Origin of the sequence: Pseudomonas sp. MAG002Y, from assembly GCF_019400845.1 — a bacterium.
Lineage (GTDB): Bacteria > Pseudomonadota > Gammaproteobacteria > Pseudomonadales > Pseudomonadaceae > Chryseomonas > Chryseomonas luteola.
Genome location: NZ_WOEJ01000007.1, coordinates 55,552 through 112,710, shown reverse-complemented (window position 1 = coordinate 112,710; position 57,159 = coordinate 55,552). Strand labels below are relative to the sequence as shown.

The 57,159-nt window shown below is 55.1% G+C and carries 52 protein-coding genes, 1 tRNA gene and 2 pseudogenes (2 of these 55 cut by a window edge); 33 read left to right on the top strand and 22 right to left on the bottom strand.

The genetic code is table 11. The annotated features are described in order from the left end of the window. Window positions 1–476: the 3' portion of a tRNA-dihydrouridine synthase gene (locus GM154_RS12015; RefSeq protein ID WP_219652361.1), read on the top strand. 490 nt of this gene lie to the left of the window's left edge; only the last 476 of its 966 coding nucleotides appear in the window; the start codon falls outside the window, past its left edge; its stop codon occupies window positions 474–476. A gap of 129 nt (window positions 477–605) precedes the next feature. After that, window positions 606–1,076, top strand: coding sequence for an Hsp20 family protein (locus GM154_RS12010; RefSeq protein WP_219652360.1), 471 nt, complete (start codon window positions 606–608; stop codon window positions 1,074–1,076). Window positions 1,077–1,132: 56 nt separating this feature from the next. Here GM154_RS12010 and GM154_RS12005 read toward each other — a convergent pair whose 3' ends face one another. Next, a complete protein-coding gene (locus GM154_RS12005; RefSeq protein WP_125888274.1) occupies window positions 1,133–2,005 on the bottom strand; it encodes a LysR family transcriptional regulator in 873 nt (290 codons plus the stop codon). Window positions 2,006–2,129: 124 nt separating this feature from the next. Between GM154_RS12005 and leuC the strand changes: the two genes are divergently transcribed. The 17 genes from leuC (at window position 2,130) to GM154_RS11920 (ending at window position 20,292) form a co-directional block, all read left to right on the top strand. Continuing rightward, window positions 2,130–3,554, top strand: a complete 1,425-nt coding sequence (leuC, locus tag GM154_RS12000) for a 3-isopropylmalate dehydratase large subunit (protein WP_219652359.1) — start codon at window positions 2,130–2,132, stop codon at window positions 3,552–3,554. A 10-nt stretch (window positions 3,555–3,564) separates the two neighbouring features. Then, window positions 3,565–4,209 (top strand): 3-isopropylmalate dehydratase small subunit, encoded by a 645-nt coding sequence (leuD, locus tag GM154_RS11995; protein ID WP_010794947.1) that lies wholly within the window; start codon window positions 3,565–3,567, stop codon window positions 4,207–4,209. A gap of 10 nt (window positions 4,210–4,219) precedes the next feature. Then, complete coding sequence (locus GM154_RS11990) at window positions 4,220–4,984, top strand: class I SAM-dependent methyltransferase (RefSeq protein ID WP_219652358.1); 765 nt, start codon at window positions 4,220–4,222, stop codon at window positions 4,982–4,984. A 54-nt stretch (window positions 4,985–5,038) separates the two neighbouring features. Continuing rightward, complete coding sequence (leuB, locus tag GM154_RS11985; protein WP_010794945.1) at window positions 5,039–6,121, top strand: 3-isopropylmalate dehydrogenase; 1,083 nt, start codon at window positions 5,039–5,041, stop codon at window positions 6,119–6,121. A gap of 57 nt (window positions 6,122–6,178) precedes the next feature. Further along, window positions 6,179–7,291 carry an aspartate-semialdehyde dehydrogenase gene (asd, locus tag GM154_RS11980; RefSeq protein WP_010794944.1) on the top strand — a complete coding sequence of 371 codons (1,113 nt, stop codon included), beginning with the start codon at window positions 6,179–6,181 and terminating at the stop codon, window positions 7,289–7,291. Between the two features lie 110 nt (window positions 7,292–7,401). After that, entirely contained in the window at window positions 7,402–8,412 is a 1,011-nt protein-coding gene (locus tag GM154_RS11975; RefSeq protein WP_219652357.1) for an aspartate-semialdehyde dehydrogenase, read from the top strand. A 132-nt stretch (window positions 8,413–8,544) separates the two neighbouring features. After that, window positions 8,545–11,337 carry a FimV/HubP family polar landmark protein gene (locus GM154_RS11970; protein WP_219652356.1) on the top strand — a complete coding sequence of 931 codons (2,793 nt, stop codon included), beginning with the start codon at window positions 8,545–8,547 and terminating at the stop codon, window positions 11,335–11,337. 2 nt (window positions 11,338–11,339) lie between these two features. After that, window positions 11,340–12,197, top strand: coding sequence for a tRNA pseudouridine(38-40) synthase TruA (gene truA, locus GM154_RS11965; RefSeq protein ID WP_219652355.1), 858 nt, complete (start codon window positions 11,340–11,342; stop codon window positions 12,195–12,197). Between the two features lie 55 nt (window positions 12,198–12,252). After that, window positions 12,253–12,873 carry a phosphoribosylanthranilate isomerase gene (locus tag GM154_RS11960; RefSeq protein WP_125888279.1) on the top strand — a complete coding sequence of 207 codons (621 nt, stop codon included), beginning with the start codon at window positions 12,253–12,255 and terminating at the stop codon, window positions 12,871–12,873. A 276-nt stretch (window positions 12,874–13,149) separates the two neighbouring features. Beyond that, window positions 13,150–14,019, top strand: a complete 870-nt coding sequence (gene accD / locus GM154_RS11955; protein ID WP_010794939.1) for an acetyl-CoA carboxylase, carboxyltransferase subunit beta — start codon at window positions 13,150–13,152, stop codon at window positions 14,017–14,019. After that, window positions 14,019–15,305 (top strand): bifunctional tetrahydrofolate synthase/dihydrofolate synthase, encoded by a 1,287-nt coding sequence (gene folC, locus GM154_RS11950; RefSeq protein WP_219652354.1) that lies wholly within the window; start codon window positions 14,019–14,021, stop codon window positions 15,303–15,305. Before accD ends, folC begins: the two co-directional genes overlap by 1 nt. Window positions 15,306–15,308: 3 nt before the next feature. Continuing rightward, window positions 15,309–15,971: an SPOR domain-containing protein gene (locus GM154_RS11945; protein ID WP_219652353.1), complete on the top strand. Its 663-nt coding sequence runs from the start codon at window positions 15,309–15,311 to the stop codon at window positions 15,969–15,971. A gap of 55 nt (window positions 15,972–16,026) precedes the next feature. Further along, window positions 16,027–16,566 (top strand): CvpA family protein, encoded by a 540-nt coding sequence (locus GM154_RS11940; RefSeq protein ID WP_037030388.1) that lies wholly within the window; start codon window positions 16,027–16,029, stop codon window positions 16,564–16,566. Between the two features lie 53 nt (window positions 16,567–16,619). Next, a complete protein-coding gene (gene purF / locus GM154_RS11935) occupies window positions 16,620–18,125 on the top strand; it encodes an amidophosphoribosyltransferase (protein WP_010794935.1) in 1,506 nt (501 codons plus the stop codon). An 11-nt stretch (window positions 18,126–18,136) separates the two neighbouring features. After that, on the top strand, window positions 18,137–19,348 hold the full coding sequence (locus GM154_RS11930) for an O-succinylhomoserine sulfhydrylase (RefSeq protein ID WP_019365767.1): 1,212 nt from the start codon (window positions 18,137–18,139) through the stop codon (window positions 19,346–19,348). A gap of 14 nt (window positions 19,349–19,362) precedes the next feature. Beyond that, window positions 19,363–20,115 carry an SDR family oxidoreductase gene (locus GM154_RS11925; protein WP_010794933.1) on the top strand — a complete coding sequence of 251 codons (753 nt, stop codon included), beginning with the start codon at window positions 19,363–19,365 and terminating at the stop codon, window positions 20,113–20,115. Between the two features lie 100 nt (window positions 20,116–20,215). After that, window positions 20,216–20,292, top strand: a tRNA-Asp gene (locus tag GM154_RS11920). A 140-nt stretch (window positions 20,293–20,432) separates the two neighbouring features. Here GM154_RS11920 and GM154_RS11915 read toward each other — a convergent pair. Both GM154_RS11915 and GM154_RS11910 read right to left on the bottom strand, forming a co-directional pair. Continuing rightward, entirely contained in the window at window positions 20,433–21,470 is a 1,038-nt protein-coding gene (locus tag GM154_RS11915) for an AraC family transcriptional regulator (RefSeq protein WP_219652352.1), read from the bottom strand. Then, complete coding sequence (locus tag GM154_RS11910) at window positions 21,467–22,462, bottom strand: carbon-nitrogen hydrolase family protein (RefSeq protein WP_219652351.1); 996 nt, start codon at window positions 22,460–22,462, stop codon at window positions 21,467–21,469. Before GM154_RS11910 ends, GM154_RS11915 begins: the two co-directional genes overlap by 4 nt. 217 nt (window positions 22,463–22,679) lie before the next feature. On the opposite strand from GM154_RS11910, the gene GM154_RS11905 reads away from it, so the two are divergent. From GM154_RS11905 to GM154_RS11895, 3 genes are all read left to right on the top strand, one after another. After that, complete coding sequence (locus tag GM154_RS11905) at window positions 22,680–24,713, top strand: NADPH-dependent 2,4-dienoyl-CoA reductase (RefSeq protein WP_219652350.1); 2,034 nt, start codon at window positions 22,680–22,682, stop codon at window positions 24,711–24,713. 221 nt (window positions 24,714–24,934) lie between these two features. Then, window positions 24,935–26,275: a chromosome partitioning protein ParA gene (locus GM154_RS11900; protein ID WP_219652349.1), complete on the top strand. Its 1,341-nt coding sequence runs from the start codon at window positions 24,935–24,937 to the stop codon at window positions 26,273–26,275. 29 nt (window positions 26,276–26,304) lie between these two features. Further along, entirely contained in the window at window positions 26,305–27,210 is a 906-nt protein-coding gene (locus GM154_RS11895; RefSeq protein WP_374940318.1) for a 1-aminocyclopropane-1-carboxylate deaminase/D-cysteine desulfhydrase, read from the top strand. 1 nt (window position 27,211) lies between these two features. Here GM154_RS11895 and GM154_RS11890 read toward each other — a convergent pair whose 3' ends face one another. Further along, the gene (locus GM154_RS11890; protein WP_258019823.1) at window positions 27,212–28,108 is read right to left on the bottom strand and encodes a DUF1853 family protein; all 897 of its coding nucleotides are present in this window, start codon (window positions 28,106–28,108) and stop codon (window positions 27,212–27,214) included. Window positions 28,109–28,211: 103 nt separating this feature from the next. On the opposite strand from GM154_RS11890, the gene GM154_RS11885 reads away from it, so the two are divergent. The 4 genes from GM154_RS11885 (at window position 28,212) to prmB (ending at window position 31,909) form a co-directional block, all read left to right on the top strand. After that, window positions 28,212–29,096, top strand: a complete 885-nt coding sequence (locus GM154_RS11885; protein ID WP_010794926.1) for an NAD(+) kinase — start codon at window positions 28,212–28,214, stop codon at window positions 29,094–29,096. Next, window positions 29,096–30,067 (top strand): metallophosphoesterase, encoded by a 972-nt coding sequence (locus tag GM154_RS11880; protein WP_122042195.1) that lies wholly within the window; start codon window positions 29,096–29,098, stop codon window positions 30,065–30,067. Before GM154_RS11885 ends, GM154_RS11880 begins: the two co-directional genes overlap by 1 nt. Next, window positions 30,064–30,927 (top strand): rhomboid family intramembrane serine protease, encoded by an 864-nt coding sequence (locus GM154_RS11875; protein ID WP_219652347.1) that lies wholly within the window; start codon window positions 30,064–30,066, stop codon window positions 30,925–30,927. Before GM154_RS11880 ends, GM154_RS11875 begins: the two co-directional genes overlap by 4 nt. Window positions 30,928–31,000: 73 nt before the next feature. After that, on the top strand, window positions 31,001–31,909 hold the full coding sequence (prmB, locus tag GM154_RS11870) for a 50S ribosomal protein L3 N(5)-glutamine methyltransferase (RefSeq protein WP_219652346.1): 909 nt from the start codon (window positions 31,001–31,003) through the stop codon (window positions 31,907–31,909). Between the two features lie 16 nt (window positions 31,910–31,925). Here prmB and GM154_RS11865 read toward each other — a convergent pair whose 3' ends face one another. Further along, window positions 31,926–33,035 carry a DNA topoisomerase IB gene (locus tag GM154_RS11865; RefSeq protein ID WP_185749680.1) on the bottom strand — a complete coding sequence of 370 codons (1,110 nt, stop codon included), beginning with the start codon at window positions 33,033–33,035 and terminating at the stop codon, window positions 31,926–31,928. 62 nt (window positions 33,036–33,097) lie between these two features. Then, window positions 33,098–34,180, bottom strand: a complete 1,083-nt coding sequence (locus GM154_RS11860; protein WP_219652345.1) for a patatin-like phospholipase family protein — start codon at window positions 34,178–34,180, stop codon at window positions 33,098–33,100. Between the two features lie 173 nt (window positions 34,181–34,353). On the opposite strand from GM154_RS11860, the gene GM154_RS11855 reads away from it, so the two are divergent. The 7 genes and pseudogenes from GM154_RS11855 to GM154_RS11830 all read left to right on the top strand — a co-directional run bounded on the left by GM154_RS11855 (window position 34,354) and on the right by GM154_RS11830 (window position 39,898). Further along, the gene (locus tag GM154_RS11855) at window positions 34,354–34,662 is read left to right on the top strand and encodes a PepSY domain-containing protein (RefSeq protein ID WP_019365781.1); all 309 of its coding nucleotides are present in this window, start codon (window positions 34,354–34,356) and stop codon (window positions 34,660–34,662) included. Between the two features lie 14 nt (window positions 34,663–34,676). Beyond that, window positions 34,677–34,976 (top strand): PepSY domain-containing protein, encoded by a 300-nt coding sequence (locus tag GM154_RS11850; protein WP_374940317.1) that lies wholly within the window; start codon window positions 34,677–34,679, stop codon window positions 34,974–34,976. Continuing rightward, the gene (locus GM154_RS11845; RefSeq protein WP_010794918.1) at window positions 34,976–35,641 is read left to right on the top strand and encodes a response regulator transcription factor; all 666 of its coding nucleotides are present in this window, start codon (window positions 34,976–34,978) and stop codon (window positions 35,639–35,641) included. The genes GM154_RS11850 and GM154_RS11845 overlap by 1 nt, the downstream gene beginning before the upstream one ends. Further along, window positions 35,638–36,975: a sensor histidine kinase gene (locus GM154_RS11840; RefSeq protein WP_219652344.1), complete on the top strand. Its 1,338-nt coding sequence runs from the start codon at window positions 35,638–35,640 to the stop codon at window positions 36,973–36,975. The genes GM154_RS11845 and GM154_RS11840 overlap by 4 nt, the downstream gene beginning before the upstream one ends. A 91-nt stretch (window positions 36,976–37,066) precedes the next feature. After that, a pseudogene (locus tag GM154_RS25965) lies at window positions 37,067–37,882 on the top strand (cache domain-containing protein); the annotation flags it as partial. Window positions 37,883–37,984: 102 nt separating this feature from the next. Continuing rightward, window positions 37,985–38,740, top strand: coding sequence for a methyl-accepting chemotaxis protein (locus GM154_RS25960; protein WP_372238912.1), 756 nt, complete (start codon window positions 37,985–37,987; stop codon window positions 38,738–38,740). Between the two features lie 108 nt (window positions 38,741–38,848). Continuing rightward, complete coding sequence (locus GM154_RS11830) at window positions 38,849–39,898, top strand: AI-2E family transporter (protein ID WP_010794915.1); 1,050 nt, start codon at window positions 38,849–38,851, stop codon at window positions 39,896–39,898. Window positions 39,899–39,951: 53 nt separating this feature from the next. Here the strand turns inward: GM154_RS11830 and nuoN are convergent, their stop codons facing one another. The 16 genes and pseudogenes from nuoN to GM154_RS11750 all read right to left on the bottom strand — a co-directional run. Further along, window positions 39,952–41,403 carry an NADH-quinone oxidoreductase subunit NuoN gene (gene nuoN / locus GM154_RS11825; protein WP_010794914.1) on the bottom strand — a complete coding sequence of 484 codons (1,452 nt, stop codon included), beginning with the start codon at window positions 41,401–41,403 and terminating at the stop codon, window positions 39,952–39,954. Between the two features lie 7 nt (window positions 41,404–41,410). Next, a complete protein-coding gene (nuoM, locus tag GM154_RS11820; protein ID WP_010794913.1) occupies window positions 41,411–42,943 on the bottom strand; it encodes an NADH-quinone oxidoreductase subunit M in 1,533 nt (510 codons plus the stop codon). Between the two features lie 30 nt (window positions 42,944–42,973). Beyond that, complete coding sequence (gene nuoL, locus GM154_RS11815; protein ID WP_074823901.1) at window positions 42,974–44,821, bottom strand: NADH-quinone oxidoreductase subunit L; 1,848 nt, start codon at window positions 44,819–44,821, stop codon at window positions 42,974–42,976. After that, the gene (gene nuoK, locus GM154_RS11810) at window positions 44,818–45,126 is read right to left on the bottom strand and encodes an NADH-quinone oxidoreductase subunit NuoK (RefSeq protein WP_010794911.1); all 309 of its coding nucleotides are present in this window, start codon (window positions 45,124–45,126) and stop codon (window positions 44,818–44,820) included. The genes nuoL and nuoK overlap by 4 nt, the downstream gene beginning before the upstream one ends. A 19-nt stretch (window positions 45,127–45,145) precedes the next feature. Continuing rightward, complete coding sequence (nuoJ, locus tag GM154_RS11805; RefSeq protein WP_010794910.1) at window positions 45,146–45,658, bottom strand: NADH-quinone oxidoreductase subunit J; 513 nt, start codon at window positions 45,656–45,658, stop codon at window positions 45,146–45,148. Between the two features lie 10 nt (window positions 45,659–45,668). Then, on the bottom strand, window positions 45,669–46,217 hold the full coding sequence (gene nuoI / locus GM154_RS11800; RefSeq protein WP_010794909.1) for an NADH-quinone oxidoreductase subunit NuoI: 549 nt from the start codon (window positions 46,215–46,217) through the stop codon (window positions 45,669–45,671). A gap of 11 nt (window positions 46,218–46,228) precedes the next feature. Further along, on the bottom strand, window positions 46,229–47,224 hold the full coding sequence (gene nuoH, locus GM154_RS11795) for an NADH-quinone oxidoreductase subunit NuoH (protein ID WP_010794908.1): 996 nt from the start codon (window positions 47,222–47,224) through the stop codon (window positions 46,229–46,231). Beyond that, window positions 47,221–49,938, bottom strand: a complete 2,718-nt coding sequence (gene nuoG, locus GM154_RS11790; RefSeq protein ID WP_219652343.1) for an NADH-quinone oxidoreductase subunit NuoG — start codon at window positions 49,936–49,938, stop codon at window positions 47,221–47,223. Before nuoG ends, nuoH begins: the two co-directional genes overlap by 4 nt. Window positions 49,939–50,089: 151 nt before the next feature. Beyond that, a complete protein-coding gene (gene nuoF, locus GM154_RS11785; protein WP_219652342.1) occupies window positions 50,090–51,439 on the bottom strand; it encodes an NADH-quinone oxidoreductase subunit NuoF in 1,350 nt (449 codons plus the stop codon). Continuing rightward, on the bottom strand, window positions 51,436–51,936 hold the full coding sequence (gene nuoE / locus GM154_RS11780; RefSeq protein ID WP_173869050.1) for an NADH-quinone oxidoreductase subunit NuoE: 501 nt from the start codon (window positions 51,934–51,936) through the stop codon (window positions 51,436–51,438). Before nuoE ends, nuoF begins: the two co-directional genes overlap by 4 nt. After that, window positions 51,933–53,714 carry an NADH-quinone oxidoreductase subunit C/D gene (gene nuoC, locus GM154_RS11775; protein WP_219652341.1) on the bottom strand — a complete coding sequence of 594 codons (1,782 nt, stop codon included), beginning with the start codon at window positions 53,712–53,714 and terminating at the stop codon, window positions 51,933–51,935. The genes nuoE and nuoC overlap by 4 nt, the downstream gene beginning before the upstream one ends. Window positions 53,715–53,759: 45 nt before the next feature. Next, entirely contained in the window at window positions 53,760–54,434 is a 675-nt protein-coding gene (locus tag GM154_RS11770; protein ID WP_010794903.1) for an NADH-quinone oxidoreductase subunit B family protein, read from the bottom strand. A 10-nt stretch (window positions 54,435–54,444) separates the two neighbouring features. Beyond that, complete coding sequence (locus GM154_RS11765) at window positions 54,445–54,858, bottom strand: NADH-quinone oxidoreductase subunit A (protein ID WP_010794902.1); 414 nt, start codon at window positions 54,856–54,858, stop codon at window positions 54,445–54,447. Window positions 54,859–55,340: 482 nt separating this feature from the next. Continuing rightward, complete coding sequence (locus tag GM154_RS11760) at window positions 55,341–56,129, bottom strand: secretin N-terminal domain-containing protein (RefSeq protein ID WP_074823913.1); 789 nt, start codon at window positions 56,127–56,129, stop codon at window positions 55,341–55,343. A 509-nt stretch (window positions 56,130–56,638) separates the two neighbouring features. Continuing rightward, window positions 56,639–57,058, bottom strand: a pseudogene (locus GM154_RS25640) (GNAT family N-acetyltransferase); the annotation flags it as partial. Continuing rightward, window positions 57,051–57,159 carry the final stretch of a cupin domain-containing protein gene (locus tag GM154_RS11750; RefSeq protein WP_219652339.1) on the bottom strand. Its footprint extends 1,064 nt past the window's final position, so only the last 109 of its 1,173 coding nucleotides appear in the window; its start codon lies off the right edge, out of view — the gene reads right to left on this strand; it ends in the stop codon at window positions 57,051–57,053. The gene GM154_RS11750 and the pseudogene GM154_RS25640, both read right to left, overlap by 8 nt.

The following is a 57,159-nucleotide window of genomic DNA, read 5'->3' as shown; positions in this document are numbered from 1 at the left end:
AGTTGGTTGTGCATGCCCGTACCAAAAAAGATGGCTATAAACCGCCAGCTCACTGGGAGTGGATTGCCAGGGTTGCGGAAGTCGTCGACGTTCCTGTACTGGCTAATGGCGAGATCTGGACGCTGGAGGATTACTGGCGGTGCCGTGAGGTGTGCGGTATCGCAGAGGTCATGTTGGGGCGTGGATTGGTTTCCCGGCCTGATCTGGCGAGGCAGATAGCGGCCGGCGTCAAGGGTGAGCATGTTGAGCCTATGCAGTGGGAAGAGCTGTTCGCGCTGCTACAGATTTTCTGGCTTAAAGCGCGTCAGAAGATGGCGCCACGCTATGCGCCGGGACGTTTCAAGCAGTGGTTAGGTATGCTTTCCCGTAATTATGAGGAGGCGTTGACGTTGTTTGGCGAAATACGCCGTGAGATAGAATGCGAGCGGATCGATACGCTGCTTGGCTTGCAGTCCTCAATTCCTTCGGTTGCATAGTCCAGTTCAGTTACCGTTCATCGGGTGTGCTACTTGAAAAAAAGTGAGAGGGTTCCTATATGGAATCCTGCAGGGCGCCGAAGCCGGGCCCTGCGTTGAAACTTGCTGATGACTCAGGAGATTCCCTATATGAACACTGCATTCTCTCTTGCTCCCTTGTTCCGCCATTCCGTTGGATTCGACCGCTTCAATGACCTGTTCGAATCCGCGCTGCGCAACGAGTCGGGCAGCTCCTACCCACCCTATAACGTAGAAAAGCATGGCGACGATCGCTATCGCATCGTGATTGCGGCTGCCGGCCTTGCCGAAGACGACCTTGAGCTTGAAGTAGAGCGGGGCGTGTTGACCGTGAAGAGCGGCCGCCGTGAGAAGAGCGCCGACAGCGTGACCTATTTGCACCAGGGCATCGCCCAGCGTGCCTTCAAGCTGTCCTTCCGCCTGGCTGATCACATTGAGGTGAAGGGCGCGAGCTTGAAGAATGGCTTGCTCAACATCGATCTGGTACGTGAAGTACCGGAAGAGGCCAAGCCCAAGCGCATCGCTATCAATGGCCACTTGAGTGCCGACGAAAAGCCTGCGCTGGAAGGTCAGAGTGCCTAAGTACAGCGGCCATCAAACAGTAGAAAAGGGGGCGCCATGTGCGGCCCCTTTTTTATTCATGCGTGGAAATCGCTCAATAGCTTCATAAAGGCCTTGGCTGCATTGGAATGCGTTCGTTCTGTATGAGCAATGTAGCCCAGGCGGCGTTTGAGGTGTATTCCAGGCAAGGGGAGACTCACGACCTGTTCATCAAGCATTGTCCGTGGAAGAACGCTCCAGGCAATGCCGATGGAGACCATCATTTTAATGGTCTCCAGATAATTTGTGCTCATTGCAATGTTAGGGGTGAGCTGCTGCGCCTCGAACAAGCCCCGCACGATGTGATGGGTAAAGGTATTTCCGCCTGGGAAAACGGCGGGGTGCGCAGCAACGTCAGCCAGACTGATTTGCTCTGACATGGCCAGGGGGTGCTCAGGCGCTGCGACAAAATCGAGTGGGTCATCCCAGACAGGTGAGGCCTGGATAAGCGGCGATGCTTCTGGCGCCAAGGTGATAATGCCAAGCTCCACACGCCCCTGTAGCACTTCCTCATATGCCGCTTCTGAGTCAAGAAAGCGAATATCCAGAGAAACTTTTGGGTATAGGCGTGTAAAGGTCCTGAGTACCGGCGGTAGCCGATGTAATCCGATGTGATGACTAGTGGCTAAAATTAGTTTGCCGGCAATTTCTCCATTGAGATTGGCCAGTGCTCTTCGCGTGTCAGCCAAGGCGTCTTTTACTTGGTAGGCCCTGGGCAAAAGCGCTCGGCCTGATTCGGTTAGGCTGATTTCCCGCCCAATACGATCGAAGAGACGTGTTTCCAATTGCTGTTCAAGGCTGGCAATTCGTTTGCTGACGGCAGGTTGTGTCAAATGCAGCCGTTCGCCTGCCTCGGAAAAACTTCCACTCTCAGCAACTGCTATAAACGCATTGAGGTTATTCAGATCCAAAAGATGGATTCCTGATGGTTATGCGGATCATGAAAATTATGAATTTGTTTTATGAGAGCATCAAGCGTTAGGATCACCTTACAAGCCCTAAGGGCATAGAAACACGCCGATGAGGACGTTAGTGATGGCTGGCAAGACCCTTTACGACAAGCTCTGGGATATGCACTTGGTCAAGCAGCGCGATGATGGTTCGGCACTGCTGTACATTGATCGTCATATCATTCATGAGGTGACCTCACCTCAGGCATTCGAAGGCCTGCGGTTGGCTGGGCGCAAGCCTTGGCGTCTAGGCGCCAATCTGGCAACGCCAGACCACAACGTGCCAACCACGCCGGATCGTAAGGAAGGTATTGCTTCCATCAAGGATGAGACGTCTCGCATTCAGGTTCGTACGCTCGACGAAAACTGCGATGACTTCGGTATTACTCAATTCAAGATGAATGACGTGCGCCAGGGCATTGTGCATGTCATAGGCCCAGAGCAGGGCGCTATCCTGCCTGGCATGACCGTGGTATGTGGTGACTCCCATACGTCCACCAATGGTGCGCTTGGTGCCTTGGCTCATGGTATCGGGACGTCCGAGGTTGAGCACGTGCTTGCGACCCAGTGCCTGGTCGCGAAGAAAATGAAAAACATGTTGGTACGCGTCGAGGGTGAATTACCTTTCGGCGTAACCGCCAAAGACATCATTCTGGCTGTGATCGGCAAGATCGGTACGGCGGGAGGTAATGGGCACGCTATCGAGTTTGCAGGCAGTGCCATTCGCGCCTTGTCGATGGAAGGCCGAATGACAATCTGCAACATGTCAATTGAGGCGGGCGCACGCGTAGGCATGGTGGCGGTCGATCAGACCACGATCGATTACGTAAAAGGACGCCCTTTTGCCCCTGCGCCCGAGTATTGGGAGCAAGCCGTAGCAGTATGGCGCGGGCTGGTCTCTGATGAAGATGCTGTCTTTGATACCGTCATCGAATTGGACGCGACCAAGATCAAGCCTCAGGTTAGCTGGGGGACTTCCCCTGAAATGGTGGTTGCGGTAGACCAAGCCGTTCCTGATCCGGCCCAGGAGCGAGACGCCGTGAAGCGTGGCTCTATTGAGCGCGCATTGAAATACATGGGATTGCAGGCCAGTCAGCCTATTACTGATATCCGTCTGGATCGAGTATTCATTGGCTCCTGTACCAACTCTCGCATTGAAGACCTTCGCGCCGCGGCGGCTGTCGCCAAAGGCCGTAAGGTGGCGAGTTCCATCAAGCAGGCGCTGGTGGTGCCTGGGTCTGGCCTGGTAAAGGCCCAGGCTGAAAAGGAAGGTCTGGATAAGGTCTTTATCGACGCAGGTTTCGAATGGCGTGAGCCGGGCTGCTCAATGTGCCTGGCAATGAACGCGGATCGCCTTGAAAGCGGTGAGCACTGCGCATCCACATCCAACCGCAACTTCGAAGGGCGTCAGGGTGCCGGTGGTCGTACGCATCTGGTAAGTCCCGCCATGGCCGCTGCGGCAGCGATTGCAGGGCATTTCGTTGACGTTCGTGAACTCGGCCGCGTTTAAGGAGTATCTCATGCAGGCATTTACTCAGCATACAGGCGTGGTTGCTCCACTGGATCGCGCCAATGTCGATACGGATCAGATCATCCCTAAGCAGTTTCTGAAATCTATCAAGCGGACCGGCTTTGGCCCCAACCTGTTTGATGAGTGGCGTTATCTGGATGTAGGGCAACCTGGGCAGGACAATAGCCAGCGTCCACTCAATCCGGATTTCGTGCTTAATCAGTCCCGTTACCAGGGAGCCAGCATTCTCCTGGCGCGGGAAAATTTCGGATGTGGATCATCCCGTGAACACGCGCCTTGGGCGCTGGATGGATACGGCTTTCGCGCTGTGATTGCTCCGAGCTTTGCTGACATCTTTTTCAACAACAGTTTCAAGAACGGTTTATTACCAATCGTCCTGCCAGAGCAGGAAGTGAGTGAACTCTTTGCTCAGGTTGAGTCGACAGAAGGGTATACCCTTGAAATCGATTTGGCCTCGCAGGTTGTGAAACGTCCTGATGGCAAAGCCATTCCCTTCGAAATCGACGCGTTCCGCAAGCACTGTTTGCTTAATGGGTTGGATGACATTGGTCTGACCCTGCAGGATGCGGATGCCGTCAGGGCATTCGAAAAGACATACCAACAGGCCAATCCCTGGTTGTTTCAAAACGCATGAGGTAGGCAACATGGCTGGTGATCACGAACAAATTGTCCAATCCCAATTCGGTACGATGGCTGAGTCGTACCTGGGGAGTAACGTCCATGCTCAAGGCTCTGAACTGCAGGAGATGCGGGAGCAGGTAGCCAAACGCGAGCAGGCAAAGGTTCTGGATCTAGGGTGTGGGGCCGGCCATGTCAGCTACAACATTGCGCCTGTGGCGGGCTCGGTGGTGGCATTGGATCTGTCAGAAGAGATGCTAGCCATCGTCAAGCGTACGGCCAATGAGCGTGGCATCGACAATATCAGTGTGCAACCCGGGATGGCTGAGCGTCTGCCGTTTGGGGATGCCAGCTTTGATTTCGTTCTTAGTCGGTATTCCGCGCATCATTGGCGTGACATCGGCTCAGCCCTGAGCGAGGTGCGGCGTGTGCTGCGTTTCAATGGTCAGGCTGCGTTTGTGGATGTCATCTCGCCTGCCAACCCCCGTCTTGATACCTATCTTCAGACCGTAGAAATCCTGCGTGATAACAGTCACGTCAGAGACTACTCCATGGCTGAGTGGCTCCAGATGCTGGGTGTTGCTCGTCTGGGAGTAACCCGCTGTGTTCGCCAGCGGCTGCGCTTGAGCTTCCTGGAGTGGGCCGAGCGGATGAATACACCTGAGCCCATGCGTCAGGCCATACGCACAGTACAAGGCCGGATTGGCCAGGAAGTCCGTCATTATTTCGAAATTGACAAGGACGGCTCCTTTACCGTCGATGTGATGGTCCTTTGGGCCCAGCCTATATGATCTGGGTGGTGCCCTTGCACCACCTCTACTTTTCCATGGATAAGTGAGATAACAATGAGCAAACAGATCCTCATTCTGCCAGGCGATGGCATTGGCCCTGAAATCATGGCTGAGGCTGTTAAGGTTCTGAATCGCGTCAACGACATGTTCGCATTGGATTTCGAGCTGACCGAAGATGTGATCGGCGGTGCAGCCATCGACAAGCATGGCGTTCCGTTGGCTGATGAGACGCTTGAAAAGGCTCAGGCAGCAGATGCTGTTCTGCTGGGTGCGGTGGGTGGTCCCAAGTGGGACAAGCTTGATCGTGCAATTCGTCCTGAAAAGGGTTTGCTCAAGATTCGTTCTGCGCTAGGTCTGTTTGCCAATCTGCGTCCGGCCATTCTCTATCCGCAATTGGCGGAGGCCTCTACCCTCAAGCCAGAAGTGGTGTCAGGTCTGGACATTCTGATCGTGCGCGAGCTGACCGGCGGGATCTACTTTGGTGGCCCTCGCGGTATCCGCACGCTCGATAACGGTGAGCGTGAGGGTTTTAATACGCTTCCCTACAGCGAAAGCGAAATTCGCCGGATCGCACGTGTCGGTTTTGAAATGGCTCGTGTCCGCGGCAGGAAACTCTGCTCGGTAGACAAGGCTAACGTCATGGAGTCCAGTCAGCTATGGCGAGAGGTTGTGGAAGAGGTCGCCAAGGATTATCCCGATGTCGAGCTGAGTCATATGTATGTCGATAATGCGGCCATGCAGTTGGTGCGCGCGCCCAAGCAGTTCGACGTGATGGTGACGGACAACATGTTTGGCGACATTCTGTCGGATGAGGCCTCAATGCTGACCGGTTCGATTGGCATGTTGCCTTCCGCTTCGCTAGATGCCAACAACAAAGGCATGTACGAGCCCTGTCATGGTTCGGCGCCGGATATCGCCGGACAGGGTATTGCCAACCCGTTGGCTACGATTCTTTCCGTTTCCATGATGCTCCGCTACAGCTTCAACCAATCAAAGGCCGCTGAGGCGATTGAGCAGGCGGTAAGCCGTGTTCTGGACCAGAACTTGCGTACAGGCGATATCTGGTCAGCGGGCTGTCAAAAAGTAGGTACTCGCGAAATGGGCGAGGCAGTAGTCGCGGCGCTCGCAAGTGAGTAATCTGTACGGCCGGCCGGAGCGCTTCCGGCCGCCACTTCCAAAAAAGGTGCAGTAGCAATGAAGCGTGTAGGTTTAATCGGATGGCGCGGTATGGTGGGATCCGTGCTCATGCAGCGTATGCTGGATGAACGTGATTTCGACTTGATCGAGCCGGTGTTCTTTACCACCTCCAATGTAGGGGGCGAAGGTCCTTCCATTGGAAAAGATATCGCTCCGCTGAAAGATGCCTACAGCATTGACGAACTCAAGGGCCTGGACGTCATCATCACGTGCCAGGGCGGCGATTACACCAGCGAAGTTTTCCCGAAGCTGCGGGAAGCCGGTTGGAACGGTTACTGGATTGACGCTGCGTCTACCTTGCGTATGCATGACGATGCCGTGATCGTTCTGGATCCCGTAAACCGTCGAGTGATCGACCAGGCGCTTAACGAGGGCACCAAGAACTACATCGGTGGCAATTGCACCGTTAGCCTGATGTTGATGTCTCTGGGCGGGCTGTTCGAGGCTGGCCTGGTTGAGTGGATGAGCGCAATGACCTATCAGGCAGCGTCAGGTGCCGGTGCTCAAAACATGCGTGAGCTGATTCGCCAAATGGGTGCGACGCATGCAAGCGTTGCTGACGATCTGGCAGATCCTGCCAGTGCGATTCTGGATATTGATCGTAAGGTGGCCGAAACGCTACGGGGCGAGTCTTTCCCGGTAGAGCAGTTCGGTGTGCCGCTTGCAGGGAGTCTTATTCCCTGGATCGACAAGGAGCTGCCTAATGGACAGAGCCGAGAGGAATGGAAGGCGCAAGCGGAGACGAACAAGATCTTGGCCCGCTTCAAAAACCCGATTCCTGTCGATGGTATCTGTGTCCGCGTGGGCGCCATGCGTTGCCACAGCCAGGCATTGACCCTCAAACTTAACAAGGACGTGCCGATTTCCGATATCGAAGGTTTGATCAGTCAGCACAATCCATGGGTCAAGCTGGTGCCGAACCACCGTGAAGTCAGCATGCGTGAGCTGACCCCTGCTGCGGTAACAGGCACGCTTAACGTGCCGGTAGGTCGTCTGCGTAAGCTGAACATGGGCTCCCAATACCTGGGCGCATTCACTGTCGGCGATCAGTTGCTATGGGGAGCGGCTGAGCCGCTGCGCCGTATGCTGCGTATTTTGCTTGAGCGTTGATGTATTACTCCTCATTCCGTTGAGATCATGCTTCTCCATGATTCACGGCAATTGAAAGTCTTAAAGGCGGCCGCTACAGTGCCGCCTTTTTTCATTCTGGGCCCCTGCACATGAACACATCCCTTTCGGTCGTTGTCGTTGGTGCAACAGGCAACGTTGGCGAAGCTATCGTGACATTGCTGGAGGAGCGTGATTTCCCGCTCGTCCACCTTTATTTGGTAGCGTCAGCTGACTCTGTTGGTCAGTCTATTGCCTTTCGCGGCAGAAACCTGCGCATAACGGCAGCTGATGACTTTGATTTTGGCAAGGCTCAACTGGCCTTTATGGCAGCTGATACGGTATCGGCCGGGACGTTGGTAGAAAAAGCATTCGAGGCGGGATGTTCGGTTATTGACCTGACTGGCTCTTTGGATAGCTTACGTTCGCCGCGTGTGATGCCGGACGTCAGCAGCGAACTTATTGGCCAGCAGCAAAGGCCTTGTCTGCTGTCAGTGCCGAGTGCACCTGCCGCAGTACTCATTAGTACACTGGCTCCCATTTGCCATCAAAGTGCTATTGAGCAGGCAACTGTTACCGCTTGTCTCGCTGCCTCTAGTCGGGGTAGGGCCGGTGTTCGAGAGTTGGCGCGGCAAACAACCGAGCTGCTAAATGCGCGTCCACTGGAACCAAAGGTATTTGGCAAGCAGTTGGCATTCAATGTGCTAGCACAGACCGGTGAACCACAGTCAGATGGCTATACTGCAATTGAGCATAGAGTCATGGGCGAGTGTAAAGAAGTGTTGGGCGACAGTCTCGGAACATTGGCGGTCAGTTGTATTCAAGTGCCAGTGTTCTTTGGCGATAGTCTTTCGGTAACCGTTAAAACACGTGATATTTTGGCTATAAAAGATCTGAATTTGGCCTATTCTAAGCATGAAGGCTTGGAATTGTTTGATGCAGAAGAATATCCAACGGTCGTGGATGATGCGATCGGACGTGATGAAATATTGATTGGGCGCGTCAGACATAATCCTGAAGATCCACATCTGATTGAAATGTGGATCGTTTCAGATAATGTTCGAAAGGCGGCTGCGCTTAATGCCGTGCAAACGGCTGAATTATTGATAAAACATTATCTGTAAAAGATACTGATTTAAGTTAGGGCAGACTTATCAGTAAATAATTGGCTAGGCGTACCGTTCAAACTGGCCGGTCATCTTGAACGGTACCTAGGTAAGCAAATCTGCTGCCGACAGAAATCATAAGGGAAAGCTATGGTTCGGGTTCGAAAATTAGTGCTAGCAATCGCGGCGGCATCCGCCTTTGCGTCAGGAGCGACGTATGGCCTTGGCCTCGGTGATATTCATCTGAATTCATCACTGAATCAGCCATTCAATGCGGTCATTGACCTCAAGGATGTTCGCGACCTTTCAGCAGAAGAATTGCGCCCCGTTCTGGCTTCCCCTGAAGACTTCAGTAAAGCCGGCGTCGATAGAAACTATTTTCTGACCGATCTTAAATTTACGCCTGAAGTCCGAGCGGACGGGCGTAGTGTTATTCGTATTACGTCATCCAAGCCGGTACGTGAGCCCTACTTGAACTTCCTGCTGGAAGTGAGCTGGCCAAGCGGTCGCGTGCTTCGCGAGTACACCGTTCTACTGGACCCACCGCTTTACACGCCTCAAACGGCGGCAGCACCCGTAGCGCCTGTTACGGCGCCTGCACCATCAAGACCTGCGCGTCCAGCGACAACCCCGGTACCTTCAGGTGCAGCGGGTGTGCCTGTCACCATGAATGGTGAGTACACGACCAGCCCGAAAGATACCCTGTGGGAAGTGGCAGACCGTACTCGTCCCAACGACAACGTCTCTGTACACCAGATGATGCTGGCTATCCAGGATCGTAACCCTAGTGCGTTTTTGAGCAATAACATCAATTTGATGAAGAGTGGGCAGGTTCTTCGTCTCCCCAATGATGAGCAGATCAGAGTGCGTTCCCAGCGCCAAGCATTGGAAGAAGTGGCTGCTCAGAACCGAGCCTGGCGTGGTGGTCTGCAGGCCGCTGATGCCGCCAACGTGCCAGGTTCGCCTCGACAACTTGATGCTACCAACAGGCAAGGCCCGGAGAGTGCACCGGGGGCGGCCGAGCAGCAGGACAATCTGCGCCTGCTATCCGGTCAGCAGGGCAAATCAGCCTCTGGTAGCGACCAGGGAAATAGCGGTAATAACCAGGCGCTGGCAGACAAGCTGGCCGTGACGCAAGAAAGTCTGGATTCGACTCGTCGCGAAAACGAAGAACTCAAGAGTCGCATGAGCGATTTGCAAAGTCAGCTGGACAAGTTGCAAAAGCTGATGCAACTCAAGGATGCCCAGCTAGCTCAGCTGCAGGCTTCGGCTGCCAATCAGGGCGTTGCTCCAGAATCCCCTGAGGCGTCGGCTCCGGTAATCACTCCGCCGGCCACAACGCCAGAGGGTGAGCCTGCTCAACCTACGGCTGACCAAAGCACGTCTGAACAGGCTGAAACAGCGCCTCCCGCTACGCCAGAGGATACTCCACCCGATTCGGCCAGTGCTCCAGAAGTACCGGCCGAAACACCCGCGGCGCCTTCGGCCACTACGCCTGCCATGCCCGCCACTGCAGCTCCGGCTCAGCCTGTTGAACCTGTTGCCGAAGAGCCCACCAGTTTCCTTGATCAGATATTTGGAAACACCCTCTGGTTGGGTGTAATTGGTGGCAGTGCGCTGTTGGCGCTGCTGGTTCTTCTGATGGTCATCTCTCGCCGCAACGCCATGCGTGAAGCCGAGCGTGAAGCCGCCTTGGAAGAGGAGCAGTCCATTGGTGCCTATCGTGTCGATCCCGATATTCATGAAAGCAGTCTGGACGGCTTGGATATAAGTGACCTGTCCGAAAGCAATCTGGATAATCAGAACACCGATGCCAAGCAGCCGTCTGACGCGCTAGGTCAGGCTGATATCTATATGGCCTATGGGCGCTTCAATCAGGCTGCTGATGTTCTGCAGAAAGCCAGTGATGAGGAGCCGCATCGCGCTGACTTGCGTTTGAAACTTATGGAAGTGTATGCCGAGATGGGCGACCGTGAGGGCTTCATTCGCCAGGAAAATGAGTTGCGTGAAATTGGTGGATCCCAGCCGGAAGTCGAGCAGCTCAAGTCCCGCTACCCTGCCATGGCTGCCGCGGCAGCTGCAACAGTCCTGGGTGCGGCGGCGCTGGCTGCTGCGCACGAGGTCAGTGAGTCCGAGGAGCATCGCCTTGATGAGCCCGAGACTACTGAGAAGCTCGATGACGATTTCGATCTGAGTTTCGATGACTTCAAGCTGGATGACACTGAAGAGCCAGCGGTGGTGCGCGAAGATACGAATACATTCGATTTTACCGCAGAAGAAACCACTGCTCAGACTGCCAAGGATGACGATTTTGACTTTGACTTCGATCTGTCGAGTGATTCGGAGCGTCCGGTAGCACCCGAGCATACGGCGTTAAATGACGAGTTCTCTCTGGATCTGGACGAGTCGGATCGCAACGCTGAGCCGATGGCCTTTAGCGAGCCTGCGGTTCATGCTCCTGAGGATGACTTCAGTCTCGATCTGCCAGATAATGAAACGAAGCCTTCGGACGTGAATGATCTGTCGGATGACTTCGATCTTTCCATTGACGAGCCAGGAGCAGAGCCAGAGCCTATTGCTGAGCGTGAAACGCCTGAAGCGGCTGACCCACAAGCACACAGCTTCGAAGCTGAGCTTCAGCGCGCCAATGCTGACCTGGAGCAGAGCAGTCCTGATCTGAGGGAAGAGACTGTAGCTGAGAAGCGCAAAGACGAAGCCAGTACTGACTTCGGCAGTTTTTCTGCAGAGAGTGGTTCAGGTCTTGATGACGATTTCGACTTCCTTTCGGGTGAAGATGAGACGGCAACCAAGCTTGATCTGGCTCGAGCCTATATCGATATGGGCGACGCGGATGGGGCTAGAGATATCCTTGATGAGATTCTGGCCGAAGGTAGTGATGCCCAGCGTAATGAGGCTCGCGAGATGTTGGCCCAATTGAGTTGAATATGACTGAAAGTGTTAACACAGCGGCAGCCGAGGAGGCTGCCGTTGGCGTTTCAAGAATAGCCCTTGGTGTAGAGTACATGGGGGCTCGCTACCGCGGCTGGCAAAGGCAGCAGGCTGGCGTGATATCCGTGCAGGAAGCCCTTGAGAAAGCATTGAGCCGGGTGGCAGCTCAGCCTGTGACGGTTTCCTGCGCGGGTCGTACCGATGCGGCTGTGCATGCCAGCGGTCAGGTCGTGCATTTTGATACGGCGATTGATCGTCCGCTTCATGCCTGGGTGCTAGGGGCAAATGCCAACCTGCCTAAGGATATTAGTGTAGCGTGGGCCAAGCCCATGCCTCATCATTTTAATGCGCGTTTTTCAGCCGTCGCGCGTCGATACCGCTACGTGATTTACAACGATCCTATTCGACCTGCTCATCTGGCCGAGCAAGTTACCTGGAATCACCGTCCGCTAGATGTTGAGCGAATGCGAAGTGCTGCGGCCCTTTTGGTTGGGACGCATGATTTTACATCGTTCCGTGCGCAACAGTGCCAGGCCAAATCTCCCATCAAGACTGTTTATCATCTGCATGTACAGGTGTTCGGCTGCTTTATTGTGCTCGATATCAGGGCCAATGCTTTCTTGCACCATATGGTGCGGAACATAGCAGGCGTATTGATGACGATCGGCGCAGGCGAGCGGCCTGTCGAGTGGGCTGCTCAAGTGCTGGACGCCTGCGATCGTAAAGCGGGAGGCGTGACGGCGCATCCCTATGGCCTCTATCTGGTCAGGGTCGAATACCCTGAAGAGTTTGATTTGCCTGAGCGCTACCTGGGGCCGCATTTCCTGTCGGCTCTCCCTGATATGGCGAACTGACTAAGCCTCCGCCTTCTGATACCATCGTCTGATTTTTCAGTCCGGGTAAAAAGACGTGTCAGCGGTCCGTGTGAAAATCTGTGGAATCACATGCGTCGAGGATGCATTGGCCGCCGCTCATGCGGGCGCCGATGCTATCGGGCTCGTCTTTTATAGGAAAAGCCCTCGTTCCGTATCGATCCCCCAGGCCAAGCGCATCATTTCTGCTTTGCCTCCATTCGTGACAACGGTAGGGCTTTTCGTCGATGCGTCCCGCTGTGAGATTGACGAAACACTGGATGCCTTGCCGCTTGATCTGTTGCAGTTTCATGGTGAGGAGACGGCAGCCGATTGTGCGCGGTATCGTCGGCCCTACATGAAAGCGCTGCGTATGAAGCCGGGTGAAGACATTGCTGCTCGTTGTCAGGAATACGCTAGTGCAAATGCCATCTTGCTAGATACCTATGTTCAAGGTGTTCCCGGTGGAACAGGGCAGGCATTTGACTGGGCGCAAATACCGCAGGGATTATCCAAGCCTATCGTGCTGGCAGGTGGGCTTGGGATTGAAAATGTAGCCGATGCCATTGCCAGAGTGCGTCCTTACGCTGTTGATGTCAGCGGCGGGGTAGAGTCAACCAAGGGTATAAAGGATCACGAAAAGGTTCGTGCATTCGTTGATGCCGTACGGCGTGGTTAGGATTAAAAGGATCAACTGAGGCCATGTGACGGCAATTGAATTAAGACCGTCAACAGGCTAAGTCGGGCCCGAACCGTTTCGGGTCATCAATGATTTTTCTGCTTGATAATTACTAGCAGAGTTTAGGTTGGGCTAGCCCGTTAGGGTGGAGCCTGGTGGCGTTGAGTTGGACATGCTGTTCAATCTCCGTTCACCATCAATTCATAATTCGCTCAGGGATTGTGTGTCGAGCTCAGGACTTGATACATGCGAGCCCATGCAAGTGGAGAGTAATGCATGAGCAATTGGCTGGTAGATAAACTGATTCCTTCGATCATGCGTTCCGAAGTGAAACGCAGTTCTGTACCTGAAGGGCTTTGGCACAAGTGTCCTTCTTGCGAGTCGGTGCTTTACCGCCCGGAGCTGGAAAAGAATCTGGATGTCTGCATGAAGTGTGGTCATCATATGCGCATCAATGCTCGTCGTCGTCTGGACATCTTTTTGGATGCGGACGGGCGCGAGGAGCTTGGCGCTGAGCTGGAGCCTGTTGATCGCCTGAAATTTCGCGACAGTAAGAAATATAAGGATCGTCTGACGGCCGCTCAAAAGGAGACTGGTGAAAAAGATGCCCTGATTGCCATGAAGGGCTCGCTGATGGGTATGCCGGTGGCGGCCTGCGCATTTGAGTTTTCGTTCATGGGCGGTTCCATGGGCGCCGTCGTGGGTGAGCGCTTTGTACGCGCCGCCAATGTGGCTCTGGAACAGCGTTGTCCGCTGGTCTGTTTTTCGGCGTCGGGTGGGGCTCGTATGCAGGAAGCGCTGATATCGCTGATGCAGATGGCCAAGACATCTGCAGTATTGGCGCGCTTGCGTGAAGAAGGGATTCCTTTTATCTCCGTCTTGACAGACCCTGTATATGGCGGTGTTTCGGCAAGTCTTGCCATGTTGGGTGATGTGATTGTTGCTGAGCCCAAGGCACTTATCGGATTTGCAGGCCCTCGCGTCATTGAACAGACTGTGCGTGAAAAGCTTCCGGAAGGTTTCCAGCGCAGTGAGTTCCTGCTTGAGCATGGTGCGGTGGATATCATTGTGCCGCGCGCTGAGCTGCGTAGTCGTCTCTCCAAGTTGCTGGCTACCCTGCAGAACGTTCCTAGCCCGGCGGCCTGATGAACAACAAGTCCCTGGCCGATTGGCTGAGTTACCTCGAACAACTGCATCCCACTGCCATTGACATGGGGTTGGACCGCTCGCGCAAGGTGGCTCAGGCACTTGCGCTGGGGCGTCTGGCGCCTCGAGTCGTTACGGTTACAGGAACAAACGGCAAGGGATCGACATGTGCGTTCCTGGCTCGACTGTTACGTGCCTCGGGGTTGCGTGTCGGGGTTTACAGTTCGCCGCATCTGTTGCGCTATAACGAGCGTGTCTCCATTGATGGGCAGGACGTAGACGATCAGACGTTATGTGAGGCATTTGCTGCCGTTGAGGCGGCACGTCAAGACACCTCGCTAACGTATTTTGAAATGGGCACGCTTGCTGCCTTCTGGCTGTTCGCGCGTGCGGAGCTCGATGCGGTCATTCTCGAGGTTGGGCTTGGCGGTCGCCTGGACGCAGTTAATCTGGTCGACGCTGACTTGGCACTTGTCACCAGCATTGGGTTGGATCACGCCGAATGGCTCGGTAATACGCGAGAAAGCGTTGCGTTTGAAAAGGCGGGTATTTTTCGTTCGGGAAAACCTGCCCTCTGTGGCGACCTTGATCCGCCTGTTCCACTGCTGGAGCAGGCGGAGCGTCTGAATGCTCCGCTGTTTTGCCGGGGTAAAGACTTTGATCTTCTTATGGAGTCCCATAGTTGGTTTTGGAAGGGCGTAGCCGCTGATGGCGAGGTGTTGACGTTGCCCGGCATCCCTTTCCTTGATCTTCCTATGGAAAACGCTGCGCTGGCTTTGCAGGCGTATGTGTTGCTAGATATCGAGTGGGTGCCTGAAAAGATAGTCCAGGCTCTTGTGGACACAGCCGTAGTAGGGCGGCTGGATCGCCGTCAGGTAAGTATCGATAACAAGCAAATTCACTTGCTTCTGGATGTGGGGCATAACCCCCACGCAGCAGAGTATTTGGCTCGGCGATTATCTGTACGCAAACCCAGCGGGCGTCGCCTGGCTGTATTTGGCCTGCTTTCTGACAAGGATTTGCACGGCGTTATTATCCCACTGCTTGCAGTAATCGGCGAATGGTTTGTGGCTGAGCTGCCAACGCCTCGGAGCCGTTCTGCGCAAGAGCTACATGCTGCGTTGCGCAATCAGGGGCAGGCCGTGCATTGTCACGACACTATAAGAAATGCATTAAGTGCAGCGGCTGAAATGGCTACGGAAGACGATGAAATCATCGTATTGGGTTCTTTCTACAGCGTGGCAGAGGCGCTAGGCTGGTTGCATAGCCAAGCACAAGGGGAATAAAAAATGGATCGAGTGCTCAAGCAGCGTATCGTTGGTGCCTTGGTGCTGGTTGCCCTGGCCATTGTATTCATACCAATGCTTTTTACTCGTCAGGATGAGACCCGCCAGGTGGTTGTAGAGCCGGCACCTCGACCCCAGGCCCCTGCAATGCCTGAAGTAGCTGTAAAGCCGGTAGAGACGCCAGAGGTGATACCGGACAAGCCTGAAAATGCAGCTTCGTTACCCAGTGCGCCAATTGCATCCGTGCCGGAGATTTCCAATGCTGATGCGCCAGTTGCTCAATCTTCACAACCCACTGCTTCTGCCTCTCAGGCCAGCGCACCTGCTGTAGCGCAGGCACCCCAGGCCAAGGCTGCACCAGCGGCGTCTCCGTCTACGCAGCCAGCGCCCGCCGCTCAGTCGGAGAAGCGGCTGGACAACAACGATCTGCCTGTAAGCTGGTCCGTGCAATTAGCCAGCCTGTCTAACAAGGCTCGTGCAAATGAGCTGCAAAATACGCTGCGCAGTCAGGGTTACAATGCGTATGTACGCAGTGTGGATGGGATGAACCGCGTGTTTGTAGGTCCTGTCGTTGACCGAGGGGAGGCAGACCGCTTACGTGACCAGTTAAGCCGTCAGCAAAAGGTAAATGGCTTTGTAGTGCGTTTCCAGCCGGAACGCGGTTAACCAAATCGAAAGGCTCTGCTAATATGCAGGGCCTTTTTTAGTTGTGGGTCTCACCGTGGGCTTCACCTGGGCGGATTGGGCGATCATTGGCGTTATCGCTATTTCCAGTTTGATTAGCTTGAAGCGTGGCTTTGTAAAGGAAGCGCTTTCATTGCTGACATGGATAGTGGCAGGTGCTGTAGCATGGCTGTTCGGCGGTGCGCTGTCTCAATACTTCAACGACTATATCCAGATTCCTTCAGGGCGTATCATTGCTGCATGCGCGCTGCTATTCATTGCTACGTTGATGGTCGGTGCTCTGGTCAATTTCCTGTTGGGAGAGCTGATTCGGGTCACCGGGCTTTCAGGTACTGACCGTTTTCTCGGAATGGCTTTCGGGGCCGCACGTGGCGGCTTGTTGATCGTGGTACTGGTAGGGCTGCTGAGCCTGGCTCCAGTACAGCAGGATCCCTGGTGGAAGCAATCCGTATTGCTTCCCCATTTTCTTTTGGTGGCTGACTGGTCCAAGAACTTCATGTTGGGGTTTGCAGGGAACTGGATGACTCAGGCAGCCGTGCCGCACACGCTTAATGAGCTGGGTGGTATTGCCAAGTAAACGATGCGTTCACGCATCCAATCGAACTAGTCTTAACAGTGGGGTTCCGTCACATGTGTGGCATCGTTGGCATTGTGGGCAAATCAAACGTCAACCAGGCGTTGTATGACGCGCTCACCGTCCTACAACATCGTGGTCAGGATGCAGCTGGCATAGTGACCAGCCTGGACGGAAAGCTCTATCTGCGTAAGGACAACGGGCTGGTTCGGGATGTGTTTCAACAGCGACATATGCAGCGTCTAGTTGGCAATATCGGTATCGGCCACGTCCGTTATCCCACTGCCGGCAGTTCATCCTCTGCTGAGGCCCAGCCGTTTTACGTCAATTCACCCTACGGTATTACACTGGCGCATAATGGTAACCTGACCAATGTGGCTCAGCTCTCTCAAGAGATCTATGAGTCGGATTTGCGTCACGTAAACACCAATTCCGACTCGGAAGTACTGCTCAATGTTTTTGCACATGAGCTGGCAGTGCGTAACAAGCTGCAACCCACTGAAGATGATGTGTTTGCTGCCGTCTCTGGCGTACATGAGCGGTGCCGGGGAGGGTATGCCGTTATCGCCATGATAACCGGGTATGGCATGGTAGGTTTCCGGGACCCCCATGCCATTCGGCCAATCGTGTTTGGGCAGCGTCATACCGAAAAAGGCGTCGAGTACATGATCGCCTCGGAAAGCGTATCGCTGAATGTACTGGGGTTCACCCTCATTCGTGACCTAGCCCCTGGCGAGGCGGTTTACATTACTGAAGACGGTCGCTTGTTCACGCGCCAGTGCGCGGCAAATCCCAAATATGCGCCGTGCATTTTCGAGCATGTTTACCTGGCTCGTCCGGACTCCATCATCGATGGTATTTCTGTGTACAAGGCGCGGTTGCGCATGGGTGAAAAACTGGCTGAGAAGATTCAGCGGGAACGCCCTGATCATGATATCGATGTAGTTATTCCCATTCCGGATACAAGCCGCACTGCAGCACTGGAGCTGGCGAATCACCTGGGCGTCAAATTTCGTGAAGGCTTCGTCAAGAATCGCTATATCGGCCGCACGTTTATCATGCCGGGGCAGGCCGCGCGCAAGAAGTCGGTTCGCCAGAAGCTGAACGCCATTGAGCTGGAGTTTCGAGGCAAGAATGTCATGCTGGTTGATGACTCCATCGTTCGGGGTACTACTTGCAAGCAGATTATTCAGATGGCCCGTGAAGCTGGCGCAAAGAATGTATATTTCTGTTCAGCGGCGCCTGCGGTGCGGTATCCCAATGTCTATGGTATCGATATGCCCAGCGTCCATGAGCTGATCGCACACGGTCGCTCTACAGAAGACGTTGCGCGCCTGATCGGTACGGATTGGCTCATCTATCAGGATCTCAATGATCTGGTCGATGCCGTTCGTGGTGGCAATCCAAGTATCGAAAACTTCGACTGCGCAGTGTTTGATGGTCAGTACATTACAGGCGATGTCGATGAGGCATACCTGCTCAATATCGAGCAGGCCCGTAATGATGCCGCTAAAACCACGTCACATGCGGTGCATGCCATCATCGACCTGTACAACGACTGAGGAGCTTTTGCATGAGTCATGACTGGGACGCCGGGCGGCTTGATAGCGACCTGGACGGTGTAGGTTTCGATACCCTTGCCGTTCGCGCAGGCTATAACCGCTCGCCTGAGGGTGAGCATGGTGAGGCGCTGTTTTTGACATCGAGTTATGTCTTTCGAAGTGCAGCCGATGCGGCCAAACGTTTCGCTGGCGAAGTACCGGGTAACGTTTACTCGCGTTACACCAACCCTACGGTACGGACCTTTGAAACGCGAATTGCAGCGCTTGAAGGGGCAGAGCAGGCAGTGGCTACCGCTTCCGGTATGTCGGCCATTCTGGCGTTGGTGATGAGTCTGTGCAGTGCAGGTGATCACGTGCTGGTCTCGCGCAGCGTGTTTGGCTCCACCATTAGCCTGTTCGAGAAGTACCTCAAGCGTTTTGGTGTTGAGGTGGATTATCCGCCGTTATCAGATATCGAGGCATGGCGTGGTGCCTGCAAGCCGAACACCAGGCTTTTCTTTGTCGAGTCACCTTCTAACCCGCTTGCCGAGTTGGTCGACATCGCAGCGCTCGCTGAAGTAGCCCATGCCCAGGGTGCGCTTTTGGCGGTCGATAACTGTTTCTGTACGCCCGTACTCCAGCAGCCGTTGGCGTTGGGCGCTGATATCGTGGTGCATTCAGCAACCAAGTATATCGACGGACAGGGTCGTAGCATGGGTGGTGTGGTCGCCGGACGTGCCGAGCACATGAAGGAGCTGGTGGGCTTTTTGCGTACAGCAGGCCCCACGCTGAGTCCTTTCAATGCATGGCTGTTCCTCAAGGGACTTGAAACGCTGAAGATTCGCATGCAGGCGCACAGTCAGTCAGCACTGCAGCTGGCGCGCTGGTTGGAAGCGCAGCCCGGTGTTGAGCGAGTGTTTTACGCTGGCCTGGAAAGTCATCCACAGCATGAACTCGCCAAGCGCCAGCAAAGCGGCTTTGGTGCCGTGGTCAGCTTCGAGGTGGCAGGTGGCAAAGAGGCCGCATGGCGTGTCATTGATGCTACGCGCATGATCTCCATAACCACTAACTTGGGCGACACCAAAACGACCATTGCTCATCCTGCTACCACGTCGCATGGTCGTTTATCGCCAGCTGAGCGGGCCAATGCGGGTATCAGCGACAGCTTGATTCGCATTGCCGTTGGGCTGGAAGACATTGAGGATATCAAGACCGATTTGGCTCGAGGTATAGCAGCGTTGTGAATGAGGCATATCAAATGTTGACCGGTAGCAAGGTAGCGCTGGTTACAGGGGCGGCGCGTGGTATAGGGCTGGGTGTCTCGGCTTGGCTCATTACCGAAGGATGGCAGGTGGTTCTGGCTGATATCGACCGTAGCCGTGGGACGCGTGTGGTGGAAGCGCTTGGCAATCGTGCCTGGTTCATGGAAATGGACGTGGCGAACGAAAGTCAGGTGGAGGCCGTCATTGCCGAGGTGGTGGGTCAGTTTGGCCGATTTGACCTTCTGGTGAATAATGCTGGCCTCTCCGACCCCCATAACGAGCCGTTGGAAACACTGACATTGGCACGCTGGAATCAGGTGCTATCGGTTAATCTGACGGGCGCTATGCTGACAGCCAAGTATGCCGCTCCCTATCTTCGTGCCAATCGTGGTTCCATCGTCAATGTGGCATCGACGCGCGCGCAGCAGTCAGAAATATCCACCGAAGCCTATGCTGCCAGCAAAGGAGGTCTTGTTGCACTTACCCATGCGCTGGCCATGAGCCTTGGACCAGATATTCGTGTGAACGCTGTCAGCCCTGGCTGGATTGATTCCCGGGATCTTTCTCAGCAACAGGCTGAGCCGTTGACGGAGCTGGATCATGAGCAGCATCCGGTAGGAAGGGTAGGCACCGTAGAAGATGTGGCAGCGCTGGTAGCCTGGCTTGCATCAGAGGAAGCTGAATTTGTTACCGGTCAGGAATTTACCGTTGACGGTGGAATGACCAAGAAAATGATTTATTTGGATTAAATGATAAATAAATCTTGACGGATCAAAGAGGTATGCGCAAAATGCGCGCCATCCAAGAGGGTGACCTCTTGATTCTTCCGGGCGTTAGCCCGACCGACGCGCAGCGGTAGTTCAGTCGGTTAGAATACCGGCCTGTCACGCCGGGGGTCGCGGGTTCGAGTCCCGTCCGCTGCGCCATTTTATCTTTGCTCTCATTAACATCCTTGTGCCATCTCCGAGCAACTCGAAGCATGACATGCCACTTGGATGATTATCTCAAAAGCTTGCTTAGTTAACTGTCAGGTTTAGTGAGCAAGCACTACTGCAAACATAAACGCTTAACCTTCCTTGCGAATAGCTTTGCGGAAATCCCCTGGAGTCAGGAGTGTCCAACGCTTGAACGCTCGCTGAAACGCAGCGGCAGAGGCAAAGCCAAGCACGTACGCCACTTCTCCAAAGCTTAAATCTGTATCGCGAATATAGCTTATAGCAAGCTCTCGACGCGTATCGTTCAAAATATCCAGATAACGTGTTCCCTCATCTGCCAGCTTTCGTCGCAGTGTCCAGGCAGGCATCTGTAGACGCTTTGCAATTTCTTCAAGCGAAGGCTCTCCGTTTTTTAGCAGAGGGCCGAGTATAGATACGATACGCTCGGTTAGACTGTGTTGCCGCGTAATCTGCTGCAGCTCAGTTCTGCAGATATCCAGAAGCGCTTTCCAGGTGCCTGGAAAATAACTAAGACCTGGAAAGGCCAACGTCCTGGCATCAAGCATGATTGCATTGGTTTCTGCACCGAACTCCACCATGCAGCCAAAGCGTTCGTCGTAAGATGCCGTGCAGGAGGGGCGGGGATATTCGATCAGGACCCTGGTTGGCCTTACAGGATTACCTGTGATGTTGCCTAGCATTGCGATCCATCCAGACAGTACTTGGTCTACCACGAATCGGTTGTAATCGTTGTAAGGACTGATGGAGTAGAAGTGCATCCAGGCATGACTGTCTTGGCGGGTGAAGCGAGACTGTCCACGGTAATTGCTGCCGTACAACAATTCATAATCCAGCAGCGTACGAGCGGCGTCTCCCAGTGTTGGTGCATGCAGGCTGGCTATGCCGGCAAGGCCCAGATGGACAGGCAGGCTCTGCTGGCCGATATCCAGTCCTAGAGCAGGCTCATGGGTAAGTTGAATGGCAGCATGTCCCAGTCGCATGTATCGGGGAATGGACAGGCGTGCATTTGGTGTTGCAAACGTCGAGTCATCAATGCCGAAGCGGAGCAACAGCGTCGCTGGATCGTGACCTCTGACACGTACCGCATTGGCCAGGGCGTAGACAAATCCTACTGATAAATCACCCAGGCGCAGGCGCTTTCGATTCATAGCCAGAGGTTTAGCAACTTGGCGCCGCCCTGTGGGGTATCGAGTGGCGTGAGAATCGGTTGCTCCTTGAGCATAAGCTTGCTCTGAGGCTTTGAGCGAAGCCCCCATGCTTGACCGCTGGCAAACACCTGAACGCCAGCATGCGCCCCGGTAGCCTGAAGTGCCTGGCGTATGTCCAGCGTGCTGCGCTCGCTCAGGGCGGGTATGACCAAAAGGTCCGTCTTTACGTTCGCCTGCATGTCAATTGAGTCGCTGCCTAGGATGACGCCTAGCTTACCGGCAGCAGTTTCGATGACTTGTGGCGTGATGCCAGGATGTTCTTTGCCGGATAGCCAGGGGCTGCGATACGGTTTTGCCAGTGGATGGCCCGTTGGATCAAACACTACGCAGGTGTTGTAGAGCTTGCCTGTGCCAACCCGTAACAGGCCTTCCTTCATGCGTGGAGAGGGTAGAGCGATCGAGCCCGCCACAACAGTAACCGAAAACTGGCGAGCCAGCCCGCCAAACAGGATCTGATAATTTCCTGCCATATCCCAGGCTTTCATTCTCAGCAGGGCTTCATCGAATCGCTGATCGCTTTTTGATGCAAGCCAGGCACGGGTGAACTTGACGGGGTTGCTGAGGGCTAGCCACTGGCGAGCTTCGTTTAGCTGGGCAGTGTTGTAAACGATAGGTTTCTCGCCAGTAAGCATAAGCCCTGTTCCAATATGCTCGGGGAATACCACAATCGTCTTGTCATTGAGCAATCCCTCGCGCTGGGCTTTGGCGAGGTAGCCTTCAAGCTTCAGTCGCAGACGCTCAGGGGTCTGGTAGTCGAGTGCAAACAGCTCCGGCTGAATCGCCAGCAGGTTGCCGTGGCCCTTGGCTTCGCCTGCATTGATTGCCAGCTCGCTTCGCAAATCCGATAAATAATGAAAGGTCGGCCGTTGGGCTATCCAGCCTGCGACTGCAGCGAAGATGCAGATGATGAATAGAAATACAAACTTGCGCATTAAAGCTCCGCGTTGAACCAGGCGTGCCCAAGGGCTTGAACACTCTGGCTGAAAATTCCACGTCAGGGTAGGGAAAATGCCTTTAAAAGCCAAGCCGGGGGTGTGCACCATGGTTAATGAGTTGTCATTTACGGTGATTGAGTCTGCGGGACAGGCAGCTTATGTTTTTTCCATAACGTCCATAACAGGCTTTTAGCCATTGGCCTTGGAGATTCCCGTGACTGCTATTCATTACCCTCACTTGCTTGAGCCGCTAGACCTGGGTTTCACCCAGCTGCGAAACCGAACACTAATGGGATCCATGCATACAGGGCTTGAGGAGCAGCCGGATGGCTTTGAGCGCATGGCGGCTTATTTTGCCGAGCGTGCCCGCGGTGGAGTTGGTCTGATCGTGACTGGAGGGATTGCGCCCAACGAGGAGGGTGCGGTGTATAGCGGTGCGGCCAAGCTTACTACTGAGGAAGAGGCTTACCGCCACAAAACAGTCACTCAGGCGGTTCATGACTGTGATGGAAAGATCTGCCTGCAGATTCTTCATGCAGGACGTTATGCCTACACCCCAAAGCTTGTTGCCCCTTCGGCTCTTCAGGCACCTATCAACCCTTTCAAGCCAAAGGCACTGACTACCGAGGAAGTCTACAAGCAGGTCGATGACTACGTCCGGTGTGCCCGATTGGCTCAACTCGCGGGTTACGACGGTGTAGAGGTGATGGGGTCGGAAGGATACTTCATCAACCAGTTTATCGTGGCGCGAACCAACCACCGTAAGGATGAGTGGGGCGGATGCTATGAGAACCGTATCCGCCTGGCTGTAGAAGTGGTACGGCAGATCCGGGAAGCAGTGGGTGAGGCGTTTATCGTAATCTTCCGTCTGTCCATGCTGGATCTGGTAGAGGACGGCAGTAGTCCGGAAGAAATTGTGCAACTGGCCCAGGCGATCGAGCGGGCTGGCGCCACGCTGATCAATACCGGCATTGGCTGGCATGAGGCGCGCATTCCCACGATTGCGACACTGGTGCCAAGGGGAGCATTCAGTCAGGTAACTGCTCAGCTGAAGGGTAGAGTGAATATCCCCTTGATAGCTACCAACCGCATCAATATGCCGGATATGGCAGAGCGCATACTGGCAGAAGGGCAGGCGGACATGGTCTCCATGGCGCGCCCGTTCCTGGCTGATCCTGAGTTCGTTATAAAGGCTGCTACAGGACGGGCAGATGAGATCAACACGTGCATCGCCTGTAACCAGGCCTGCCTGGATCATACCTTTGCGGGCAAACTGACCAGCTGTCTAGTCAATCCAAGGGCGTGCCATGAAACCGAGCTCAACTACAGCCCTGTCAGTAAGACCAAGCGTATTGCAGTCATTGGTGCAGGACCGGCGGGTTTGGCGGCAGCCACCATAGCAGCACAGCGGGGCCATTCAGTGACTCTGTTTGAGCGCTCCGAAATTATCGGAGGGCAGTTCAATGTTGCCAGGCGTATACCGGGCAAGGAGGAGTTCAACGAGACGCTTCGCTACTTTGGTAAACGTCTTGAGCTTACAGGCGTTACCGTAAGACTGGGGCACGAGGTACGGGCTGAAGAGCTGATTCAGGGAGGCTATGACGATATCGTTTTAGCGACAGGAATCGTACCGCGTACGCCATCCATCCCGGGTATTGAGCATCCGTCTGTCATCAACTATCTGGACGCCATATACGGACATAAGAACATTGGTGCACGGGTAGCGGTTATTGGTGCGGGAGGAATAGGATTTGATGTGGCTGAATTTGTCACTCATCAGGCGCATCTGGATACCTTGAGTCCGACAGCCTTCTGGCGAGAGTGGGGAATCGACACGACCCTACAGGCCAGAGGGGGAGTTACAGGTATTTCGCCTGAGCCTACACCCCCTGCTCGAGAGGTTTATCTGTTGCAGCGTAAAGCGACCAAGATGGGCGAAGGCTTGGGCAAGACAACAGGTTGGATTCACCGCACCAGCTTGAAACACCGTCAGGTAAGAATGCTGAACGGGGTGGAGTATCTCCGTATTGATGATCAAGGGTTGCATATCCGGATTGGTGAAGACGTTCGGGTTCTGGCCGTTGATACCATCATTGTCTGCGCTGGGCAGGAGCCCAAACGAGACCTGATGGATGCCCTGTCTTCGGCTGGACAGCGTGTGCATGTTATTGGAGGGGCGGATGTGGCTGCAGAGCTTGATGCCAAGCGGGCCATCAATCAGGGTGCCCGCCTGGCAGCGATGTTATGAAACCTGACTGCATGCACTGAAACAGCTTGCCAAACAATAATGTGCATAGGTGCTGAGTCGTTCACATAAGCCACCTAGTCTTTTAACTGAAAGGCCCTAGACTGTAGCAATGGGTTTAGGGCCGATGTGCCTTAAATAAAAGTGTTGTGCTGTCCGGTTGTACGTCCGGTGCCAAGGCGCCTATGAGTCATGCGCTTTTCCAATGGGTCGAGGACTGCCCCATGAATACATTGAATAAGGCTCAACGAGCCGAAGCGGTGCTGTTCTTTGATGAAGAAGGATCAGTCATCAAAGAAATGCTCTATCATGAATTCGAAGCATTGCTGGATGCCTTCTTTGCATTGCCCCAATTCGCCCAGCGGCGAGTTCGGCTGGCCTATGTGACGATCGATCTACAGCTGTGCATCCGATCAGGTGTATTTTTCCATCTGGATTTCACCCGTACGGGGGCTGCAGACCCCAATTGGAACATTCCGCTACGCGAAATGGCCGAGCGCGCCGGGCGTGGCCCGGATCTGGGTGCAGGACCTATCAGGCTTGCCTGTCGCAGTCAGTGTCCGATTTCCTGGCATCAGCCCAGCCTGTGGGACCCTGAACTTGTCGCAGGTCGAAATGACCTGATTGAGCTTCGAGAATGCATCAAGCGTAATCAGCTTGGGCTGGCCCGTACCGAGGCTGTCGTTGACGAAGTCAAACCTGAACAGCTTCATATGGCAGAAGAGCATCAGTGGTATGTTCAAGAGCCCTCTGCGTCGACTGTACATGTTGATCTGGCCAATCTCGAACAAGAGCATCAGGCAAAGATGGACCACCTTGTGCGCCAGCAGCGGCTGCGTATCCTCGCCCTGACGCGCAAGCATGAAGAGGAGCTGGTTCAGCTCAAGCAGGAAGCCGAGCACCTGCAGACTGCCTTGGCTGAGCAGGAGCGGATGAACGGTATGCTGATGAAAAAGCTGGAGCAGGAGGCCAGTCAGTATCGTTCGACTCGAAATGAGCTGACTCAGCAATTGCGAGCCCTGGAGAAAAACAGCGAATACAAGCTCGAGGCGTTCAAGATTCAATTCGAGGCCGAGCAGCAGGCCCGTATCGAAACGGCAGTAGCCGACTACAAGGAACAATTGGCCATCCGAGAAGTTGAGCTGGCTTATCGGGAGGAGCTGGATTCGCAATTGGAAGAAGAGCTCGAGCAGCTCAAGGCGAAATGTGCACGGCTTGAAGCGGGGAGTGGCACCAAGCTGCTTGAAAGAATGGCAGACAGTGGCGTCATATTCGTGACTTACCAGCCTGGTGCAGGGCACATGACACTGTCACGCACGGATGTCATGCGGTTTGTTGAAAGCCCATTGGCTTACACAGCTATGCACTGCCGGGTGACACAACCGCATTACGAGCAATGGCTCTCTCATTACAAGCATCCTGTTTGCCAAAGGGCATTACCGGGTGGCATGCCGTGTAGTAAGCCGCTCCAACGTGTTGATTCACCTCGCCAGTTCATTCGAGGCGAGTCTGACTGCTGTCTTCAACATCAAACAGCGGCGTTTCTGAAAAACCAGGCAGGTTAACATTGGACTTGTTGTTAAAAAGTCCACCGCTGGAAGAAGTTGCAACCACATGGCTGAGCAAGGCGGGAGTCCGATTGGCACTGCTTCGCCTTGATGAAGTGGACCCTCTGGTTTCCGGCAACAAGAGTTATAAGCTGGCGGCTTACCTCCAGCAGGCGCATATCGAACGGGCTTCAGGGTTGATTAGCCTCGGTGGCCCGCACTCCAATCATCTGCATGCACTTGCAGCTACCGGACAACGGCTCGGCTTGAAAACTGTAGGGCTCCTGAGAGGCGAGCCGCAGGGTACGCCAACAGTTGATGACCTGCGCAAATGGAAAATGGAGTTGCACTGGTTGGGTTACGGAGGTTATCGGGCCCGACGCGATGACGAGTTCTGGGGTGGATGGCTGGCACGTTACCCAGGCTATTTGCCTATTCCCGAAGGGGGCGGTGGCTCGCTGGGCATGCAGGGGTGTATACCTCTGGTTGCTTATATTAAGACGCAGCTGAACACGATTGGCTGGTCTGATTATGATGCGCTGTGGGTGGCTGCTGGTACGGGAACGACGTTGGCCGGTCTGGCTGTAGGAGAGGCTTGCAGACATCCTGTCATCGGGACGCTATCTGTCCCGCTGCGCTACAACGTTCCCGATCAGGTGGCGCGTTGGGTGCGCGAGGCGGGTCAACCTGATGCAGATATCCGTTGGCTCGATGCGAGTTTAGGAGGATTTGCACGTATTGATGCCGAATTGGCCAGCTTTATGGCCTCGTTCGAGACCGAAACACAAATACCACTCGAGCCACTTTATACAGGCAAGCTATTGCTGGCGCTTCGCCGTACGGTTGAAGCGGGAGATATTCCAGCCGGACAGCGCATTATAGCGCTGCATACGGGCGGTCTACAGGGGCGTCGGGCGATGCAGGACAACCTGTTAAAGCTGCTGAAGTCATAGATCAGTGTTCGGCCCTTTCCGGTATAAAAGGCCATGTCTCAGGTACCCAGAATAAACGGTGGTCTTCCTGACCTTCCTCGTCAAAGTGCACAAGTAACCGAGGCCAATGTGGCTCGACGTTGAAGTCGAATGGAGCATGTCCATCGTGTCGGTGTGCAGGCGCAAGCCAGCGCTGCTTGGGAAGTAGTTTCCATGCGCCTTCCTCTTCAGGCTTCGCTTTATCAAAGCGTTGCCACAAACCCCGCAAATGGTGTGGGGAGCAGCTGGGAAATGGTGTGGCACCCGCGGGTGGATAAAACAGATAACCGCCCATCCATAGCCAAGGCTGGACAGAGACGATACCGAATGTTTTAAACAGAACGCGTGCTTCCGGAGACTGCGACAAGGGTAACTGCCGGTTTAGAAAATGACTCAGCTTGCGTTCGAGTCGATCTTCGCCACCTGGGCCCAACCATTCCGGTGATTGCGGAAGGCCCGTTGCCAGATAATATTTAACCGCTACTTCAAGGTGATGAACGCCTTCATCATCTCGGATCAGGAGATCAAGCTCGCCCAGCGTATGAGTCGCCTTACGGAGCGGTAGATTGGCTCCCAGCAACTCAACCCCAGGGGCATGGGTGAGGGCAAATTGCCAGAGCAATTCGTAGTACCGCCCAAGGCGGCGGTCGCTTCCCTGGGTAAGCCAGCCTGTCAGCAATGCAGGACTTCGATCAAGCTCATGGAGCCAATCGGCTAATTTGCCAGGTTTTGCTGTCCAATTGCTTGCAGCCAAGGGGTGACGTTGTTCCGCTCGGTCCAGGATGGGCGGAGAGGTGATTACCCAGGCCAGATCACGCACCGCTGGGTGGCGAAGCGTGTAAGGCAGTACGGCCAGTGCTTGGAATGGATTGCTCATCATTCAAGCATACGCCGAGTTGGACAAGGGTGTACGGTTTGCTGTGCCTTGCCGCTTGCCCGCATAATTTATCGACATTCCTGCCATAGAAGGGCTACGGCCGCGTATGGACTCTTTTCAGAAAATCGGCATTATCGGCCGTCTGGGCAGCACTCAAGTGCTGGATACCATTCGCCGGCTCAAAACATTCTTATTGGCGCGGCGCCTGCATGTGATCTTAGAAGACATCATCGCCGAGGTCATGCCCGGTCACGGCCTGGAAACCTGCTCACGTAAAACCATGGGCGAGGTCTGCGATCTGGTTATTGTGGTAGGAGGCGATGGCAGTCTGCTGGGGGCGGCACGTGTACTGGCGCGCCCGCGTGTACCTGTTCTGGGTATTAACCGTGGCAATCTGGGTTTCCTGACCGATATTCGTCCCGATGAGCTTGAGACCAAGGTGGCCGAGGTGCTTGAGGGACAATATATCGTCGAGACACGCTTTCTTCTGGACGCCTTTGTTTGTCGCGAGGGAGAAACGATTGGTCAGGCCGATGCCCTGAATGATGTTGTCCTGCATCCGGGCAAATCGACCCGCATGATCGAGTTTGCCCTGCATATCGATGGCAAGTTCGTCTGCGCTCAGAAGGCCGATGGGCTTATCGTCGCTACGCCTACAGGCTCGACAGCCTACTCGCTGTCAGCGGGGGGGCCCATCATGCATCCCAAGCTGGATGCGATTGTCATCGTGCCGATGTACCCACATACCTTGTCCAGCCGCCCCATTGTAGTCAGTGGCGACAGCGAGCTGAAAATCGTGGTCTCGCCGAACATGCAGATCTATCCGCAGGTCTCATGTGATGGACAGAATCATCTTAATTGCGCGCCTGGTGACGTCGTAACCATCCAGAAAAAGCCGCACAAACTGCGACTCATCCACCCACTGGATCATAACTATTACGAGGTTTGCCGGACGAAGCTCGGCTGGAGCAGCCGTCTGGGGAATGATTGATGCTTGACCCTGATCGTGGCTATGACCTGATAGGCGATATTCACGGCTGCGCTCATGTGCTTGAACGTTTGCTGGACCAAATGGGCTATCGCCGACACAACGGTGTCTGGCAGCATCCGCGAAGGATGGCGCTCTTTCTAGGAGACATCCTTGATCGTGGGCCTCATGTGCGAGAGTCACTGCATTGCATTCGTGACATGGTGGAGGCAGGCCAGGCAATGTGCCTGCTGGGTAACCATGAAATCAATGCCTTGAGCTGGCACACGCCAGCGCCGCCAGAAAGTCACAAGCGATACGTTCGTGAGCATACCTCTCGTTACGAGCGGGTGATCCAGACGACCTTGGTGCAGTTCGATCACCATTCTGCGGAGTGGAATGACTTTCTCACATGGCTGTATGAGTTGCCCTTGTATATCGATGCCGGACGTTTCAGGCTGGTACATGCCTATTGGGATTCGTCCCTGATTGCTGCCATTGATGAGGTCTATCCGGGTGGGTATATCGATGAGCGATTCATTCAACAGTCGGCCATTCCGGGGAGCCTGGCTAATCGCGCCTGCTCTCGGCTGCTCAATGGCGTTTCCCTGCCGCTGCCCAACGGCATGAAAATGACGGGGCGTGATGGCTTCACACGCGGTCGGTTCCGAACCAAATTCTGGGAGGAAGACCCGCAGACATACGGCGATATTGTCTTTCAGCCAGATGGTTTGCCGGATGATGTGGCCTGCGAGCGGCTAAGTGAAACCGAGAAGTCCAGCTTGATGTGTTATGGCATCGATGAGCCGCTGCTGTTTGTAGGGCATTACTGGCTCGACGGTCATCCTGAACCGATACGGCCTAATCTCGCCTGTCTGGATTACAGTGCCGTGAACAACGGAAAGCTGGTGGCGTATCGGCTGGATGAGGAGCATCGTCTGGATCCAAAGAAATTCGTCTGGGTCGATGTGCCGTCAACAGGAGGGGCGGAATGAATGCACAGCCTGCGTTACGTGTAGGACTCGAAACGGACCTGCTAGGGTTTACGCAATTACTCCGTCGTCTGCATATTCCTCACCGAGTAACTGAAGAACGCGATGCACAAGTGGTGTGGGTTAATGAACCGGGACTGGTAGACGAGGTGCGTAACCTGTATGCACGCTATCCGCAGGGGGACGCGGCCGGTGAGATCTCTGATGTTCGGCCTGCTGTAACTCGGCCTGGCTTCAAGGAGCAGCTACGGGCAAGTCCTGTAACTGCAGGCGTCCTGATCATCACACTGGTCGTGGCTGCGATTACCTTGTTGGGCGATCGTTATGAGGCTGTTCGCTGGCTTACCTTTCTGGACTTTCGGCTTTACGATACGTACATCGAGTTCTATCCCATCTCCTATACCCTTGAACAAAATCAGTGGTGGCGGTTTGTTTCACCCATGTCTCTGCACTTTGGTGTTTTACATCTGGCCATGAATTCCCTGTGGTATTGGGAGCTGGGGCGCCGCATTGAGTTTCGTCAAAAGGGGTGGATGCTATTGGCGTTAACCGTCCTCTTTTCACTGGCAGCCAACCTTGTGCAGTACTGGTGGAGTGGCCCGGCACTGTTTGGCGGATTGTCAGGTGTGCTCTATGGCCTGCTGGGCCATTGCTGGTTATTCCAGCTGTTGGCACCCACCCCGGCGTATCGAATGCCAAAGGGCGTTGTCATCATGATGCTTGCCTGGCTGGGTATATGCCTGACCGGCGCCATTGATGTGCTTGGCTTTGGTGCCATTGCTAATGGCGCTCATGTAGGAGGTCTGCTGGCCGGCTGTGTAACGGGCGTTCTGGGTGGCCTGATTGCCAGGACGCGCCGCTAGACTGGACGAGTGCATCTGACGTTTCGTGGGCAGAGCTGCAAGGCTACACTATGCCGCTGAAAAGGAGCCCTAGATGACCGAATCCCGTTTACGCACTCTTCGTGACTATATCCGTTGGGCGGTGAGCCGCTTCCACGCCGAAGGGCTTTATTTTGGCCATGGCACCGACAATGCGTGGGATGAAGCCAGGCAGCTGGTGTTAGGCGCCTTGCATCTGCCTTGGGAAATGTCTGACAGCTACCTGGATTGCCGGTTGGAAGATGATGAGCGCTACGACTTGAGCGTCCTGCTTCACCGACGGATTCAGGAGCGCATTCCGACGGCTTATTTGTTAGGCGAAGCCTGGTTTTGTGGGCTGCCGTTTATGGTTGATGAACGTGTGTTGGTGCCACGGTCACCGATTGCTGAATTGATTGATGCCCGCTTTGTGCCTTGGCTACCCCATGAGCCTGCTCGAGTCCTGGACCTCTGTACCGGCTCGGGATGCATTGGTATTGCCTGTGCTTATGCGTTCCCTAATGCAGAAGTCGCGTTGGCCGATCTCTCCTTTGATGCATTGGAGGTCGCCTGGCAGAACATAGAGCGGCATGACCTTGAAGACCGGGTTTATACCGTGCAAGGGGATGGGTTTGCTGAACTGCCAGGGCAGCGTTTCGACCTGATCGTGTCAAATCCACCTTATGTGGACGCAGAAGATTTTGCCGATATGCCGGCTGAATATCACCACGAGCCGGAAATGGGCCTTGCCTGTGGCTCAGACGGGCTGGATCTGGTGCGCCGAATGTTGGCTGAAGCCGCGGATCACCTCACTGACACCGGCACGTTGATCGTTGAGGTGGGCAATAGTCAGGTACACGTCGAAGCGCTTTATCCCGAAGTCGACTTTACGTGGCTCGAGTTCGAGCGGGGCGGTCACGGGGTCTTTCTGCTTTCCGCCAAGCAGTGCCAGGAGCATCAACCGCTGTTCCAGAGCCGCCTCTAGTAGGCGGCTCGAGTACCTAAGCTGCCTGCGTCTTCTCGACCAGGCGCTCTAAAAACATGAGCAGGGTGACTTCCTCTTCGCGAAGTCCCTTGCGTTTGCGCGGCTTGGGTAGCGAGCCGAGTTCGCCAGCCATAAATGCATCCATGACGCCCGGGTGGATATAACACTTGCGGCATACTGCCGGTGTGTTGCCCAGCGTACTGGATACTTGCTTGACCATCTCCTGAAGGTGCTTTTTGGCTTCAGTTTGAGTTTCGTAGCGCAGTGACTTGAGAGTAGACAGAGCCAAGGCGCTGCCTGCCCAGGTGCGGTAATCCTTGGCAGTAAAATCGGCACCACTGAGTTCGTGCAGGTAGGCGTTTACGTCTGACGAGGTGACCGTATGCCGATCGCCATCTTCATCCAGATACTGAAACAAGTGTTGGCCGGGTAGCTCAAGGCAGCGCTTGACGGTACGTGCAAGCCTCGGGTCTGTCAGCTTGATGTTGTGCTCGACGCCGCTTTTGCCGCGGAAGTGAAAGCGAATCGTATTGCCGGTAACGTCTGCATGTCGGTTACGCAGGGTTGTCAGGCCGTACGATTTATTGCTTTTGGCATATTGCTGATTGCCTACGCGAATCAAGGTGGCGTCCAGCAGGCTGATAACGGTCGCCATGACCTTTTCCCGGTTCAGCTTGCGTTGCGCCAGATGCTCTTCTATCCGCTTGCGCAGTTTGGGAAGGGCATTGCCGAACTCCAGCATCCGTTCGTATTTGTCAGTGTCTCTGATTTCGCGCCAACGTGGATGATATCGGTATTGCTTGCGTCCTCGGGCGTCCCGCCCCGTTGCCTGTAAATGGCCACAAGGATCGGCACAGATCCAGACATCCGTATAGGCGGGTGGAATGGCCAGTTTGTTGATGCGGTCAATTTCAGCCTGATCGCGAATACGTTCGCCTTGGGCATCCAGGTAGATAAACTTCCCGCGCAGCTTTTTTCGCCGCAGGCCCGGCTGCGTGTCATCCACATAGTGAAGGTCCGAGGGTAGCGGGGGGCACAGGGCTGTACCTGTATCGTCGCGCTCGTCTCCAGGGGCGGGCAGCGTACCCTCGGCGGTCGGGGGAATAAATGAGGCACTCTCTGACATGAAAACACCGGCTGTGGACTGCTTTCTATGAAGACCGCAGGGCTAGTAGCCGGTTCGTCGCTCTAGACGAGAGGCAATATCTGATCTTTTAACCGGCCGCTTTCGGCAAGCTCCAGAAACTCATCACCCAGTCGCTGGCTTTCCGCCATCGCTGTATGCCAGTGACGTTGCCGTGTGGCAGGATCGGTTGCATAACGGGTGAAATCTTTGCGGTCGGGAAGCTTTCGACCAGGTAGCCGCTCAAGGTAAGACCGTGAGGGTGCCAGTAGCACCACATTTCGCAGGTTATGTGTATTGGCCTTGCGCCAGAAGATGCCCTTGTCGAACCACCCAGGAATGATGCGATCGATAAAATGTGGATAGAGCACAATGTCATTCCCGCGATAGGGAAGATCCAGATGGTAATCGAGCAGTCCCCCGTCACGGTAAGTACCGGAGCCAAAGCCAGGGATATCTGTTACGCCCTCCATGACCAGTGGAATGGAGCCTGACGCCAGCAATGACTGGCGAAGGTTGTCGGGGCGAAGCGCATGGTACTGCGTTGGGAAATCATTCAGTTCATCCAGCGGCGGCGCCTGGCGCAAATCATAGGCCACGATGCGGCTGAAATGGCGAATCAGACGAGACCGTGCTATCAGGTTGTCGCGGATCACAGCACCCAGGCCAAGGCTTAATGTTCGGCGCTGGTCACTGGCCAGAGGGCCCAATGCCTGAACAATCATGATGTTCAGGCGATAGCCTGGTGCGGTCAGAATCGCCTCGTCACGCCCTCCCAGCAGTTCATCCAGCATGCTTTCGCAAATCTGACTGATCTGCCTGATTCCAATACCTTTGGGAAAATGCAATCCGGTATAAAGGTCGCCCAGCCGGCGTAATGAGTCTGCCGGATCCGGTAGGCAGACACATGCGGAGCGCCAGGCCCCAATGGATGCGCCAACCAATGCGCGCACCCGCGGTGAGCGAGGCAGCCATTCACCAAACAGCGCGATGTCTAGCCCTTGCAAGCCTAGTGCTTTCGGGCCGCCTGCTGCGCCCGGGATAATACCTACGTCTGCAGGTGACAGGCCCTGTTGGCGAATATGCGCCAGCGCCTGCGTGCCCGCGCGGATAATAAGGGAAGGAGATTTGATGTGAATAGCTGTCATGAGGACTCCATACGGACAGCCAGTATACAAACGCACCGCCGCGATGCGGAGCAGGTATGGCATTGATTGCGAAAGACCGTTGGGCTGACCATGTAGTTCCAAAATGAGATTAAGGCTGAATTAAGGCTGCCTCGTTAAGGTGAACTCACTGAATAACCCGTGAGGACATACGCATGAAAGCACTGACTACATTGATTGCCGCTGCCAGCCTGACCGCCCTGGCCGGTGCGGCCCAAGCCCGCGACCTGGGACCTGACGAAGCGCTCAAGCTGCGTGATGCAGGTACCATCAAATCCTTCGACGTATTGAACAAGGCGGCTATCGCCAAGCATCCTGGCTCGACGACTCACGACACTGAGCTGGAAGAAGAATATGGCCGCTATATCTATCAGGTTGAGTTACGTGACCAGAAAGGTGTGACATGGGATCTGGAACTCGATGCCGCAACGGGCGAAGTGCTCAAGGATGTACAGGACGATTGAGCCTGGGTAGCAGCATGATGAAAGGCCTGCTGGTATTGACATTGCTGTCAGCCAGCGGGCTTTCAATCGCTCGCGACCTTGACCAGGATGAGGCGTTGCGGCTTCGTCAGGAAGGAAGAATTCGTCCTCTTGAGCAGCTTATCAACCAGGCTTATGCGCGCTATCCAAAGGCAACATTGCTGGAGGCGGAGCTTGAGGAGGAAGATGGTGTTTATGTCTATGAGATCGAGTTTCTGGTAGATAAGGGCGTTGTGCGCGAGCTGGAAATCAGCGCCACTGACGGTACGATTTTGAAGGACGAGGTAGACGACTGATGCGTCTGTTGTTGGTAGAGGACAGTGTTCCCCTGGCGGATGAGTTAATGGCCAGCCTGACACGACAAGGCTATGCCGTAGACTGGCTGGCTGATGGCCGTGATGCGGCATACCAGGGGGCAGTCGAACCTTATGACCTTATCGTACTTGATCTCGGACTGCCGGGGCGTTCTGGGCTGGATGTGCTCAGGGAGTGGCGCACGCAGGGACTTTCTACGCCGGTACTGATTCTGACGGCGCGCAGTGGTTGGGCCGAGCGTATCGATGGGCTCAAGGCTGGCGCCGATGATTACCTGACCAAGCCGTTCCACCCTGAAGAGCTTTCCTTGCGGATTCAAGGATTATTGCGGCGTGCCCGCGGGCTGGTGAATCAGCCGACATTGCAGGCTTCCGGTCTGAGTCTGGATGAGTCACGGCAATGTGTTAATCGCGGGGATGAAAGTATCGAGCTGACCGCCGCAGAGTTCAGGCTGCTGCGGTATTTCATGCTGCATGCAGGGCAGATCCTGTCCAAAAGTCATTTGGGTGAACATCTCTACGACGGTGAAAGCGAGCGTGACTCCAATGTCATCGAGGTGCACGTGAACCATCTCAGGCGTAAATTGGGGCGCGATATTATCGAGACACGGCGAGGACAGGGCTACCGCTTCGGGAAATCTGCATGAAGTCCATTCAGCAGCGATTGGGCATTGGCTTGGCCTCCGCTCTGCTGATATCCGGACTTTTATTGATACTGGGCGCACGCTGGCTGGTTGATACGGCGCTACGGGATTATCTGGGAAGCGGACTTCAGACAGAGAGCGAAAACCTCCTGGTGGCTATTGCGCGGGGGCCAAACGGGCTGCAGCTGGATGAGCAGCGCCTTAATCCCGCCTATCAACGGCCATTTTCCGGGCGTTATTTCGAGATCGACATAGGAGAACCTCGCTGGCGCTCCCGGTCGCTATGGGATCATGTGCTTGAGAGACCTACGCACGTAGGGCTGACCGGACATCTCGTCAATGGCCCCGGAGATCAGCGCCTCCTGGTCTATCGCGCGGATTATCAGCGGTTGGGGCAAAAGCTCAGCATTGTCGTTGCACAGGATTACAACCCGCTCCTGACCAGTTTCAGTCGAATGCTACGTATAGGTGCCGGTATTGGGCTGGTTGCGTTAATCGTAATCCTTTTTCTACAACGGATTACGGTAAGGCGCGCCTTAAAGCCACTTGAACGGGTCCGGCAACAAGTGGCTCAACTGCAACAGGGGCAGCGCAGCCAGCTGGATACGCAGGTTCCCCAAGAGCTTGAGCTGCTGGTGGAGCAGATCAATCATCTGCTGCGTCATACCGAGGATAATCTCAAGCGTGCCCGCCATGGCATCGGTAATCTGGGGCATGCGCTAAAAACGCCTCTGGCCGTGCTGGTAAGTCTTGCGGAGCGGCAAGAACTGAGTGCGCATCCTGAACTGCAGAGCATCCTGCGCGATCAGCTTGAGCAGATCCAGCAGCGTCTTGAGCGGGAGCTGCGCCGTGCTCGACTGGCCGGTAACCAGCTTCCCGGCGTCTATCTGGACTGCGAGGCTGAATTGCCTTCGCTCTGCGCCATGCTCAAGCAGATCCATGACAACGACCTGACGATCTCCTGTCATGTGCCTTCCGGTTTGAAACTGCCCTGGGATCGCGAAGACCTGCTTGAATTGCTGGGTACGCTGTTGGATAACGCCTGTAAATGGGCGAGCAGCCAGGTAGAGCTGACGGTACTGAAGAAAGATGCCTGTTATGAGATCAGTATTGATGATGATGGGCCAGGTATCGCGCCTGAATCCAGGCAGGATATTCTCGAGCGAGGCGCGCGTCTGGATGAGCGAGTCATGGGACATGGCTTGGGCCTTGGTATTGCGCGTGATATTGTGGACAGTTGCGCAGGTACGCTCAGCCTGGAAAGCAGTTCCCTGGGCGGGCTGAAAGTTTTGGTCCGGCTGCCGCTCCGAGCCTCCCGATCTGCTCCCGGTGATTGAGACCATACGGATAGAGCACTATCGATCGACCTTCATTTTCGTTTCGCTTGGCCGAAAACCTACTTAGATAACAACCTAAGAGGTCTCAGTGATGAGTTTAAAAGCCAAGGTGCTCCTGCTGGCGCTCCTACCTGTTGTAATTACTACCCTGATCATCAGCGGTATTTCCTATGTGATGCTGAGCAATAAAGCCGAGCGCGATATACAGACAACGCGTGATCGCTTGATGGAGCAAAGCAACGTAACCCTGAAGAATTACGTGCAGGTTGCCCTGACAGCGGTCAAGCCGCTCTACGATGCTTCAGCCGACGGTGATCAGGCGGCCCGCGCCGAGGCAATCAGGATTTTATCTGGCATCACCTATGGCAAAGATGGCTATATGTTTGGCTATGACTCAAATGTCATCCGCCTTTTCAAGGGAAACGACGCTGAAGGCATAGGCAAGAGCTTTCGTGATAACAAGGATCCGAACGGCGTTTACCTGAACCAGGAACTGGTCCGGGCAGGCAAGGATGGCACTCATTATGTCCGCTATTCCTCTACATTGCCTGGCAAAACTACCTTGGTTCCCAAGTTGAGCTATACCGAGTACCTGCCCAAGTGGGACTTGGTCCTGGGCTCTGCCATCAACCTGGATGGCGTTGAGGAGCGGCTGGGCAAGATCGAGGCCGATGTACGTGCGCAGACCTTGACTCAGCTGTTCTCCATCATCGGCGTCTCGCTGGTAGTGCTGGTCATCATCGCCATTGCGGCTCATCTATTTGCCATGCGAGTGTTGCGTCCGCTTGAGCTCATGCGTGCAAACCTTGATGACATTGCTGATGGCGAAGGCGATCTGACACGTCGACTGCCGGTGCAGAGTAACGACGAGTTGGGCCGGCTTGCTGGCTCGTTCAATCGATTCGTTGGCAAGATTCATGGAACCGTACAGCAGGTAATCGACATCACTCAGCAGCTCACCGGTTTGCTGGATGAGGTGGCTGCCCAGGCTCGTCGTACCGAGCAGGCCATGCAGCGCCAGCGTAGCGAAACCGATCAGGTTGCCACGGCTATCAACGAGATGTCCGCAGCGGCTCATGAAGTAGCGCAAAGTGCCCAGCAAGCGGCAGAAGCTGCCCGTGAGACCGATGAGCAAGGGCGTGTAGCCAAGCGTGTGGTTGAGGGTAGTGTGGCAGGCATCCATTCTCTGGTCGATGAAGTGCGTGACAGCGGCATGTCGCTCGACAGTCTGCAGCAGGACGTACAGTCTATTGTCAGCGTACTGGATGTTATCCGTTCCATTGCCGAGCAAACCAACCTGCTGGCCTTGAACGCTGCTATCGAGGCGGCTCGGGCTGGTGAGGCGGGTCGTGGTTTTGCGGTCGTGGCCGACGAAGTTCGTGCCCTGGCAAGCCGTACTCAGCAGAGTACCCAGGAGATCCAGGGAATGATCGATCGCCTGCAACAGGGTACGCAAAAGGCGGTTGAGTCGATGCGTCGCTCTGGTGCGGCAGGTGAAAGTACGACTGTCCAGGCCAGTCAGGCAGGCGCCTCGCTCGATACCATCAGCCAGCTGATCGGTACGATTAATGCCATGAACGCCCAGATAGCCAGTGCAGCCGAAGAGCAGACGGCGGTCTCCGAGGAAATCAACCGTAGCGTCCACGAGATTGCTGGCGCGGTTGAAACCATGACGGCAGGGGCTGAGCAGAGTGCGACCACTACCCAGGGGCTAGTCTCGCTAGGGGATCGCCTCCACGGCCTAGTCAAGCAGTTCCGCGTTTAAATCGACATTCCTGAGGGCTCTGGCTGAGCCCTCAGGAACAAGTGCGTGGTATCCAGTGTTCTAACCAAAAGCGACGCTCGTTGCTCTTGAATGGACTTTGGAACCCTGATGAAAAGCACGCGACTTGAAAATAGAACATTTATCTTTCTTCTGATTATTGTCTCGATCGCATTTGCCTGGATTCTGTTGCCCTATTACGGCGCGGTATTTTGGGGAGCGATCCTGGCGATTATTTTCGCCCCTATGCAGCGCTGGTTTCTCAGGCGCTACAACAATCGTAAAAACCTTGCCGCGCTGAGCAGCTTGGGTGTTTGTTTACTCATCGTGATTCTGCCGGTCACAGCGATTAGTATTTCTCTTGTTCAGGAAGGCAGTGCGCTGTATCAGCGAATCAACAGCGGCCAGCTGAATTTCGGCGAATATTTTCAACACATGTGGCAGGCACTACCGAACGGTATCAAAAGTGTACTGCACCGATTCGATATCACTGACCCAGAAAGTATTCGCGAGCGCCTGACGCAAAGCGTTGCCCAAGGTAGTCAGGCATTGGCAAGCAGGGCCTTGTTGGTAGGGCAGGGGACGTTTCAGTTAGTCATCAGCTTTGGCATCATGCTGTACCTGCTGTTTTTCCTGCTTCGAGACGGGCAATACCTCGTAGGGCTGATCCGCAAAGCCATTCCCTTGAGCGAGATTCACAAGCGCAGCCTGCTACGCAAGTTCACGGCCGTTATCCGGGCCACTGTCAAAGGCAACATTATCGTGGCCGTTGTTCAGGGTGCGTTGGGTGGATTTATCCTGGGAGTACTCGGTGTTGAGGCTGCTGTTCTCTGGGGCGTAATAATGGCGTTCCTGTCGTTGTTGCCGGCAGTAGGCGCTGGGCTGATCTGGGGGCCGGTTGCGGTTTACTTCCTGCTGACAGGCTCGATATGGCAAGGGGTTGTATTGATTCTGTTCGGCGTTATCGTCATCGGCCTGGTAGATAACATTCTGCGTCCTATCTTGGTAGGCAAGGACACCAAGCTACCCGACTACGTGGTACTGATTTCCACACTAGGCGGAATGGCACTGTTTGGTCTCAACGGGTTCGTCATTGGCCCATTGGTGGCGGCGCTCTTCATGTCGGTATGGGACCTCTTCATGCACCGTGAAGAGGAATAAAAAGTTCAGGCAATAAAAAAGCCCCATCACTGGGGCTTTTTTATGAGAGACCCTTACAGGCCTGTATGTTGAAGCACTTGCAACAAGGGCTGCGGGTAAACACCCAACAGCAGCGTCAGGGCTGCAATGGCGATAAGCATGATACCGCCGGCACGCTCACCCCAGTTCATGGGTGCATCGTGACGGCTCAGACCTGGTTGTACCAGATACATCGTTACCATGACACGCAGGTAATAGAACAGGCCGATGGCGCTACCAATAACGACCGCCGCGGTCTGCCACCACAGATGGGACTCGACACCCACCGTAATAATGTAGAACTTGCCGATAAAGCCCGCCGTCAGCGGAATACCTGCAAGCGACAGCATCATCACTGTTAGAACGGCGGTCAGATACGGGCGTCTCCAGAACAGTCCGCGGTACTCAAACAGCGCATCGGCATCACGTGTGCCATTGCTTGGGCTGGACATAAGCACGATCACGCCAAAGGCTCCCAGGCTGGTAACGACATAAGTCGCCAAGTACACCCCAATCGCCTCTACCGCAATACCATTGCTGGCAGCGAGGGCTACGAGCAGGTATCCAAAGTGTGAGATGGAAGAGTAGCCCAGCAGACGCTTGAGGTTGCTCTGCATCAAGGCCAAAAGGTTGCCGACCAGAATGGAGATGATGGCGATGAAAGCGATCAGGTTGTGCAGCCATGTATCGTTCAACGCAGCCGGCATGGTCTGGAACAGACGAACCACGACAGCGAAAACGGCAACCTTGCTCGCAGTAGCCAGGTAAGCGCCCACCGGTGCCGGTGCGCCTTCATAGACATCTGGCGTCCACAAATGGAAGGGTACCAGCGACAGTTTGAAGCCCAGACCTACAATCATCATGCCGATACCGAGTTCCAGCAGCAGGCCGGCCGAGGCTTGCTGAGTCAGCTGCGCACCGATTCCGCTAAAACTCAGGGTGCCGGACTGTGCATACAGCAGGGCCATGCCAAACAGCAGAATGGCCGAGCCAGCAGCAGATAGCACCAGATACTTCATGCCAGCCTCAAGGGAGCGGCGATTGAAGTAGGAATAGGCCACCAGGCCATACACCGGTACGGACAGCAGCTCAAGGCCAATGAACAGCGAAGCCAGGTGCTGCGAGCTTACCAACACGATACCGCCCGTACAGGACAGTAAAAGCAGTAGGTAAAGCTCTTCACGATTGCTGGAGTATCCCTCCATGTAAGCATGCGACAGCGTCATGCATGCCAACGTGGTAATCAGGATCAGTGCGGTATAGAAGTAGGTGTAGCCATCCATGCGCATGAGGCTGGTGACGTCGATATCGACGACCCGCATCGAGTACACAATGGACAGCAGGGCCAGGTTCAAACCGATTACCGACAGTGTCGGAATCACGGTGTGGTTGCGCCGCCAGGCTATCGCCAGCATCACCACAACGGCGGTCAGACCGGTGATGAGGAGCGGCAGAAGTGCGATGAGATGTTCCGTTGTAAAGGTCATGGCGCTACTACCGGGCAGAAACAATGGAAGAGAAAGCTGTACCCAGCCACTGGTGTACACCACTCATGCTGGCTGCCGACGTATCCAGAATGGGCTGCGGATAAACACCCAGGAGGATCAGCAGACCGACCAGAAGCAGTACCATGGACAGCTCGCGTGCATTGAGCCCCGGCAATTCCCCTTCAGACTTCGCAGGACCGAAGTACGCACGGTGGATCATGATCAATGAGTACACCGAAGCCGCAACCAGACCGAATGTAGCTATCACAACGGTCAGCGGCACCATCGGGAACGCACCCATTAAAATCAGGAACTCGCCTACGAAGTTACCGGTACCCGGCAGGCCCAGAGACGCCGAAGCGAAGAACAGGCTGAGGGCCGGCAGGTAGGGGAGGCGACCCCAGAGTCCACCCATCTCACGCATGTCGCGTGTATGCAGACGCTCATAGAGCTGACCGCACAGAATGAACAAGCCTGCTGCCGAAAGACCATGGGCGATCATCTGTACCACGACACCCTGCAGTGCATGCTGGCTGCCGGAGTAGATACCGATTAAGACGAAGCCCATGTGCGAAACGCTGGAATAGGCCACAAGACGCTTGATGTCAGTCTGTGCGAAGGACAGGAACGCACCGTAGAAGATTCCGATGATCCCGAGCCACATCGCAATGGGTGCAAACTCGGCCGAAGCGTTGGGGAACAGCGGTACGGCAAAGCGGAGAAGGCCGTAAGCAGCTGTTTTCAACAGAATACCGGCAAGGTCTACGGAGCCGGCTGTCGGTGCCTGCGCGTGTGCATCGGGGAGCCAGGAGTGAACCGGCACGGCAGGCAGCTTCACGGCAAAGGCAATGAAGAAGCCCAGCATCAGCAGGTATTCAGTCGTTGGATCCATCTGCGTTTTCAGCAGGTCTTCATATTCAAAGGTCAGCACACCAGTTGCGCTGTAGTGCACCAGCACTAGTGCCACGATGGCCACCAGCATGATCAAGCCGCTGGCCTGGGTGAAAATGAAGAACTTGGTAGCAGCGGTAATTCGGCTCTTCTTGCCGTCGGCGGAGCTATGACCCCAGAGTGCGATGAGGAAATACATCGGCACCAGCATCATCTCCCAGAAGAAGAAGAACAGGAACAGGTCGACAGCCAGGAACACACCAACCACACCACCTAGAATCCATAGCAGGTTCAGGTGGAAGAAGCCAACATGCTTCTGGATCTCGCGCCAAGAGCAGACAACAGCCAAAAGACCCAACAGACCAGTCAGCAACACCATAAGCAGCGATAGGCCGTCCATGGCGAAGTGCAGGCTGATACCAAAGCGTTCAATCCAGGGATACTGGAATTCAACGGTCCAGTTCTGCTCGCTACCCGGAGCGGGGGCCAAGCTGAAGTCACCGTGCCACCAGACCCATAGGCCAAGCACCAGCTCCAATAGCATGGTTAATAAAGCAATCCAGCGTGGCAGGAGATTGCCGGAGCGATCTCCCAGCCAGCACAGCAGACCGCCTATGAAGGGGATCAGGATTAGCCAAGGCAGAATCATGACGGGCTCAATTCCTTTCGTAGATTCAAGTCAGGCCAGAAGCAGTGCGGCCAGAAGCAGCACTGCACCACCCACGATGGAGGCAGCATACCAACGCAGGCGGCCGTTCTCTGTAAGGCTCAGCGTGAGGTTACCGGCACGCGCGAGGATCGGGACAATCAGGATCGCCTTGTCGATCGGATCGCTACGCAGCAGTCGGGTAATCGCCAGGTAAGGCTTCACGAAGATCCAGTTGTAGAGCCAGTCGAAGCCCCAGGCGTGATACCACCAGGTACCAAAGAATCGACCCGGAGCACTCTTGGCAAGTGCACTGACAAAGCGACGCTTGCCCAGGAAGAGCAGGGCCGCCAACAGGATGCCGGCCAATGCAATGGCGCCTGAGGCAATTTCCAGACTGTGCTTGGCTTCGCCACCTGCATGGCCAGCCGACTGAGGCAGTACACCCGACAGCGGTGGTGTGATCCAGGCGCCGATAAAGGTGGACAATACGATCAGTACGATTAGTGGCAAGTGATGTGCGATCCCATGACCACCATGGGCCTCAGTCTTGGCTTCACCGTGGAACACGATAAAGATCAGGCGGAAGGTGTAGATCGAGGTCAGGAAGGCACCTACCAGGCCTGCAATCAGCAGATTCTGATGACCGCTGGCAAAGGCTTCCCAGAGGATCTCGTCTTTTGAGTAGAAGCCAGCCGTAATCAGCGGTAGCGCTGCCAGCGCTGAACCACCAACCAGGAAGCTTGCATAGGCCAGCGGAATTTTTTTCCACAGACCGCCCATCTTGAAGATGTTCTGCTCGTGATGGCAGGCCAGGATGACCGAGCCGGATGCAAGGAACAGAAGCGCCTTGAAGAACGCATGGGTCATCAGGTGGAAGATCGCACCGCTCCAGGCGCCTACACCCAGGGCTAGGAACATGTAGCCGATCTGACTCATGGTGGAGTAAGCAAGGATACGCTTGATGTCGGTCTGTACCAGTGCTGCAAAGCCTGCCAGAACCAGCGTAACCGCACCCACGATACCCACTAGATGCAAAATCGAAGGCGTCAGCTCGAACAATCCATGACAACGGGCGATCAGGTATACGCCGGCAGTCACCATGGTCGCTGCGTGGATCAGCGCCGATACTGGGGTCGGGCCTGCCATCGCATCGGCCAGCCAGGTTTGCAAAGGCAGCTGGGCAGATTTACCTACCGCACCACCCAGCAGCATCAGCGTAGCCAGCATCAGCAGTGGATCGTTCATCGTGAACACATCTGGCGCACGAGCCAGCAGTTCCTGGATATCCAGCGTGCCCAGTGTCATGAACAGGATGAACAGACCGAAGGCCATGAACACGTCACCCACGCGGGTCACGATAAAGGCCTTGAGTGCTGCATTACCGTTGGCACGCTCGCTGTAGTAGAACCCGATCAGCAGGTAACTGCACAGGCCTACACCTTCCCAACCAAAGTAGAGGAAGAGCAGGTTATCGCCCAGTACCAGGAACAACATGCTTGCCACGAACAGGTTGGTATAGGCAAAAAAGCGTGCATAGCCTGCTTCACCGCGCATGTACCAGGAGGCAAACAGGTGAATCAGAAAGCCTACACCGGTGACCACACACAGCATGGTTACCGAGAGACCATCCAGGTACAACGCGATGTTGGGTGCAAAGCCATCAACGGTCATCCAGTTCCACAGCACCTGGGTGACAGCGCCGGAAGGCGGCGGGCTGGACAGGAACTGCCAGCTAACCAAGGCGGCTGTAAGCGCAGATAGCCCGATCGAGCCTACTCCAATCAGGGCAGACAGGTTTTCGGACCAGCGGCTACGGGAAAATGCCAGCAGCACAAACCCGATAAGGGGAAAGACGAAGGTAAGAGGTAACAGGTTCATCCGCGCATCTCGCTGGCAGCATCGACATCGAGGGTTTGGAAACGGCGATACAGTTGCAGCAGGATCGCCAGGCCAATACTCGCCTCGGCAGCAGCAAGGCTCAGTACCAGAATGAACATCACCTGACCATCCGGTTGCCCCCAACGGCTGCCACCGACCACAAAAGCCAGGGCGGAAGCATTCATCATGATTTCCAGACTCATCAATATGAACAGGATGTTGCGCCGTACCATCAGGCCAACCAGACCCAGGGCGAACAACGCGCCGGCAAGTGCCAGACCATGTTCCAGAGGTATCGCATTCATAGGTCCATTCCTTAACGAGTTACTCGCCGACGCCTTTGACGTCTTGTTGCCGGCCCAAGTGATAGGCCGCAACCAGCGCAGCCAGGAGCAGCATCGACGCCAGTTCGACCGCTAGCAGATAGGGGCCGAACAGGCTGATACCAACCGCTTTTGCATCAACCGTGGTATGACCGATGCTTGCACCGCCGGGCATTCTGCCCAGCACCAGCAGCAACTCGACCAGCAACGCGATGGAAAGAATCGAAGGGCCAACCCAGATGCCAGGCGTTAACCACTTGCGTTCCTGCTCAACCACGGCAGGGCCGAGGTTGAGCATCATCACGACGAATACGAACAGCACCATGATGGCGCCAGCGTATACGATGACCTCAAGCGCACCGGCGAATGGAGCGCCAAGGCTGAAGAAGGTCATCGAGACCGCTAGCAGCGAGATGATGAGGTAGAGCAGGGCATGTACCGGATTACGGTTGGTAATCACCCTGAACGTGGCCAGTACGGCGACACCGGCAGCGAAATAGAAAGCAAATTCCATCTTTCCGTCCTTACGGCAGCAGGCTCTTGACGTTGATTGGCTCGGCCTCGTTCTTCGCAGCACCCTTGGGTTTGCCCGCAATGGACATACCGGCGACGCGATAGAAGTTGTAGTCCGGGTACTTGCCGGGTCCGGAGATGAGCAGATGCTCCTTCTCGTACACCAGGTTCTGACGCTCGTACTCGCACATCTCAAAGTCCGGTGTCAGCTGGATAGCGGTGGTAGGACAAGCCTCTTCACACATGCCGCAGAAAATGCAGCGGGAGAAGTTGATACGGAAGAACTCCGGATACCAGCGACCGTCTTCTGCTTCGGTTTTTTGCAGGGAAATACAGCCTACCGGGCACGCTACCGCACACAGGTTGCACGCCACGCAGCGCTCCTGCCCATCGGGATCACGGGTCAGGACAATCCGGCCTCGATAACGAGGTGGCAGATAAACCGGCTCCTCGGGGTACTGCAGGGTGTCGCGCTTTCTAAAGGCATGGGAAAAGATCATCAGCACGCTTCGTAGCTGAGTCCATGTGCCATGCACGACATTGACTATTTCTTTGAACATGGCGGCTCTCCTCAGTGAACCACGGCCGGGGTGGCGTTATACAAAACCACCGCACCGGTAACGAGCAGATTGATCAGGGTCAGCGGCAGACACACCTTCCAGCTGAACGCCATCACCTGGTCATAGCGCGGACGTGGGATAGACGCACGCAGCAAAATGAACAGCATGATGAAGAACGCAGTCTTCAGGGCGAACCAGATGAAGGGTGGCAACAGCGGACCATGCCAGCCACCAAAGAACAGCGTGACGAGCAGGGCAGACACCAGCACGATGCCAATGTATTCGCCTACGAAGAACATGCCCCACTTCATGCCGGCATATTCAACGTGGTAACCATCTGCCAGCTCCTGCTCTGCCTCCGGCTGGTCAAAGGGGTGGCGGTGAGTCACCGCAACGCCTGCGATCAGGAAGGTACAAAAGCCGAAAAATTGAGGGATGATGAACCACAAGCCCTGATGCTGCGCTTCGACGATATCTCGCATGTTGAAAGAGCCGGTCACCGCGACGACGCCCATGAGCGAAAGCCCCATGAATACCTCGTAGGAGACGGTTTGGGCTGAAGCGCGCATGCTACCCAGCAAGGCGAACTTGTTGTTGCTCGACCAGCCTGCGAACAGCACTGCATAGACTGCAAGGCCAGCCATCGCAAAGAAGAACAGAAGACCAATGTTCAGGTCCGCCACACCCCAGGTAGGTGTGATCGGTACCACGGCAAACGCGATCAGCAAGGCGCTCATCGCAATGACGGGTGCCAGCATGAACGTCATCTTGTCCGCGAACGGTGGCGTCCAGTCTTCCTTGAAGAACATCTTGATCATGTCGGCGCCCAGCTGGAAGGCACCGAAAGGACCGACACGGTTTGGCCCGTGACGATCCTGCCAGAGGCCAAGCAGACGGCGCTCGACCCAGCTAAGCAGCGCGCCGCAGATAACGACGGCCAACAGGATCACGATGGCCTTCACGACGGCCAGGATAATGGCGATGACGGAAGGGGTTAACCAACTCATTGCGCAGCCTCCTGGACGCGATCGATGGTAAGACCCGCCAGGCGGGCTGGGATGCCTTCAAACCCCACCGGCAAGCCGATCAAGCCAGCAGTCAGACCAGGTTTGACCATCAGCGGCAGGCTCAGCGCCTGACCAGCAACCGTAACGCTGACCTTGGCACCAGGATTGACGCCCAGACGGTCTGCATCAGCTTTTGCAAGCGCGACGTAAACTTCGGGGATACGCTCCTGGAAAGTCTCCGAGCGAGCCGAGGTCTCTTCGCTGCCGAACAAATGATGGATCGGTACGGCTTTCCACTGGTTCGCCTGAGCGGAATAGGCTGCCGGAATGGCGTTGAACCAGCTCAGGCGATCGCCAGAAGACTCGATCAGACGAATACCAGGATCGCCCGCACGCAGATGTCCGCCTACCTCGTCCTGGAACTTGTTCCAGGCTTGCGGCGAGTTCCAGCCAGGAGACCAGGCAAATGCGATCTGCTGACGGGGTTCGGCGCTGCCGTAATAGCCTTCCATGGAGAAGGCGAAGGCAGAGTCTATATCCTGTGGCGTACGCGGCTCGTGAACGCTGATATTGGCGCGCATTGCAGTACGACCGCTGTAACGGTGAGGCTCACGGGAAAGCTTCTGGCCCTTGATACGGAAGGATGCGCTGGGCGCTGCATCCCGAATGCCAGCCAGGCTCGGATGACTTGCTGCACACGCCTCGGTAACCTGGTCCAGCTGCGTCCAGTCCACGGCCTTGCCCTGCAAGGTGCTGTGCAGTGCATGTAGCCAACGCCAGCCTTCACGAATCAGGCTACTCGGATCGTAATAAGTAGGCTCGTACACCTGGAAGAAGCGCTGGGCACGGCCCTCCTGGCTTACCAGGGTGCCATCACCTTCCGCAAAGCTTGCGGCTGGCAGGATCAGGTCGGCACGCTCTGCCGTAGCTGTACGCTGATGGTCCAGTACGATCAACGTTTTGGCTGCCTTGAGTGCTTCTTCTACGCGTGCAGAGTCGGCGCGACGGAACAGGTCGTTTTCCAGCACGACCAGCGCGTCGGCTTTACCCGCTGTCAGCGCGTCGAACGCATCATCTACCGACTCGCCGCCAAAAATGGCCAGGCCCATGCTGTTGGCTTCGGGAACGACAAGGCTCAGCGAGCCGTTCTTTTCCTTCAGCGCCAGTGCCTTGGCAATGTTGGCAGCAGCCTCGATCAGCGCGCGTGATCCCAGTGAAGTACCCGAGATAATGAGCGGACGCTTGGCATTGAGCAGGGTGTCGGCCACCAACTTGACCTGCTGCGCTACTTCATCGCTCAGACCTTCTACTGCCGGAGCGGAAGCGTCGAGAGCGTTGGCCAGTGCAAAGCCGAAGCGAGCCAGATCTTCCGGCGCACCGTGGATAGTCTGCGCAGCGATGTCATCCAGACGTGTCTCAGCCAGGCTGGCCAGAAACACGGGGTTTTTGCTGGACTGCCCGATGGTCTGGACAGCCGCCTTGTGCCACTCAGGAATACGAGCTGCCGCTGCAATATCGGTTGCCTTGCCTTTGGCTGCCTGACGGACTGCCAGGGCGACACGGGCTGCGGTCTGGGTCAGGTCTTCGCCTAGCACCAGCACAGCGTCATGGTGCTCAATGTCGCGGATGGTGGGGACAGGAAGAGGGCTGTTACGCAAGACATCCAGTACAAGACGAACATGTTCAAGCTCATGCTTGGCCATGCCGCTGTAATAGTTTTCTGCACCTACCAGTTCACGTAGTGCATAGTTGCTTTCCAGGCTGGCACGGGGAGAGCCGATACCGATTACCCTACGCCCACGCAATAGCTCGGCAGCCTTATCCAGTGCAGCATCTACCCCTGCGTTGAGCGAGCCGTTACGCAGCAGCGCCTGGCGAGGGCGATCCTTGCGGTTCACATAGCCATACCCGAAGCGGCCACGGTCGCACAGGAAATAATGATTAACCGAGCCGTTGTAACGGTTCTCGATACGACGAAGCTCGCCATAGCGCTCACCGGGGCTGATGTTGCAACCAGACGAGCAGCCATGACAGATGCTTGGTGCAAACTGCATGTCCCACTTGCGGTTGTAGCGCTCGGAGTGGGTCTTGTCGGTAAACACACCTGTTGGGCAGACTTCAGTCAGGTTTCCGGAAAACTCGCTTTCCAGTGTGCCTTCCTCAACGCGGCCAAAATACACATTGTCATGGGCGCCATAAACGCCCAGATCAGTGCCGCCCGCGTAATCCTTGTAATAGCGCACGCAGCGGTAGCAGGCGATACAGCGGTTCATCTCATGGGAAATGAACGGGCCCAGGTCCTGGTTCTGGTGGGTGCGCTTGGTGAAGCGATAACGGCGCTTGTTATGGCCTGTCATCACGGTCATGTCTTGCAAGTGGCAATGACCGCCTTCCTCACAAACCGGGCAGTCGTGCGGATGGTTGGTCATCAGCCATTCAATGACACTACTGCGAAAGTCTTTGGCTTCCTGGTCATCAATGGATATATAGGTCTTGTCCGTCGAAGGCGTCATGCAGGACATGACGAGGCGACCACGGGTGTCGTTCTCATCAGCAAACTGCTTGACCGCACACTGTCGGCAGGCACCGACGCTACCGAGCGCCGGGTGCCAGCAGAAATAGGGAATATCGAGACCGAGGGACAGGCAAGCCTCCAGGAGGTTGTCCGCACCGTCGACTTCGTACTCTTTGCCGTCTACGTGGATAGTGGCCATGGTTCTTCAGTCTTCGTTTGCCGGGGGACCTGGAAAGGCTTGAGCCTTTCCACAGCCTTACCGCGGCGTGGCTATTGGAATCACGGTGTCGCCGTCTTTACACATGCGTTCAGGCGGCGACAGTGGCCAGCTCAGCGAGCCGGCACACAAATCAAATGACTGTTTCTACAACGGAAGGCTGGGGCTCGCTGGGAGCCTTATTCACGCCCGCCTCGAATTCGCTGCGGAAATACTTGATTGCGCTGGCCAGTGGCTCGACCGCACCAGGGGCATGAGCACAGAACGTTTTGCCTGGGCCAAGGAAGGTGCATAGCTGCAGTAGCGTCTCGATATCGCCGCTTTGACCTTCGCCTTTTTCCAGCGCGCGCAAGAGCTTGACGCTCCATGGCAGACCGTCGCGGCAGGGCGTACACCAGCCACAGGACTCACGGGCAAAGAACTCTTCCATGTTGCGCAGCAGCGAAACCATATTAACGGTATGGTCTACCGCCATGGCGAGGCCGGTCCCCATACGGGTACCCACTTTGGCGATACCGCCAGCAAACATAGGTGCCGAAAGATGCTCCGGCAGCAGAAAGCCTGTGCCTGCACCACCTGGCTGCCAGGCCTTCAGGGTATAGCCTTCGCGCATACCGCCAGCATAGTCTTCGAATAGCTCTTGAGCGGGTATGCCAAACGGCAACTCCCACACCCCGGGATTCTTGACCTTGCCGGAGAAGCCCATGAGTTTTGTACCCATGTCTTCGCTTCCCTCGCGCGCCAATGATTTGTACCAATCGACGCCATTGGCGACGATGGCTGGCACGTTGCACAGGGTTTCGACATTATTTACGCAAGTCGGCTTGCCCCAGACGCCAACAGCAGCAGGGAAAGGCGGTTTGGAACGTGGGTTGGCCCGGCGGCCTTCAAGCGAATTGATCAGGGCGGTTTCTTCACCGCAGATGTAGCGGCCCGCACCAGTGTGAACAAACAGCTCGAAGTCAAAGCCACTGCCAAAGATGTTTTTGCCAAGGTAGCCGGCGGCCTTGGCTTCCTCGATGGCGCGATTCAGGTTGCGTGCGGCATCGACATACTCACCACGAAGAAAGATATAACCGCGGTAGGCCTTCAAGGCCCGTGCGCTGATGATCATGCCTTCTACCAAGAGGTGCGGCAGCTGCTCCATGAGCAGGCGGTCCTTCCAGGTGTTAGGCTCCATTTCGTCAGCGTTGCACAGCAGATAACGAATGTTCAGGCTTTCGTCAGCAGGCATCAGGCCCCATTTGACGCCGGTCGGGAAACCCGCACCACCGCGGCCCTTGAGGCCCGAGTCCTTGACAGTCTGAACGATATCCGTAGATGCCATGTCAGCCAGCGCCTTGCGCGCAGCGCTATAGCCGTCTTTGGACGTATATTCCTCAAGCCAGACCGGCGCGGCATCGTCACGCAGACGCCAGGTAAGCGGATGAGTTTCGGGTGTACGAGCGATTTTGTTCGCAGGACCCACGGAGGTAAGCGTCATACATAACCCTCCAGCAATTTGGCGACACCGGACGGCTGGATATTGCCGTAAGTGTCCTCATCGATCATCAGGGCGGGGGCTTTGTCGCAGTTGCCAAGGCAGCATGTCGGGAGCAGGGTAAAGCGACCATCAGCGGTCGTCTGGCCCAGGCCGATACCTAATTGCTCCTGGATTTGTCCCAGTACGGATTCATGGCCACCGATATAGCAGACCATGCTGTCGCAGACGCGGATGATATGACGGCCGACGGGCTGACGAAAAATCTGGCTATAGAAGGTAGCTACGCCTTCCACATCGCTTGCAGGAATGCCGAGGATTTCACCGATGGCATAGATAGCGCCATCCGGGACCCAGCCACGTTCCGTTTGAACGATTTTCAGTGCTTCGATAGATGCCGCACGGGCATCCTCGTAGTGATGCATTTCATGTTCGATGGCAGAGCGTTCGGTTTCACTCAGCTCGAAACGATCAGTTTGAATCAGTGTACTCATGATCAGCGGTCCACATCGGCCATGACGAAATCGATACTGCCCAGGTAGGCGATCAGGTCCGCCACCATGCTGCCTCGGATCACCGAGGGGATCTGTTGCAGATGCGGGAAGCTGGGCGTACGAATGCGAGTCCGGTAGCTCATGGTGCTGCCATCGCTCGTCAGGTAATAACTGTTCAACCCTTTGGTCGCCTCGATTATCTGCATGGATTCGTTGGCCGGCATGACCGGTCCCCAGGAAACTTGCAGGAAGTGAGTGATCAGGGTCTCGATGTGTTGCAGCGTGCGCTCTTTAGGCGGCGGCGTCGTCAGCGGATGGTCTGCCTTGAAGGGGCCTTCAGGCATGTTCTTCAGACACTGATCGATAATCCGCAAGCTCTGACGCATCTCTTCGATACGGACCAGGCAACGATCATAGGCATCGCCGTTGTGCGCGATAGGCACTTCGAATTCGAAGTTCTGATAACCCGAATAAGGCCGTGCCTTGCGCATGTCGAAGTTCAGGCCGGTGGCTCTCAAATTCGGGCCGGTTACGCCCCAACGCAACGCTTCTTCAGTGTTGTAATGGGCTACACCTACGGTACGACCTTTTAGGATGCTGTTCCGAATGGCTGATTTTTCGTATTCATCCAGACGCTTGGGTAGCCAGTCAACGAACTCCTTGACCAGCTTGTCCCATCCTCGAGGCAGGTCATGGGCCACACCGCCAATACGGAACCATGCCGGGTGCATCCGGAAGCCGGTAATGGCTTCTACCACCTTGTAGGCGCGCTGACGATCCGTAAAGGCGAAGAAGACCGGTGTCATGGCGCCCACGTCCTGAATATAGGTACCCAGGAACAGGAGATGACTCATGATGCGGAAGTATTCACACATCATGATTCGAATCACCTCAACCCGTGCAGGGACTGTAATTCCGGCAAGCTTTTCAACAGCCAGTACGTAGGGGAGGTTGTTCATGACACCGCCCAGGTAGTCAACCCGGTCGGTATAAGGAATGTAACTGTGCCAGGATTGACGTTCGCCAGTTTTCTCGGCTGCGCGGTGGTGATAGCCGATCTCGGGAACGCAGTCGACAATTTCTTCGCCGTCCAGCTGAAGAATGATACGGAAGGCACCGTGGGCGGACGGGTGGTTCGGACCCAGGTTCAGGAACATGAAGTCAGACGTGTCGCTCTGCTGCTTCATGCCCCATTCTTCAGGCTTGAAGCGTAGGGTTTCCTGCTCCAGATCCTGCTTCGCCGCGTTCAGGGCGTAGGGGTCGAATTCCGTCGCGCGGGCTGGATAGTCCTTGCGCAGCGGGTGGCCTTGCCAGCTGTCAGGCATCAGCATCCGCTTGAGCAGGGGATGGCCGTCGAACCGGATGCCGAACATGTCCCAGACTTCACGCTCGTACCAGTTAGCGTTCGGCCAGATATCAGTCACGGTGGGCAAGGTCAGGTCGTTCATCGACAGCGCGACCTTGATCATCACATCGCTATTCCGCTCGATGGACATCAACTGATAGAACACAGTGAAGTCGGCCGGCGGCAGGCCGCGGCGCTGGGTACGCAGCCGTTCATCCATGCCGTGCAGGTCGTACAGCATGACGTACGGACGCGGCAGGTTACGCAGGTAGGTCAGTACTTCTTTAAGCTTTTCACGGGGCACCCACACTACGGGCATGCCCGTACGAGTAGTTTGAATAGTTAGCGCATCCGCGCTAAAGCGTGCCTTGAGTTCACCCACCACGCCTTCATCTTGGGCAGCGTGCAGGGGTGCGGACAGAACAGTGTCTGCAGTCATGATTATCCGTCGCTATCGGTCAACGTCACGTGTGAGCCTGAGGGCTCACACTTCGTCGGGGCTGCGCAGGTTGGTTACCTGAATACGCTGTTCGCGTCGCTGCTCTCGTTGGGCTGGCATCTCGGCACGATAAATACCTTGCTCACCAACAACCCATGAGAGTGGACGACGCTCTTCGCCAATCGAGTCCTGCAAGAGCATCAAGCCTTGGAGGAATGCCTCGGGGCGAGGAGGGCAGCCCGGAATATAGACGTCTACAGGCAGGAACTTGTCCACGCCTTGGACTACCGAGTACACGTCGTACATACCACCAGAATTAGCGCAGGCGCCCATTGAGATGACCCACTTGGGTTCGAGCATCTGTTCGTACAGACGCTGAATGACCGGAGCCATCTTTATAAAGCAGGTACCTGCCACCACCATGAAATCCGCCTGGCGCGGTGAGGCCCGGATAACTTCAGCACCAAAGCGGGCGATATCGTGCGGCGCGGTAAACGCTGTGGTCATTTCCACATAGCAGCACGAGAGACCGAAGTTGTAAGGCCAGAGGGAGTTCTTACGCCCCCAGTTGACGGTGTTGTGCAGGACGTCATCGAGCTTGCCCATAAAGATGTTCTTATGGACTTGCCCTTCAGTCGGATCGGAAACGGTTTCCCGTGTCCCGGCCGGATAGCGTTCTACGACCGCATCGGGATCGATCCTGGTAAGTTTGTATTGCATCGCCAAAGCCTCATTGTTTTAGCTTCGCCTGCCGCTTACGGCGGCCTTCAGGAGCCCAGTCGAGCGCCCCGATCCGCCATAGGTAAACAAGACCCGCCAACAGAATTGCTATGAAAACTGTAACTTCGATGAATCCAGCCCATCCTGATTCACGGACGGATACGGACCATGCGAAGAGAAAGAGCGCTTCGACGTCAAAGATCACGAACAGCATCGCGACCAGATAGAATTTAGCGGAGAGGCGCAGTCGCGCTCCACCGGTAGGAACGATACCCGACTCGAAGGGATCGTTTTTACTACGGCCAACAGCACGGCTGCCTAGCAGGCTGGAAACGCCGAGCATGAATCCTATAAGACCGACTACACCCAAAAGGAAAATCGCAAAGCTCCAATTGTGAGCTAGAAGACCGGTCGTATCAGGCATGCTCATGGTCCTTATCGTTTTTGCTAGTGAAAATCCTGCCTCATCCTGCGACATGACGTCGCAAGCGGCGGTGGAATTCTATTCCTGAATAACGCGTGTGTAAAATTTTTGACGAAAAAAGATTTGTTTAAATGATTTCCGTCAATCGCATTCAAGTAAAGTGGATTAAATCTTTGTTTATTAAGATTTATTCTCAACTAAATTCGCTATTTGGACGCTCTAATAATTGAGTGATTTAGTTGGTTTTATACGTGCAAATCGCTCTTGTTATTAGCGTAGCAGGCTCACTCCCAATTGCTAGAAGTATTGTTCTTTATAAATAAGCTGCGTAAGTTTAGCGTTTTAATATAAAGGGTCCAGGTAATATCTTATTGATATCACCTGGATTCGAATACGACAGATGAAGCGTGTTGTGAAGTGCAGTCAGTGCATGGACGCTAGTGAGATATGTGCGTCTTGAAGGTTTATACGCCAGGGTGTTTTTAGTCGAGAAGGTCCACCTTGACCCTGAGTTGGGTATCCTGACTGCCCCGGGTTGAATATTCATACAGAATTCCATCTTCAGAGCGTGAAGCATTCTGTGAAAAACCGCTCAGCGTAATCCATTCACCTAGCCGGCCGCTGACGCGGGTGCTGGTGGATTGAGTATTGATAGTGTTGGGCTGATTTCTGTCCAGGCTGTTGTTGCCGCCATCTATTGTCAAATGTACAAGATTGCCTGTAAGGCTGGCAGTAACGTAAAAGCCACGGTTGAGATCGCGATACTCAGTACGAGTATAAGGGCGACCGTAAGGGTCGATTTCAGTGGTGGAAATAGGCACGCTTTGACCAATCTTGACCAAGGCAGGGGAGCCTTCCGTTGCCTGTACCTGCTGTGTGCCGTCTTGCTGTGTGCCGGTGCTGTTACTGATGATGCGAACCTGCGTGTCTGGATGATTACCCAGTCGTCCGTTAACCGAATAACCCTGCTCATCGCCCTCATCTGCATCGCGTGTATCGACAGTAATCAAAAGGCGATGCGGCTCTGTATCCAATTGAGATAACAGGCTTTTGATTTCAGTGATTTTGTTTGACTCAGCATTAACGATGAGTTGATTGCCATAGGTACTGACTTTGCCTTCTGAGCCCAAAGTGGATTGCACGATAGGCAGCAGTTCATCGGCGGTTCTGTAATTAAGGGGAATCACTTCAGTACGAGGTGCCGCCTGTGCTGCGAAAGCAGTCATCAGCATGGACAGAAATAAGGCCAAGTATGCGCGATAGGGCTTCATAACACCATGCTTCTCACGTTAGGGTCCGATTGGCTGGTTTGCCAGATGCTGTCGAATCGGCTCTGTTGCAAGCGAACAGTGGCTCTCGCGTTGTAATAGGCCGTACCGGTATATAGCTGTGGGTTGTTGCGAATCACCAGGCCCTGATCGTCTATCAGTACGTAAGCGGTGTCGTCTGCCGGATAATCAGGCGAGCGCCTGCGAATTAAAAAGTTACTGGTCAGGCGTCGTGCCAGATTGATGAGTCGATGGCTCTGACGTACAGCTTGGCCTGAGTCCTTGAGCAGTACACGCAGGCGATTGCGAGGGTGCGCCAGTAAAAAACGTGTAATGGCGTGCTCTACATCGCTGCGGTTGTAGAGTTGTGGTTCAAAGTCTGGACTATAGATACAGATGCTGCGTCGTGCCTGGGAAAGCAATTCAACGATATGGAGAGCAGCATCATCAGGAGTCTCGAAGCGCATCTCACGCTTTTCATCGGCTGCTACGGCCTCTGTTTGCTCCAGCGTAGAGTGTCTGGTCATGTCGACATGGGCGATACCCGCCTCCAGATATTCATCACCGGTGACAGTAAACCCCAGGCGCTGATAAAACGGAATGGCCTGGATTTGTGCGCTTAAAACCTGACGGTGTAATCCGCGTCGCTCGGCCTCGGATATCACTGCATGCATGATGGTTGAGCCAACATTGAGGCCGCGCCAATCGCGTAAAACCGCAACGCGACCTATGCGGCCATCCTCCAGTAGGCGAGCAGTGCCTACTGGATAAAGACCCTCTTGAGCCAGAAAGTGTATGGCATGCTCATCTTCCGAGTCCCATTCCATTTCTGGCGGTACAGCCTGCTCTTGGATAAATACGGTTTCTCGTATATGTCTCAGGGCCTCGTTGTCACGCTTCCAGTCTGCGACGCGGATAGAGAGATCACTCATCAGCAAATACCAGGCTGCCTTGTTCAATGAGTTCGCGTATCAGTTCCCGGCCGGCTTCATCCTCTAGCCAGTTGCCCAGGTTTTCTTGATGCAATGCGTCA

Excerpts from the sequence above, each read along its gene's own strand:
- GM154_RS12010 (WP_219652360.1), top strand. The coding sequence starts at position 606 with ATGAACACTGCATTCTCTCTTGCTCCCTTGTTCCGCCATTCCGTTGGA.
- leuC (WP_219652359.1), top strand. The coding sequence starts at position 2,130 with ATGGCTGGCAAGACCCTTTACGACAAGCTCTGGGATATGCACTTGGTC.
- leuD (WP_010794947.1), top strand. The coding sequence starts at position 3,565 with ATGCAGGCATTTACTCAGCATACAGGCGTGGTTGCTCCACTGGATCGC.
- GM154_RS11990 (WP_219652358.1), top strand. The coding sequence starts at position 4,220 with ATGGCTGGTGATCACGAACAAATTGTCCAATCCCAATTCGGTACGATG.
- leuB (WP_010794945.1), top strand. The coding sequence starts at position 5,039 with ATGAGCAAACAGATCCTCATTCTGCCAGGCGATGGCATTGGCCCTGAA.
- asd (WP_010794944.1), top strand. The coding sequence starts at position 6,179 with ATGAAGCGTGTAGGTTTAATCGGATGGCGCGGTATGGTGGGATCCGTG.
- GM154_RS11975 (WP_219652357.1), top strand. The coding sequence starts at position 7,402 with ATGAACACATCCCTTTCGGTCGTTGTCGTTGGTGCAACAGGCAACGTT.
- GM154_RS11970 (WP_219652356.1), top strand. The coding sequence starts at position 8,545 with ATGGTTCGGGTTCGAAAATTAGTGCTAGCAATCGCGGCGGCATCCGCC.
- truA (WP_219652355.1), top strand. The coding sequence starts at position 11,340 with ATGACTGAAAGTGTTAACACAGCGGCAGCCGAGGAGGCTGCCGTTGGC.
- accD (WP_010794939.1), top strand. The coding sequence starts at position 13,150 with ATGAGCAATTGGCTGGTAGATAAACTGATTCCTTCGATCATGCGTTCC.
- folC (WP_219652354.1), top strand. The coding sequence starts at position 14,019 with ATGAACAACAAGTCCCTGGCCGATTGGCTGAGTTACCTCGAACAACTG.
- GM154_RS11945 (WP_219652353.1), top strand. The coding sequence starts at position 15,309 with ATGGATCGAGTGCTCAAGCAGCGTATCGTTGGTGCCTTGGTGCTGGTT.
- purF (WP_010794935.1), top strand. The coding sequence starts at position 16,620 with ATGTGTGGCATCGTTGGCATTGTGGGCAAATCAAACGTCAACCAGGCG.
- GM154_RS11930 (WP_019365767.1), top strand. The coding sequence starts at position 18,137 with ATGAGTCATGACTGGGACGCCGGGCGGCTTGATAGCGACCTGGACGGT.
- GM154_RS11925 (WP_010794933.1), top strand. The coding sequence starts at position 19,363 with ATGTTGACCGGTAGCAAGGTAGCGCTGGTTACAGGGGCGGCGCGTGGT.
- GM154_RS11915 (WP_219652352.1), bottom strand. The coding sequence starts at position 21,470 with ATGAATCGAAAGCGCCTGCGCCTGGGTGATTTATCAGTAGGATTTGTC.
- GM154_RS11910 (WP_219652351.1), bottom strand. The coding sequence starts at position 22,462 with ATGCGCAAGTTTGTATTTCTATTCATCATCTGCATCTTCGCTGCAGTC.
- GM154_RS11900 (WP_219652349.1), top strand. The coding sequence starts at position 24,935 with ATGAATACATTGAATAAGGCTCAACGAGCCGAAGCGGTGCTGTTCTTT.
- GM154_RS11890 (WP_258019823.1), bottom strand. The coding sequence starts at position 28,108 with ATGATGAGCAATCCATTCCAAGCACTGGCCGTACTGCCTTACACGCTT.
- GM154_RS11885 (WP_010794926.1), top strand. The coding sequence starts at position 28,212 with ATGGACTCTTTTCAGAAAATCGGCATTATCGGCCGTCTGGGCAGCACT.
- GM154_RS11880 (WP_122042195.1), top strand. The coding sequence starts at position 29,096 with ATGCTTGACCCTGATCGTGGCTATGACCTGATAGGCGATATTCACGGC.
- GM154_RS11875 (WP_219652347.1), top strand. The coding sequence starts at position 30,064 with ATGAATGCACAGCCTGCGTTACGTGTAGGACTCGAAACGGACCTGCTA.
- prmB (WP_219652346.1), top strand. The coding sequence starts at position 31,001 with ATGACCGAATCCCGTTTACGCACTCTTCGTGACTATATCCGTTGGGCG.
- GM154_RS11865 (WP_185749680.1), bottom strand. The coding sequence starts at position 33,035 with ATGTCAGAGAGTGCCTCATTTATTCCCCCGACCGCCGAGGGTACGCTG.
- GM154_RS11860 (WP_219652345.1), bottom strand. The coding sequence starts at position 34,180 with ATGACAGCTATTCACATCAAATCTCCTTCCCTTATTATCCGCGCGGGC.
- GM154_RS11855 (WP_019365781.1), top strand. The coding sequence starts at position 34,354 with ATGAAAGCACTGACTACATTGATTGCCGCTGCCAGCCTGACCGCCCTG.
- GM154_RS11850 (WP_374940317.1), top strand. The coding sequence starts at position 34,677 with ATGATGAAAGGCCTGCTGGTATTGACATTGCTGTCAGCCAGCGGGCTT.
- GM154_RS11845 (WP_010794918.1), top strand. The coding sequence starts at position 34,976 with ATGCGTCTGTTGTTGGTAGAGGACAGTGTTCCCCTGGCGGATGAGTTA.
- GM154_RS11840 (WP_219652344.1), top strand. The coding sequence starts at position 35,638 with ATGAAGTCCATTCAGCAGCGATTGGGCATTGGCTTGGCCTCCGCTCTG.
- GM154_RS25960 (WP_372238912.1), top strand. The coding sequence starts at position 37,985 with ATGCAGCGCCAGCGTAGCGAAACCGATCAGGTTGCCACGGCTATCAAC.
- GM154_RS11830 (WP_010794915.1), top strand. The coding sequence starts at position 38,849 with ATGAAAAGCACGCGACTTGAAAATAGAACATTTATCTTTCTTCTGATT.
- nuoN (WP_010794914.1), bottom strand. The coding sequence starts at position 41,403 with ATGACCTTTACAACGGAACATCTCATCGCACTTCTGCCGCTCCTCATC.
- nuoM (WP_010794913.1), bottom strand. The coding sequence starts at position 42,943 with ATGATTCTGCCTTGGCTAATCCTGATCCCCTTCATAGGCGGTCTGCTG.
- nuoL (WP_074823901.1), bottom strand. The coding sequence starts at position 44,821 with ATGAACCTGTTACCTCTTACCTTCGTCTTTCCCCTTATCGGGTTTGTG.
- nuoK (WP_010794911.1), bottom strand. The coding sequence starts at position 45,126 with ATGAATGCGATACCTCTGGAACATGGTCTGGCACTTGCCGGCGCGTTG.
- nuoJ (WP_010794910.1), bottom strand. The coding sequence starts at position 45,658 with ATGGAATTTGCTTTCTATTTCGCTGCCGGTGTCGCCGTACTGGCCACG.
- nuoI (WP_010794909.1), bottom strand. The coding sequence starts at position 46,217 with ATGTTCAAAGAAATAGTCAATGTCGTGCATGGCACATGGACTCAGCTA.
- nuoH (WP_010794908.1), bottom strand. The coding sequence starts at position 47,224 with ATGAGTTGGTTAACCCCTTCCGTCATCGCCATTATCCTGGCCGTCGTG.
- nuoG (WP_219652343.1), bottom strand. The coding sequence starts at position 49,938 with ATGGCCACTATCCACGTAGACGGCAAAGAGTACGAAGTCGACGGTGCG.
- nuoF (WP_219652342.1), bottom strand. The coding sequence starts at position 51,439 with ATGACGCTTACCTCCGTGGGTCCTGCGAACAAAATCGCTCGTACACCC.
- nuoC (WP_219652341.1), bottom strand. The coding sequence starts at position 53,714 with ATGACTGCAGACACTGTTCTGTCCGCACCCCTGCACGCTGCCCAAGAT.
- GM154_RS11770 (WP_010794903.1), bottom strand. The coding sequence starts at position 54,434 with ATGCAATACAAACTTACCAGGATCGATCCCGATGCGGTCGTAGAACGC.
- GM154_RS11765 (WP_010794902.1), bottom strand. The coding sequence starts at position 54,858 with ATGCCTGATACGACCGGTCTTCTAGCTCACAATTGGAGCTTTGCGATT.
- GM154_RS11760 (WP_074823913.1), bottom strand. The coding sequence starts at position 56,129 with ATGAAGCCCTATCGCGCATACTTGGCCTTATTTCTGTCCATGCTGATG.